Annotated in this window: 43 protein-coding genes, 1 tRNA gene and 1 pseudogene; 26 read left to right on the top strand and 19 right to left on the bottom strand. The window is 73.7% G+C overall.

All coding sequences use genetic code 11. From position 1 onward, the window contains the following. Nucleotides 1-325: 325 nt before the first annotated feature. Complete coding sequence (locus tag ACFVXK_RS14365; protein WP_389611821.1) at nt 326-2,593, bottom strand: MMPL family transporter; 2,268 nt, start codon at nt 2,591-2,593, stop codon at nt 326-328. 360 nt (nt 2,594-2,953) lie between these two features. On the opposite strand from ACFVXK_RS14365, the gene ACFVXK_RS14370 reads away from it, so the two are divergent. The 4 genes from ACFVXK_RS14370 to ACFVXK_RS14385 all read left to right on the top strand — a co-directional run bounded on the left by ACFVXK_RS14370 (nt 2,954) and on the right by ACFVXK_RS14385 (nt 9,075). After that, a complete protein-coding gene (locus tag ACFVXK_RS14370) occupies nt 2,954-3,718 on the top strand; it encodes an SDR family NAD(P)-dependent oxidoreductase (protein ID WP_389611822.1) in 765 nt (254 codons plus the stop codon). 220 nt (nt 3,719-3,938) lie between these two features. Next, nucleotides 3,939-7,664: a BTAD domain-containing putative transcriptional regulator gene (locus ACFVXK_RS14375; protein WP_389611823.1), complete on the top strand. Its 3,726-nt coding sequence runs from the start codon at nt 3,939-3,941 to the stop codon at nt 7,662-7,664. Nucleotides 7,665-7,706: 42 nt separating this feature from the next. Further along, nucleotides 7,707-7,910, top strand: coding sequence for a hypothetical protein (locus ACFVXK_RS14380; protein ID WP_389611824.1), 204 nt, complete (start codon nt 7,707-7,709; stop codon nt 7,908-7,910). Between the two features lie 358 nt (nt 7,911-8,268). Beyond that, nucleotides 8,269-9,075 (top strand): dimethylarginine dimethylaminohydrolase family protein, encoded by an 807-nt coding sequence (locus ACFVXK_RS14385; RefSeq protein WP_389611825.1) that lies wholly within the window; start codon nt 8,269-8,271, stop codon nt 9,073-9,075. Here ACFVXK_RS14385 and ACFVXK_RS14390 read toward each other — a convergent pair. The 3 genes from ACFVXK_RS14390 to ACFVXK_RS14400 all read right to left on the bottom strand — a co-directional run bounded on the left by ACFVXK_RS14390 (nt 9,072) and on the right by ACFVXK_RS14400 (nt 11,369). Then, a complete protein-coding gene (locus tag ACFVXK_RS14390) occupies nt 9,072-9,674 on the bottom strand; it encodes an LmbU family transcriptional regulator (protein ID WP_389611826.1) in 603 nt (200 codons plus the stop codon). The genes ACFVXK_RS14385 and ACFVXK_RS14390 overlap by 4 nt on opposite strands. Nucleotides 9,675-9,926: 252 nt before the next feature. After that, complete coding sequence (locus ACFVXK_RS14395; RefSeq protein ID WP_389611827.1) at nt 9,927-10,766, bottom strand: DUF4097 domain-containing protein; 840 nt, start codon at nt 10,764-10,766, stop codon at nt 9,927-9,929. An 84-nt stretch (nt 10,767-10,850) separates the two neighbouring features. Next, nucleotides 10,851-11,369 carry a toxin-antitoxin system HicB family antitoxin gene (locus ACFVXK_RS14400; RefSeq protein WP_389611828.1) on the bottom strand — a complete coding sequence of 173 codons (519 nt, stop codon included), beginning with the start codon at nt 11,367-11,369 and terminating at the stop codon, nt 10,851-10,853. A 119-nt stretch (nt 11,370-11,488) separates the two neighbouring features. On the opposite strand from ACFVXK_RS14400, the gene ACFVXK_RS14405 reads away from it, so the two are divergent. From ACFVXK_RS14405 to ACFVXK_RS14415, 3 genes are all read left to right on the top strand, one after another. Beyond that, nucleotides 11,489-12,739: an FAD-dependent monooxygenase gene (locus tag ACFVXK_RS14405; protein ID WP_389611829.1), complete on the top strand. Its 1,251-nt coding sequence runs from the start codon at nt 11,489-11,491 to the stop codon at nt 12,737-12,739. A gap of 100 nt (nt 12,740-12,839) precedes the next feature. Then, the gene (locus tag ACFVXK_RS14410; protein WP_389611830.1) at nt 12,840-13,427 is read left to right on the top strand and encodes a TetR-like C-terminal domain-containing protein; all 588 of its coding nucleotides are present in this window, start codon (nt 12,840-12,842) and stop codon (nt 13,425-13,427) included. Further along, entirely contained in the window at nt 13,424-14,278 is an 855-nt protein-coding gene (locus tag ACFVXK_RS14415) for an alpha/beta fold hydrolase (protein WP_389611831.1), read from the top strand. Before ACFVXK_RS14410 ends, ACFVXK_RS14415 begins: the two co-directional genes overlap by 4 nt. 7 nt (nt 14,279-14,285) lie before the next feature. Here ACFVXK_RS14415 and ACFVXK_RS14420 read toward each other — a convergent pair whose 3' ends face one another. Then, entirely contained in the window at nt 14,286-14,597 is a 312-nt protein-coding gene (locus tag ACFVXK_RS14420; protein WP_389611832.1) for a putative quinol monooxygenase, read from the bottom strand. Nucleotides 14,598-14,806: 209 nt separating this feature from the next. On the opposite strand from ACFVXK_RS14420, the gene ACFVXK_RS14425 reads away from it, so the two are divergent. Continuing rightward, nucleotides 14,807-15,139: a hypothetical protein gene (locus tag ACFVXK_RS14425; protein ID WP_389611833.1), complete on the top strand. Its 333-nt coding sequence runs from the start codon at nt 14,807-14,809 to the stop codon at nt 15,137-15,139. Here the strand turns inward: ACFVXK_RS14425 and ACFVXK_RS14430 are convergent. Next, nucleotides 15,115-15,471, bottom strand: a complete 357-nt coding sequence (locus ACFVXK_RS14430; RefSeq protein ID WP_389611834.1) for a hypothetical protein — start codon at nt 15,469-15,471, stop codon at nt 15,115-15,117. The two genes, ACFVXK_RS14425 and ACFVXK_RS14430, sit on opposite strands and share 25 nt — an antisense overlap. A gap of 63 nt (nt 15,472-15,534) precedes the next feature. On the opposite strand from ACFVXK_RS14430, the gene ACFVXK_RS14435 reads away from it, so the two are divergent. Further along, nucleotides 15,535-16,422 carry a helix-turn-helix transcriptional regulator gene (locus ACFVXK_RS14435; protein WP_389611835.1) on the top strand — a complete coding sequence of 296 codons (888 nt, stop codon included), beginning with the start codon at nt 15,535-15,537 and terminating at the stop codon, nt 16,420-16,422. On the opposite strand, the gene ACFVXK_RS14440 is transcribed toward ACFVXK_RS14435, so the two are convergent. Genes ACFVXK_RS14440 through ACFVXK_RS14450 form a run of 3 tightly spaced genes read right to left on the bottom strand, consistent with a single transcriptional unit; the run spans nt 16,375 to nt 20,042 of the window. Continuing rightward, nucleotides 16,375-17,442: a 2-oxoacid:ferredoxin oxidoreductase subunit beta gene (locus ACFVXK_RS14440; RefSeq protein ID WP_389611836.1), complete on the bottom strand. Its 1,068-nt coding sequence runs from the start codon at nt 17,440-17,442 to the stop codon at nt 16,375-16,377. The genes ACFVXK_RS14435 and ACFVXK_RS14440 overlap by 48 nt on opposite strands. Next, complete coding sequence (locus tag ACFVXK_RS14445) at nt 17,435-19,297, bottom strand: 2-oxoacid:acceptor oxidoreductase subunit alpha (RefSeq protein WP_389611837.1); 1,863 nt, start codon at nt 19,295-19,297, stop codon at nt 17,435-17,437. The genes ACFVXK_RS14440 and ACFVXK_RS14445 overlap by 8 nt, the downstream gene beginning before the upstream one ends. 1 nt (nt 19,298) lies before the next feature. Further along, nucleotides 19,299-20,042 (bottom strand): 2OG-Fe dioxygenase family protein, encoded by a 744-nt coding sequence (locus ACFVXK_RS14450; protein WP_389611838.1) that lies wholly within the window; start codon nt 20,040-20,042, stop codon nt 19,299-19,301. A gap of 137 nt (nt 20,043-20,179) precedes the next feature. Between ACFVXK_RS14450 and ACFVXK_RS14455 the strand changes: the two genes are divergently transcribed. From ACFVXK_RS14455 to ACFVXK_RS14475, 5 genes are all read left to right on the top strand, one after another. Next, nucleotides 20,180-20,476: an acyl carrier protein gene (locus ACFVXK_RS14455; RefSeq protein ID WP_389611839.1), complete on the top strand. Its 297-nt coding sequence runs from the start codon at nt 20,180-20,182 to the stop codon at nt 20,474-20,476. Nucleotides 20,477-20,492: 16 nt separating this feature from the next. Further along, entirely contained in the window at nt 20,493-24,515 is a 4,023-nt protein-coding gene (locus tag ACFVXK_RS14460) for a type I polyketide synthase (protein WP_389611841.1), read from the top strand. 96 nt (nt 24,516-24,611) lie between these two features. Next, nucleotides 24,612-26,234 (top strand): long-chain-fatty-acid--CoA ligase, encoded by a 1,623-nt coding sequence (locus ACFVXK_RS14465; protein ID WP_389611842.1) that lies wholly within the window; start codon nt 24,612-24,614, stop codon nt 26,232-26,234. A gap of 4 nt (nt 26,235-26,238) precedes the next feature. Then, complete coding sequence (locus ACFVXK_RS14470; RefSeq protein ID WP_389611843.1) at nt 26,239-27,033, top strand: thioesterase II family protein; 795 nt, start codon at nt 26,239-26,241, stop codon at nt 27,031-27,033. Nucleotides 27,034-27,073: 40 nt separating this feature from the next. Next, the gene (locus ACFVXK_RS14475; RefSeq protein WP_358899446.1) at nt 27,074-27,535 is read left to right on the top strand and encodes a nuclear transport factor 2 family protein; all 462 of its coding nucleotides are present in this window, start codon (nt 27,074-27,076) and stop codon (nt 27,533-27,535) included. A 64-nt stretch (nt 27,536-27,599) separates the two neighbouring features. On the opposite strand, the gene ACFVXK_RS14480 is transcribed toward ACFVXK_RS14475, so the two are convergent. Continuing rightward, nucleotides 27,600-28,199, bottom strand: coding sequence for a TetR/AcrR family transcriptional regulator (locus ACFVXK_RS14480; protein WP_389611844.1), 600 nt, complete (start codon nt 28,197-28,199; stop codon nt 27,600-27,602). 166 nt (nt 28,200-28,365) lie between these two features. Here ACFVXK_RS14480 and ACFVXK_RS14485 point away from each other — a divergent pair, with 166 nt between their 5' ends. From ACFVXK_RS14485 to ACFVXK_RS14495, 3 genes are all read left to right on the top strand, one after another. Continuing rightward, on the top strand, nt 28,366-29,787 hold the full coding sequence (locus ACFVXK_RS14485; protein WP_389611845.1) for an MFS transporter: 1,422 nt from the start codon (nt 28,366-28,368) through the stop codon (nt 29,785-29,787). 344 nt (nt 29,788-30,131) lie between these two features. Next, the gene (locus tag ACFVXK_RS14490; protein ID WP_389611846.1) at nt 30,132-30,920 is read left to right on the top strand and encodes a BTAD domain-containing putative transcriptional regulator; all 789 of its coding nucleotides are present in this window, start codon (nt 30,132-30,134) and stop codon (nt 30,918-30,920) included. Between the two features lie 14 nt (nt 30,921-30,934). Next, nucleotides 30,935-31,675, top strand: a complete 741-nt coding sequence (locus ACFVXK_RS14495) for a sirohydrochlorin chelatase (protein WP_389611847.1) — start codon at nt 30,935-30,937, stop codon at nt 31,673-31,675. A 34-nt stretch (nt 31,676-31,709) separates the two neighbouring features. Here the strand turns inward: ACFVXK_RS14495 and ACFVXK_RS14500 are convergent, their stop codons facing one another. Genes ACFVXK_RS14500 through ACFVXK_RS14530 form a run of 7 tightly spaced genes read right to left on the bottom strand, consistent with a single transcriptional unit; the run spans nt 31,710 to nt 38,063 of the window. Next, complete coding sequence (locus tag ACFVXK_RS14500; protein ID WP_389611848.1) at nt 31,710-32,600, bottom strand: ABC transporter permease; 891 nt, start codon at nt 32,598-32,600, stop codon at nt 31,710-31,712. Next, nucleotides 32,587-33,372: an ABC transporter ATP-binding protein gene (locus ACFVXK_RS14505; RefSeq protein ID WP_389611849.1), complete on the bottom strand. Its 786-nt coding sequence runs from the start codon at nt 33,370-33,372 to the stop codon at nt 32,587-32,589. The genes ACFVXK_RS14500 and ACFVXK_RS14505 overlap by 14 nt, the downstream gene beginning before the upstream one ends. 6 nt (nt 33,373-33,378) lie before the next feature. Beyond that, nucleotides 33,379-34,554, bottom strand: coding sequence for an ABC transporter substrate-binding protein (locus ACFVXK_RS14510; RefSeq protein ID WP_389611850.1), 1,176 nt, complete (start codon nt 34,552-34,554; stop codon nt 33,379-33,381). Nucleotides 34,555-34,556: 2 nt separating this feature from the next. Further along, nucleotides 34,557-35,846, bottom strand: coding sequence for a sulfate adenylyltransferase subunit 1 (locus ACFVXK_RS14515; protein WP_389611851.1), 1,290 nt, complete (start codon nt 35,844-35,846; stop codon nt 34,557-34,559). Nucleotides 35,847-35,848: 2 nt separating this feature from the next. Then, complete coding sequence (gene cysD / locus ACFVXK_RS14520; protein WP_389611861.1) at nt 35,849-36,718, bottom strand: sulfate adenylyltransferase subunit CysD; 870 nt, start codon at nt 36,716-36,718, stop codon at nt 35,849-35,851. 53 nt (nt 36,719-36,771) lie between these two features. Next, nucleotides 36,772-37,317: an adenylyl-sulfate kinase gene (gene cysC, locus ACFVXK_RS14525; protein ID WP_389611862.1), complete on the bottom strand. Its 546-nt coding sequence runs from the start codon at nt 37,315-37,317 to the stop codon at nt 36,772-36,774. 44 nt (nt 37,318-37,361) lie between these two features. Beyond that, a complete protein-coding gene (locus tag ACFVXK_RS14530; RefSeq protein WP_389611852.1) occupies nt 37,362-38,063 on the bottom strand; it encodes a phosphoadenylyl-sulfate reductase in 702 nt (233 codons plus the stop codon). A 366-nt stretch (nt 38,064-38,429) separates the two neighbouring features. Between ACFVXK_RS14530 and ACFVXK_RS14535 the strand changes: the two genes are divergently transcribed. From ACFVXK_RS14535 to ACFVXK_RS14555, 5 genes and pseudogenes are all read left to right on the top strand, one after another. Next, complete coding sequence (locus tag ACFVXK_RS14535) at nt 38,430-40,112, top strand: hypothetical protein (protein ID WP_389611853.1); 1,683 nt, start codon at nt 38,430-38,432, stop codon at nt 40,110-40,112. Further along, the gene (locus ACFVXK_RS14540) at nt 40,109-41,305 is read left to right on the top strand and encodes a hypothetical protein (protein ID WP_389611854.1); all 1,197 of its coding nucleotides are present in this window, start codon (nt 40,109-40,111) and stop codon (nt 41,303-41,305) included. Before ACFVXK_RS14535 ends, ACFVXK_RS14540 begins: the two co-directional genes overlap by 4 nt. 26 nt (nt 41,306-41,331) lie before the next feature. Then, a complete protein-coding gene (locus ACFVXK_RS14545; RefSeq protein ID WP_389611855.1) occupies nt 41,332-43,041 on the top strand; it encodes a nitrite/sulfite reductase in 1,710 nt (569 codons plus the stop codon). 56 nt (nt 43,042-43,097) lie between these two features. Next, nucleotides 43,098-43,459 (top strand): annotated as a pseudogene (locus tag ACFVXK_RS14550) (glyoxalase); the annotation flags it as partial. 119 nt (nt 43,460-43,578) lie between these two features. Beyond that, the gene (locus ACFVXK_RS14555; RefSeq protein WP_389611856.1) at nt 43,579-43,971 is read left to right on the top strand and encodes a DUF6086 family protein; all 393 of its coding nucleotides are present in this window, start codon (nt 43,579-43,581) and stop codon (nt 43,969-43,971) included. Here ACFVXK_RS14555 and ACFVXK_RS14560 read toward each other — a convergent pair. Continuing rightward, a complete protein-coding gene (locus ACFVXK_RS14560; RefSeq protein WP_389611857.1) occupies nt 43,934-45,331 on the bottom strand; it encodes a pyridoxal phosphate-dependent decarboxylase family protein in 1,398 nt (465 codons plus the stop codon). The genes ACFVXK_RS14555 and ACFVXK_RS14560 overlap by 38 nt on opposite strands. A gap of 172 nt (nt 45,332-45,503) precedes the next feature. Here ACFVXK_RS14560 and ACFVXK_RS14565 point away from each other — a divergent pair, with 172 nt between their 5' ends. Continuing rightward, nucleotides 45,504-45,860 (top strand): nuclear transport factor 2 family protein, encoded by a 357-nt coding sequence (locus tag ACFVXK_RS14565; RefSeq protein WP_389611858.1) that lies wholly within the window; start codon nt 45,504-45,506, stop codon nt 45,858-45,860. Nucleotides 45,861-45,923: 63 nt separating this feature from the next. Here ACFVXK_RS14565 and ACFVXK_RS14570 read toward each other — a convergent pair whose 3' ends face one another. Further along, nucleotides 45,924-46,307: a hypothetical protein gene (locus tag ACFVXK_RS14570; RefSeq protein WP_042815963.1), complete on the bottom strand. Its 384-nt coding sequence runs from the start codon at nt 46,305-46,307 to the stop codon at nt 45,924-45,926. 168 nt (nt 46,308-46,475) lie between these two features. On the opposite strand from ACFVXK_RS14570, the gene ACFVXK_RS14575 reads away from it, so the two are divergent. From ACFVXK_RS14575 to ACFVXK_RS14585, 3 genes are all read left to right on the top strand, one after another. Further along, nucleotides 46,476-46,560 (top strand) — tRNA-Glu (locus ACFVXK_RS14575). Between the two features lie 207 nt (nt 46,561-46,767). Beyond that, a complete protein-coding gene (locus ACFVXK_RS14580) occupies nt 46,768-47,859 on the top strand; it encodes an iron-containing redox enzyme family protein (protein WP_389611859.1) in 1,092 nt (363 codons plus the stop codon). A 3-nt stretch (nt 47,860-47,862) separates the two neighbouring features. After that, nucleotides 47,863-48,522, top strand: coding sequence for a hypothetical protein (locus ACFVXK_RS14585; protein WP_389611860.1), 660 nt, complete (start codon nt 47,863-47,865; stop codon nt 48,520-48,522). The last annotated feature ends 118 nt before the right edge of the window (nt 48,523-48,640 follow it).

Consider the following 48,640-nt stretch of genomic DNA (forward strand, 5'->3'; position numbering starts at 1 on the left):
GGGCGGGGCTCGCCGCCGCCGGGGCCGCGGCGGTCCAGCCGGCCGCGAGGGCCGCGCCGCCGGTGAGGGTGGTCGCGAGTAAGTGCCGTCGGTTGAAGTCGGTCATGCCGAGGTGGTCGTACGAGGGGGCCGGGGAGTTCCCCGGGATCCGGGTGGCCACGGGTACGAATCCCCCTGCGGGGGGGGCGGGGCCCGGGATCCGGGCGGTGGCACGGCTGGGGTGGCGCCGGGCCGGTACCCGGCGTCGTCCGCGCCACGGCGCCGCGCCCGCGCGCCGCGGGATCGTATCCTGCGGCGCACGGGCGCGGTGCGCGGTGCGGGGGGGTCAGGCCGAGTAGTCGTGCTCCGCCTCGGTGCGGTGGGCGGGGTGCGGGGTCGCCGGGCCGCCCTTCGCGACCTGGACGGAGTGCGTCCGGTTCAGCCGCTCGCCCTCGACGTCCATGTTCGGCAGCAGCCGGTCGAGCCAGCGCGGCAGCCACCACGCGGACCGGCCGAGGAGGGCGAACAGGGCCGGGACCAGCGCCATGCGGACCACGAAGGCGTCGAAGAGGACGGCGGCGGCGAGGCTGAAGCCGACCATCTTCACGAAGTCGTTCGTCTCCAGGATGAAGCCGGAGAAGACGCTGGTCATGATGATCGCGGCGGCGCTGACGACCCGTCCGCCGTAGCGGAAGCCGGTGACCACGGCCTCGGTGGGCCGGGCCCCGTGGACGTAGGCCTCCCGCATGCGGGTGACGAGGAAGACCTCGTAGTCCATCGCCAGGCCGAAGACCACGCCGATCATGAAGATCGGCAGGGTGCTCATCACCGGGCCGGGCTGCTCGATGCCGAGGACGTCGGCGAGCCAGCCCCACTGGAAGACGGCCACGACCGCGCCGAGGGCGGCGGAGACCGAGAGCAGGAAGCCGAGGGCCGCCTTGAGCGGGACGAGCAGCGAACGGAAGATCAGGACCAGCAGCAGGAAGGCGAGGCCGACGACCAGGCCCAGGTAGGGCAGCATCGCCTCGTCCAGGGTGCGGGAGAAGTCGATGAACAGGGCGGTCTGGCCGGTGACCAGGATCTCCGCCCCGGTGTCCGCCTCGATGGCGCCCGCCATCCCCCGGATGGTGGTGACCAGTTCCTCGGTCCGGTGCTCGGTGGGCCCGGAGGACGGGACCACGTTGAGGACGGCGGTGTCGCCCGCCGGGTTCGGCGTGGCGGGGGTCACCGTGGCCACGCCCTGGACCTTGGCGAGTTCGGCGCCGACCCGGCCGGCCGCGGCGGCCGCGTCCTTCGCCTGGACGGTGACCGTCAGCGGGCCGTTGAACCCGGGCCCGAAGGACTCCGACAGCATGTCGTAGGCCTTGCGCTGGGTGGTGTCGGGCGCCATGGTGCCCTCGCCGGGCAGGCCCAGCTGGAGGCTGGCGGCGGGGACGGCGAGGGCGCCGAGGCCGAGCACGCCGACGGCCAGGACCAGTAGGGGGCGGCGGACGACGAACCGGGCCCAGCGGGTGCCCAGGTTGGGCTTGGTCCGGGCGGCCAGCCGGTCGGCCCGGCGCTGGAGCCGTGCGGTGAGCGGCTTGCCCTGGATGGCCCGGCGCTCCAGGCGGGGCATGACCTTGACGGGGGCGAAGCCGAGGAGCGCGGGGACGAGCGTGACCGCGATGAGGACGGCGATGGCGACGGTGCCGGCGGCGGTGAGGCCCATCTTGGTGAGCATCGGGACGTTGACGACGGCCAGTCCGGCGAGCGCGATGATGACGGTGAGGCCGGCGAAGACCACGGCCGAGCCCGCGGTGCCGACCGCGCGGCCGGCGGCGTCGGTGCGGTCACGGCCCTCGGAGACCTCGGCGCGGTAGCGGGAGATGATGAACAGGGCGTAGTCGATGCCGACCGCGAGGCCGATCATCATGGCCAGCGTGCCGGTGGTGGCGGAGAGCCCGAGGGTGCTGCCGAGGGCGGTGACGGCGGCGCTGCCGACGGCCACGCCGATGACGGCGGTGAGCAGGGGCATGCCGGCGGCGATCAGGGAGCCGAAGGTGAGCAGCAGGACCACGGCGGAGACGAGGATGCCGATGCCCTCGGCGCCGCCCATGGCGGCCTCGACCTTGACGGCGTCGCCGCCGGCCTCGACGGTCAGGCCGTCGGCCCGGCCCTTCTCCAGCACCGCGTCGAGGCCGTCGTGCTCCTCGTCGGTGAGCTTGAGGGCGGGCAGCTTGTACGCGGCCACGGCGTAGGCCGTGGTGCCGTCCTTGCCGACCGTGCCGGTCTTGAACGGGTCGGAGGCCGAGACGACTCCGGGTGCCTTGGCGAGGGCGGCGACGAGGCCCTCGACCTTGGCCTGCTGCGCGGGGTCGGAGAGCTTCTGCCCGGCGGGCGCGCGGACCACCACGCGGGCGGTGGCGCCGTCCGCGCTCGCGGCCGGGAACTTCTCCTTGAGCACGTCGAAGGCGCGCTGCGACTCCGTGCCCGGCATGGAGAAGGTGTCGGTGGGCGGGGGCGGGGCGGTGGAGGCGGCGACGCCGACGGCGACGAGGACGGCGAGCCACAGCAGGGTCACCAGGCCCCGCCGCCGGAAGGCGAAGCGGCCCGTCTTGTAGAGGAAGGTGGCCATGGCGCAACAGACTCCCGTGAGCGTGAGTGCGGCGAGGGGGACGGACGGTCCCGTGGGGCGCGGGCCCCACCGGTGGCACCACTATGGCACACGTATGGCGCTAGAGGGAGCCACAAAGGCGCAGCATCCGGCGCCTGCAACGCACCACATGGCACCAAAGGCTCGTGAAACCGGGCAGATGATTCCCCCGGTAACCCTGAACTACCCCTGGATCAAGACGCCTCCAGCCAGGCGCCACCCTGGCACCACCACGGCTCCAGCGGGCGCGGTGAGCGGATGGTGAGCGGGCGGTGAGCGGCCCGGGCGACCGTGGTTCCCGTCGCCGGACCACACGGGTCCGGCCGGTACGAGGAGCAGGCCATGGGCGCGCTGAACGGCAGGACGGCACTGGTGACGGGCGGTTCCCGGGGGATCGGCCGGGCGGTGGCGCTGCGGCTGGCGGCCGAGGGGGCCCTGGTCGCCGTCCACTACGGCGGCAACGAGCGGGCGGCCCTGGAGACGGTGGCGCTGATCGAGGAGGCGGGCGGCCTCGCCTTCACGGTGCGGGCCCGGTTCGGGGAGGAGGGGGCGGTGGACGCGCTGTTCGAGGGGCTGACCGCCGGGCTGGGCGGGTGCGGGCTGGACGTCCTCGTCAACAACGCGGGCATCGGATCGGGCAGTTCGATCGGCCGGGTCACCGAGGAGGAGTTCGCCCGGCTGCTGGCGGTGAACGTGACCACCCCGCTGTTCGTGATCCAGCGCGCGCTGCCGCTGCTGAACGACGGCGGGCGGATCGTCAACATGGGCTCGACGGCCAGCCGCTTCGCGGTGACGAGCCAGATCGGGTACACCGTCACCAAGGCGGCGCTGGAGGCCATGGCCCCCTCGCTCGCCAACGAACTCGGTCGGCGCGGCATCACGGTGAACACCGTCGCGCCGGGCGCCGTCCGCACCGACATGACCGCCGGGTATACGGCGGTCCCGGAGGTGGTCGCCGCCCTGGAGGGGATCACCGCGCTGGGGCGGCTGGGCGAGCCGGAGGACGTCGCAGACGTGGTGGGGTTCCTGGCGGGGCCGCAGGGGCGGTGGGTGACCGGGCAGACGGTCGACGTGTCCGGGGGCACCTGGCTCGGCCCCCTGGCCTGAGCGGCGGCCGGGGCGCGGGAGGGGCCGCCGGGGCTGCCGGACGGACCGCCGGACGGACCGTCGGACGGCCCCTGCCGCCCGGCAGCCGGCCACCGGGCGGGACGCCGGAGGCTCACCCGGCCGGCCACCGGACCGGTCACCGGACGGACCACCGGGCAGGGCATCGGGCGGACCGCCGGGCGGACAGTCCGTTGATCAACTCCCGTGGATAATCACCGGCATGCGGTTCTCCATCCTCGGCGAGACTCTGGCCCGGCGCGACGACGGCACCGGCATACCCCTCGGCGGACCCGCCCGGCGCGCCCTGCTGACCCTGCTGCTGGTGCGCCCCCGGGAGGTGGTGGCCGCCGAGCGGCTGGCGGACGAGCTGGCCCCCGACGGCGCGGTGTCGGCGCACGCCCTGCAGTCCCAGGTGTCCCGGCTGCGCGCGGCGCTCGGGCCGGCCGTGATCGAGCGGGCCGGGGCGGGCTACCGGGCCGCCGTGGACCCGGAGGACGTGGACGCGGGCCGGTTCGAGCGGCTCGCCCGCGAGGGGCGGGCCGCACTGGCCGCCGAGGATCCCGTACGCGCGGTGAAACTCCTGCGCGGGGCACTGGAGTTGTGGCGCGGCCCGGCCCTCGCCGACCTGGCGCACCTGACCCACCTGACGGAGGGCGACACCGCCCGGACGGTCTCGGCCCGGCTGGAGGAGCTGCGGCTCGGGGCGGTCGAGGACCGGATCGAGGCCGAGCTGCGGCTCGGCGGCCACCGGGAGGCCGTGGCGGAGCTGCGGGAGCTGACCGCCCGCCACCCGCTGCGCGAGCGCCTCGCCGCCCTGCTGATCCGGGCCCTGTCCGCGGAGGGCGGCCAGGCGCAGGCGCTGGCCGCGTACGAGGAGACCCGCGGCCGGCTCGCCGACGAGCTCGGCAGCGACCCGTCGGCCGAACTGGTCGCCCTGCACCGGGAGTTGCTCGACTTCGACCCCTCCCCCGCGCAGGCCCGGCCGCCCGCCCAGCTGACCTCGTTCGTGGGCCGCTCCGACGAGGTCGCCGAGGTGGCGGGACTGCTGCGGGCGGCCCGGCTGGTGACGCTGGTGGGGCCGGGCGGGGTGGGCAAGACCCGGCTGTCGGTGGAGGCGGCGGGGGCCGCCGCCGACGACGTGTGCTTCGTGGAGCTGGCCCCGCTGCGCGAGGGCGCCGGCCTGCCGGCGGCGGTGCTGGCGGCGCTCGGGCTGCGCGAGAACGGGCTCCGGCTGGACGGCGGCGGGCAGGGGCCCCTGGAGCGGCTGGCCACGGCCCTGGCGGACCGGACGCTGCTGCTGGTCCTGGACAACTGCGAGCACCTGGTCGAGGAGGCCGCCGCGCTGGCGGGACGGCTGCTGGCCCGCTGCCCCCGGCTGCGGATCCTGGCCACCAGCCGGGAGCCCCTCGCCGTCACCGGGGAGCACCTGTGGCAGGTGCGGCCGCTCGACGAGGCGGCGGCCGTACGGCTGTTCACCGAGCGCGCCTCGGCCGTGCGGCGCGGGTTCACGGCGGCCCCGGAGCCGGTGGAGCGGATCTGCGCGGCGCTCGACCGCCTGCCGCTGGCCATCGAGCTGGCGGCGGCCCGGCTGCGCACGATGGACGTGGAGGACCTGGCGCAGCGGCTCGACGACCGGCTCGGGATGGCCGCCGCGCGGGGCAACCGGGGCGCCGCCGAACGGCACCGCACGCTGCGCGCGGTGGTCGCCTGGAGCTGGGACCTGCTGTCCGCGCCGGAGCAGCGGGCGGCGCGGCGGTTCACGGTGTTCCCGGCGGGGGCGACGGCCCGGGCGGCGCTGGAGGTGTGCGGGGCGGGCGGCGCGGGCCCGGAGCCCGAGGTGCTGGAATCCCTGGTGGACAAGTCCCTGCTGGAACTGGCGGGTGGCGGGCGGCTGCGGATGCTGGAGACGGTCCGCGCGTACGGCGCCGAGCGGCTCCGGGAGGCGGGCGAGGCCTCGGCCACGGGGGCCGCGCACGCCCGGTACGTGCTGGAGCTGGCCCGCACCGCCGAGCCGCGGCTGCGGGGGCCCGGGCAGCCGGAGTGGCTGGAGCGGCTGGCGGCCGGGCACGGCGACCTGGAGGCGGCACTCGCCTGGGCGGCCGGGGAGGGCCGCTGGGAGACGGCGCTGGAACTGCTCGCGGCGGCCTCGGGGTACCTGTGGATCCGCGGGGTGTCCGGGTCGGTCGCGGCGCGGGCCGCGGCCGTGCTCGACGCCGTCGGGGACGCTCCCCCGGCCGGGCTGGGCGAGGAGTTCGCGGCGTGCGTGCTGCTGGCGGCGGCGGGCCCGGGCGGCCTCGCACCATGGCGCCGCCACCGGACCCGCGCCGGACACCTCCTGGCCACCGCCTGGTCGCGGGAGGGCGCGGGTGGCCACGGCGCGGTCGGGGGCCACCCGGCCGATGCCGGTACGGCTGACGCCGGTACCAGCAGGCACGGCACGGCCGACGCCGCCCCGGGCGCGAGCGGCCCGTACGCCACGACCGACGCCAGCACGGGCACGAGCCGCACGGGGTCGGGCGGCACGACGGACGGCGGCGCGGGCGGCACGGGCGGCACGGCCGGGGCCGGCACGACCGAGGGCAGCACGACCGCCGGCGGCACGGCCAGCGCGGGCACGCGCCGCACGGGGGCGGCGGGCACGGCCGGCACGAGCGGGGCCGGCACGTCCCAGGGCAGGCCGACTGACGGCGGCACGGCCAGCACGGGCAGCGCGGCCACGAACAGCCCGGGCGGCACTGGCGCCACGGGCACGCGCTGCCTGGGGGCGGGCGGCACGGCCAGGGGCAGCACCGGCAACGCGGGCAGCGCGGCCGGCACGACCGACGGCGGCACGGCCAGAGGCAACGCGGGCAACGCGGGCGGTACGGCCGGCACGACCGGGGGCAGCACAACCGACGGCAGCGCGGGCAGCACGGACGGCACGACCGGCGCAGGCAGCATGGGCAGCGCGGGCGGCACGACCCAGGCCAGCACGACCGACGGCGGCACGGCCAGGGGCAGCGCGGGCAATGCTGGCGGTACGGCCGGCACGACCGAGGGCGGCACAACCGACGGCAGCGCGGACAGCACGACCGGCGCAGGCAGCGCGGGCGGCACGACCCAGGGCAGCACGACCGACGGCGGCGCAGGCAGCGCGGGCGGCGCGGGCGGCGCGGGCCGGGGGCGGTACCCGGTGGTGCTGTTGGTGTGGATGTTGCGCAACGCGGTCGAGGCCGATCCGCTGGACGCGTTCGCCCTGGTGTCGGCGCAGCGCGGGCACCCCGAGCCGTGGGTGCGGGCGGTCGCCGCGTACGTGTCCGGGTTCGGGCCCCTCGGAGCGGGTGACCCGGCCGCCGCCGAGCGGGCCTTCGCCGAGGCCGCCGAGGGGTTCCGGGCGGCCGGTGACGGCTGGGGCACCGCGCTGGTCCTGGACGCGCTCGCCGGTATGGCGGGGGCGCGCGGGGACCGGGCCGGGGCGGTGGCGCTGACCGACGAGGCGCTGGCGCTGACCGAGCGGCTGGGCGCCCTGGAGGACAGCGCCGACCTGCTGGTCAACCGGGCCGACCAGCTCGTGGCCGGGGATCCGGCGGCGGCCGCCGCCGACTACGCCCGGGCCGCCGCCCTCGCCCGCCGGGCCGGTGGCTCCGCGGCGCTGGCGGCCGCCCTGCGCGGACTCGGGGACCTGGCCCTGCGGGACGGGGACCCGGCGCGGGCCGGACGCCTGTACACGGAGGCCCTGGAGCGGATCGACCCGCACTGGGTCAAGAGCGCGGGCAGCCGCGTACGGGCCCTCGCGGGGCTGGGCCGGGTGGCGGAGTCGTCCGGGGACCACCCGGCGGCCCGCGCCCGCTACGCGGAGGCCGCCGCGTCGGCGGCGTCCGTCGTGGGCGGCACCTCCCCGGAGGCACTCCGCCTCCTGGGCCTGCCCGAGGAGGTCGTAGCCGTGCTGACCGCCCACGCCCCCTGACGGGCAGTCGAGGCCGAGCGGAGGTCCGGCGACGAGGCCTTGATGCGCACGATGCCCGCCGGGCCGCCCGGCGGGCAGGCCCGGATCACCACGCTCCTGGTCCGCGACGGCGACCGCGCCCTGGAACTGACGTTCCGCAGCCTGGCGACCGCCCCCGACGGCCCCGAGGCAGCGAGCCTCGCCACCGCGACGTCGAGGTTCCTCGACCTGGCTCCGGCGAAGTTCCTGGGCCTGCCGCTCGGCTGACCGGGCCTTCGGGGCGGGGGCCGGGCGGGGAGGGCGCGTCCCGCCGGCGGGACAGTGGGGGTGGGTGGGGGGCGGGGGCATTGCCCGAAGGAGGGCGGGCTTGCCATGCTCGAACGCGACGGCGCCCGCCCCCGGCCGCTTCCGGACCGCCGCCGGCGGGCGCTCCACCTCGTCCCGCGTGGGCCGGACCGGGCCGTGGAGCCGCGTCCACGCCCCGCCGGCGCCGGCCGACGCGTCCGGGCCGGGCGGAGACAACCCGGTGGTCGCCTCCCGTTCCGCTCGGGTCCGCCCGGGTCTGCCACCGTCCGGACCAGCCCCGTCACCCCAGGCCCCTCAACCCCGCCCCTGGAGCCCATGGATGAACACCGAACTGCTGATGTCCGATGCCACCCACTTCCGCATCGACTACGTCATCAACCCGTACATGGACACGAGCGTCCAGCCCGACGCCCGGGCCGCCGTCTCCGAGCACGACGCGATCGCCGCCGCCCACCTCGCGGCCGGCCGCACGGTCCACCGGATGCCGGCCGCGCCGGAGTGCCCCGACATGGTGTACACGGCCAACGGGGCCTGGGTGTGCGGCGACCGCGCCGTGCTGGGCGACCCGCCGGCGGCCCGCGCCGCCGAGATCCCGTACTTCCGGTCGTGGCTGAAGGAGAACGGCATCGACGTGTACGACGCCCCGTACTCCTTCAGCGGCCAGGGCGACACCCTGGCCTGCGGGGACCTGCTGCTGGCGGGCCACGGCCAGCGCACGGACCGCCGGATGCACGACGTCCTGGCGGACCTGACCGGGCACCAGGTGGTGCCGCTGCGCACGGCCGGGGAGGAGTGGTACGACCTGGACCTGGCCGTGGCCGTGATCGACGAGGGCACGCTCGCCTACCACCCGGGCGCGCTGGAGCCGGAGAGCGTCGGCGTGCTGCGTTCCCTCGGGCTCGAACTCATCGAGGTGGGCACCGAGGAGGCCCGGGCCTTCGCCCTCAACCTGATCAGCGACGGCCGGACGGTGACGATGACCACCGGCGCGCCCCGGCTCGCCGCGACCCTGCGCGAACGGGGCGCCACGGTGGTGGAACTCGACACGGCGCAGCTCCGCAAGGGCGGCGGCGGGGTCCGCTGCACCGCCCTCACCCTGGACAACCGGGTCCCGGCGGGGCGCTAGGGGGTGGGTGTCGGAGCGGGAGTGGCGGCGCCGACGACGGCGGACTGCAGGACGTGGGCCGCCCAGTCGTTCAGGCTCAGCCCGCACGCGGCCGCCGTTTCCAGGAGCCGGTCGAGGTCCGACTTGGGCAGGGCGATCCGCAGGGTCGCCTCCTCGCCCGCCGGCTCCGCCGCGTCCGCGCCGTTCTGTTCCGCGAGGCCGGCCCGGAGCTGCCGCCGGAGCTCGTTGCGCGACCAGCGCTGTTCCTCGGCGCGCCGCAGCCAGTAATCCTGTTCGGGCCGGGCCAGCCGGGCCACCTCCGCGTGGTGGGCGAAGCTGAGCGCGTCGCGGCGCCGGTCCTGCTCGAACCGGCGGGCCACCCAGGCGTAGTTGCGCAGGGTCTGGTAGTCGAGCCCGGTCCGGCCGACCGCCTCGCGGTAGCGGCCGCTGTAGGCGTTCTCCCCGAACAGCAGCCAGTCGCCCATCCACCAGGCGGAGGAGCTGGCCAGGTCCCGCAGCTGGCTGCCGATCTCCTCCCAGGCCCGTTGCGGCATGGCCGGCGAGAAGGTCATGCCCGACTTGGTCAGCGCCTCCAGGCAGGGCAGCTGGCTGAGGGTCACCCTGCGGGTCCCGGGAACGCGGTGCGCCCGGGCGGTCAGTTCTCCTTGTGTGCGGACGCCCGACATCTCGCATCATCCCCCTGAGGCTCGACCGGCCGGCCACCCGGCACGTCACGTCATGGCCTTCCGGCTGGCCAGACTAGGCACGCGGGGGCGTCCGCCAGCGGGGGTTGAGACGGACTTGACGGCGATCTGAGCAACCTGGCGACGGAATCGGGACACCCCTCGCAAGCCGGCCCCGCGGCGGGGTCCCTAGGCAGCCCGGGTGATCACGATGTCGCCCATGCCGGTACGGGCCCGTACCTCCACGACGCCTTCCGAGCCCTCGGGGCCCGCGGAGGGGCCGAGGGAGTTGTGCACCTTGCCCAGCCGGGAGGTGACGTCGAGCCAGGCGGCGACGGAGCCCCGGATGCCGACGTCGATCCGGCCGACGGCGGTCTGGAGGTCGGCCCGGCCGCGGGCCACCTCGCCGACGCGGATGGCGCCGTTCGCGGACCTGGCCTCGACGGAGCCGTGCGCCCGGTCGACGGTGATGGAGCCGTTGGAGCTGTTGGCCCGTACGTCCCCGGTGACCTCGCCGATCTCCGTGTCCCCGTTGACGTTCTTGACGGTCGCCGCGCCGTCGACCCGGCCGATGCGGATCCGGCCGCCGCCGTGGACCTCGGCGTCGCCGGCGCAGCGGTCCAGGCGGACGTCGCCGTGTCCGGTGCGCAGCACGACCGGGCCGGCCCCTTCCACCCGGATGTCCCCGGCGCCGGACTTCAGGACGCACTCCCCGAAGGCCCCTTCCAGGACGAGGGGGCCGACGCCCGTGGAGGCCCGGACGCGCGAGCCGGCCGGCAGCTCGACGCACACCTCGACGGAGCCGATCCGGCCGAACGGGAGGCGCTTGCGGGCACCGCGCACCGTGAGCGTGCCGTCGGCGTGGTCGACCCGGCTCTCCCGGGCCGCGCGCTCGTCCTCCGGGTCGCCGGGGTCGGCGGGGAGCACCTCGACGACGGTGTCCGTCCGCTCGCCCGCCGTGAGGCGGACGGAGCCCACCTCGATCTCGACGGACACGGCGAGCGGTGCGGGGGTCTCGAAGGTAAGCATGGGGGTCCGATCCTCATGGCGTGGTACGGGTTCCCGCCGGTCGGGCGGGCGGGGGGTGCGGGGTGACGGGGGCTCGGGCGGGGGTCAGCGCACCCAGCCGGTGAAGCTCTGGCCGGCGCGGGTGCGGCGCAGCCCGGCGGGCTGCTCGGCGGCGGCGTCGGACAGGGCCGCCGACAGGGTGCGGACCACCCAGGAGTTGACGGAGACGCCCTCGCGGGCCGCGGCTTCCTCGGCTCGGGCCTTGAGGTGGGCGGGGAGGCGGAGGTTGATCCGTGCCGTCCCGCCGTCCTCGCCCTCGGTCAGGACGGGGGCCGGCGGTGCGGCCGGGGCGGAGGGGCGCTCCTCGTAGCCGGGCTCGGTCTCCGGGAGGCTCACGACGAACTCGGGGTCCAGGCCCCGCAGCCGTACGGAGACCGATCCCGGCGCCAGGTCCCGCGTGACCTCGTCCATCGCGTCGGACAGGGCGTTCAGGAGCGTGAGCCGGGTGGCCGACTCCAGCGGGGCGGTGAGCCGTCCGGCCAGGGCCCGGGCCTCGTCCCCGCCCGCGTCGGCGGCGACGGCGAGCTCGTGCCGGAGGTTCTCTACGTACGGCCTCAGATCCATGGCGCCACTATGGCACACGGGTGGCACCAGGACCAGAACGGACGTATGCCGCGCTCCCCCTCCCCCGGCGGTGAGCCGCCGGTGACCGCCCGGTGAGCGCCCCGGAGCACGCTGCGGCCATGGAGAACACGACCCCGCACACCGCCTCCGCCCGCCCCGCGCACCCCGCCCGCCCCGCCCGGACCGTCCTGATCTCGGGCGCGTCCGTGGCCGGGCCCGCGCTCGCCTTCTGGCTCCACCGCCACGGCTTCGTCCCCACCGTCGTCGAGCGGGCCCCCGCCCTGCGCGAGGGCGGCTACGCCGTCGACTTCCGGGGCGAGGCCCACCTGACGGTGCTGCGCCGCATGGGCATCCTGGACGAGCTCCGGGCCGCCCGCACCGGCACCGGCTCCATGTCCTACGTCGACAGCGCGGGCCGGCCGCGGGCGAAGCTGCCCGCCGACCTGTTCGCCGGGGACCTGGAGGTGCTCCGGGGCGACCTGGCCCGGATCCTGCACGACGCGACGAAGGAGCACACCGAGTACGTCTTCGGGGACTCCGTCACCTCCCTCACCGAGGACGCCGACGGGGTCCACGTCACCTTCGAGCGCGGCGCGCCCCGGCGCTTCGACCTCGTGGTCGGGGCCGACGGCCTGCACTCGCACACCCGCGGCCTGGTCTTCGGGCCCGAGGAGCGGTTCGTCAGGCACCTCGGCGTCCACTGCGCGGTCTTCACCACCGCCAACCACCTCGGCCTCGACCGCACCGGCCACGCCTACCGCACCGCCGGCCGGCTGGTGGCCGTGTACAGCGCCCGCGGGAACACGGAGGCCAAGGCCGTCTTCTACTTCGCCTCGCCGCGGCTGGACCTCGACCGCCACGACGTGGCGGGCCAGCAGGAGCTGCTCACCGAGCGGTTCGCGGGCAACGGCTGGCAGAGCGACCACCTGCTGGAACAGATGCGCCACGCCCCGGACTTCCACTTCGACTCCGTCGGCCAGGTGTGCATGGACGGCTGGTCGCGCGGCCGGGTGGTCCTGCTCGGCGACGCCGCGTACAGCCCGTCGTCCCTGTCGGGCATGGGCTCGGGGCTCGCGCTGGTCGGCGCGTACGTCCTCGCGGGGGAGCTCGCCGCCGCACGCGGCGACCACCGCACCGCCTTCACCCGCTACGAGCGGGAGATGCGGGGGTACGCGGAGGGCTGCCGGAAGATGGGCGACGGGGTGGCGAAGCTGATGGTCCCCGGGAGCCGGCTGCTCGCGGGCCTCCTCAACCGCTACTACAAGGTCATGCCGTACCTGCCGGGCAAGGAGATGGCCGCGAAGATCGCCCGCAGGGCCGCAGAGAACATCACCCTGCGCGACTACGCCGCCGAACCGGCCACCCGCTGACCGCCCCTCCTTCCCCCCCTCGACCGAAAACGACTGGACACGGAAACCTAGACCCCCTAGGTTTTCACCTAGACAGACCAGCCACATGAGGAGGCACCGCATGGTGCGCGCAGGACTCAGCGCCGCACGGCTCACGGAGGCGGCCGCCGAGATGGCGGACGAGGCCGGGATCGAGAAGGTGTCGCTGTCCGCGCTCGCCCGGCGGTTCGGCGTCAAGGACGCGAGCCTGTACTCGCACGTGCGCAACCTGCGGGAACTGCGGGTGCGGGTGGCACTGCTGGCGGGCGAGGAGGTGACCGCGCGGATCGCGGTCGCCGTCGCCGGGCGGTCGGGCAAGGACGCGCTGGTCGCGTTCGCCGACGCCTACCGGGACTACGCCCTGGAGCGCCCGGGCCGTTACGCCGCCTCGCAGATGCGGTTCGAACCGGAGGAGGTGGCCGGCTCGGCCGGGCTGCTGCGCAGCGTGGAGCTGACCTACGGGATGCTGCGCGGCTACGGGCTGGAGGACCCGGACCTGACGGACGCGGCCCGGCTGCTGCGCGCCACCTTCCACGGCTACGTCCACCTGGAGCTGAGCGGGGCCTTCGGCCACTCCCGCGAGGTCCGGACGTCCTGGGCCCGCGGCCTCGACGCACTCCACGTGGCCCTGCAGAACTGGCCACCGCACACCGAGGGGGACCCCCGATGACACCCACGCCCACACCCACACCCACCACCGGAACGCTCGGCGTCCCCGGAGCCACCCTGTACCTCGAGCGGCGCGGCACCGGCCCCGTCCTGCTCCTCATCCCCGGCGGCGGGGCGGACGCGGGCCTGTACGCGGGCATGGCCCCGACCCTGGCCGCCGCCGGACGCACCGTGGTCTCGTACGACCCCCGGGGCCAGTCCCGCAGCACCCTCGACGGCCCGGCCGCCGACCAGCGGGTGGCGGACTGGGCCGACGACGCCCGACACGTCCTGGACCTGGTCTCCCCGGACGAGCCGGCGGACGTCCTCGGCTGCAGCGCGGGCGCCGTCGCCGCCCTCGGGCTCCTGGCCCGCCACCCGGAGCGGGTCCGCCGGGTGGTGGCGCACGAACCGCCGCTGGTGGAGGTACTGGAGGACCCGGCCCCGTACCGGACGCTCTACGCCGAGGTCCGCGAGCTGACCCGTACACAGGGCCCGGCCGCGGCGATGGCCCACCTCGCCCAGGGCCTGGGCGGCGGATCCCCCGAGCGCGAGGAGCCGGCCCAACTCCCTCCGGAGATCCTGGAGATGGCCCCGCGCATGTACGCCAACCAGCCGTTCTTCCTGGAACACGTCCTGGTCCCGTTCACGTCCGACACCCCCGACGTACCGGCCTTGCGCGCCCACGCCGACCGGCTCGTCCTGGCGGCCGGCGAGGACTCCCGCGCCATCCCCGCCCTGTACGGCCCGGCAACCCGCCTGTCGCACCTGACGGGCGCCCCCTTCAAGGAGTTCCCGGGCGGCCACGTCGGCTGCACCGAACACCCGACGGCCTTCGCCACCCGCCTCCTGGAGGCCCTGACCGGCGGGTGACGCCGGGTCACGGGGTCGGGAGGGACACCGGGGCCGTGGGGGTCAGGTAGCGGATGGAGACGGGGTGGGCGAGCAGGTCGTCGAAGAGGGCTGCCACGTGGCGGAAGTGCGGGGTGGTGAAGTGGAACTCCAGGGCCTCCGGCCCGGCCCACTCCTCGACGATCACCATCCGCTCCGGCCGGTTCGGGTCGACGTACGGGTCGTAGGCCAGGCAGCCCTCCTCCGCGACGGACGGCTCGATCATGGCTTCGAGGGCGGTGCGCAGGTCGTCCTCGCGGCCGGGCTTGGCCTCGAACGCGGCGATGACGGTCAGGGTCATGACGGTTGCCTCCTCAGGCGGTCGATCCCGTTGTTCCGGTGACGAGGGAGATCCTTCCGCCGCGACGGCCGGATACCCAGGGCGGAGACCTCCCGGGGGACCGGCGGACCGGGGGACTCGCAGTACCCCCTCTCAGAGCGCGTACCCCCTGCGTGTGAGGATCCTGCCGTGTGCGCGCCGGAAGGGGCGACGTGACGAGGGGGAGGGACATGTACACGGGGAAGACGGCTCGGACGACGTTCCGCAATGACGGCGATCAGCCGCTGCAGGTGATGCTGGAGCCGTGGGGTGACGTCCATCTCCTCCCGCCGGCCGAGGCGTGCGTCGTCGTCACCCATTGCGATTGCCCTTCGGGAGACGATCGTTGGTGCGGGTCACAGCATGCGGGCGAGCCGTTCCAGGTCGGCCACGGCCCTGACTGGCTCACGGTGTGGGCCGGCGGCCACTGCTTCCACCTCTGCGACAGCGAGGGCGGGGAAATCGAACCGTTCCTCTACGGGGGATGCCCTGCCCTCGATCAGGCGTCGGCGGCGGGTGTGTAGCGGGCTGCTGCGAGCCGGGCCGTCGTCCGCAGTCTCGCGAAGTAGGAGGCGCAGTACTCCGAGTTGATCAGCGGGATCACCTTGTCGAAGTCGGCGATGCACGACCAGAGCGTGGCGACGCCACGGTCGTCGAGTCCGCCGTTCAGCTCCGCCAGGACGAGGCCTGCGGTGTCCGCGTCCAGGAGGATCAGCTCCGCGCCCATGACGTACATCGACGCGTCACGGGGCACGACCAGGCCCGCCACCAGGTCGTCCATGCCCGCGTGGTCGGGAGCGACGTAGCGGGCACGCGGGTCCGGTACCGGCAGAGGGTGCGCCATGGGGTGGTTCACCCGTGCAGTTTCGCCAGCCGGGGGCCCTCCGCGCCAACCGGTTCGCCTTCCTAGGATGGGCCGATGAACGCCAAGGCCGAACTCAGTGCGTACCTCCGCTCCCGGCGGGCCCGTGTCAAGCCCGAGGAGACCCGGCTGGGGGCCGGGTACGGCGAGCGGCGGCGGGTGCCGGGGCTGCGGCGGGAGGAGCTGGCGCAGCTGGCCGGGGTGAGCGTCGACTACTACGTACGGTTCGAGCAGGGCCGCAACCAGAAGGTCTCCGACGGGGTCGTCGACGCGGTGGCCGACGCCCTGCGCCTGTCGGAGCCCGAGCGCGCGCACCTGCACGACCTGGCCCGCGCGGTGGGCCGCCGGGCCTCGGCGGGGCCGGCCGCGCAGACGCCGAGCGCCGGGCAGCTGCGGCTGCTCGACGCCATGTCCGGCGTCCCCGCCTACCTGGTCGGGCGGCGCACCGACCTGCTGGCCTGGAACCGGCTCTACGCCGAGCTCCTCGGCCCCTCCCTCACCACCGTGGCGCCGGAGCACCGGAACACGGCGTGGCTGGCCTTCCTCGACGCGGACGTACGCGCCCGCTACGTGAACTGGGAGGCCAAGGCCCGCAACGCGGTCGCCTACCTGCGCCGCGACCACGGACGGCACCCGGACGACCCGGCCTTCGCCGCGCTGATCGCCGAACTGGACGCCCACAGCCCCGAGTTCCGTGCGCTGTGGGCACAGCGGGAGGTGGCCGACCGGATCACCGGCGAGTACGTCATGTGGCATCCGGCCGTCGGCGAGCTCAGCCTCACCTTCGAGAGCTTCCGGTCGGCGGCCGACCCGGACATCAGCCTGATCGCCTACACCGCCGAGCCGGGCTCGCCGTCCGAGGCCGCACTGCGCACGCTGGCCGCCCGGTCGTCTTCCTCAGCCGGCGACGGTCCAGGTGTCGGGCCCGGTGAGGAGGGCTCCTAGGTCGGCCTTGCCGTAGCGCTCGACGGCGGTGTCGAGCTGGTCGGCCATGAGGGTGTCGTAGACGGGGCGGTCGGCGCTGCGGAAGACCCCGATGGGGGTGTGGTGGAGGGTGTCGGGGTCGGCGAGGCGGGAGAGGGCGAAGGCCGTGGTGGGGGTGGCGGCGTGGGCGTCGTGGACGAGGATCCGTGCCTCGTTCTCCGCGGTCACCTCCACGACCTCCAGGTCTCCGGTGCGTTCGTTGCGGACGACGCCCTTGGTGAGGTCGGTGCCGAAGCGGATGAGGTGGCCGTGTTCGAGGCGGATGACGGCTTCTTCGGCCTGGTCTTTGTCCTTGAGGGCGTCGAAGGCGCCGTCGTTGAAGATGTTGCAGTTCTGGTAGATCTCGACGAGGGCGGTTCCGGGGTGGTCGGCGGCCTGGCGCAGGACCTCGGTGAGGTGTTTGCGGTCGGAGTCGACGGTCCGCGCGACGAAGGAGGCCTCGGCGCCGAGGGCGAGGGAGACCGGGTTGAAGGGGGCGTCGAGGGAGCCCATCGGCGTCGATTTGGTGATCTTGCCGAGTTCGGAGGTGGGGGAGTACTGGCCTTTGGTGAGGCCGTAGATCCGGTTGTTGAAGAGGAGGATCTTGAGGTTGACGTTGCGGCGGAGGGCGTGGATGAGGTGGTTGCCGCCGATGGAGAGGGCGTCGCCGTCGCCGGTGACGACCCAGACGGAGAGGTCGCGGCGGGAGGTGGCGAGGCCGGTGGCGATGGCGGGTGCGCGGCCGTGGATGGAGTGCATCCCGTAGGTGTTCATGTAGTACGGGAAGCGGGAGGAGCAGCCGATGCCGGAGACGAAGACGATGTTCTCGCGGGCGAGGCCGAGTTCGGGCATGAAGCCCTGGACGGCGGCGAGGACGGCGTAGTCACCGCAGCCCGGACACCAGCGGACCTCCTGGTCCGACTTGAAGTCCTTCATCGACTGCTTGGCCTCGGCCTTGGGCACCAGCGACAGCAGGGTCGGGGCGTCGGTCACCTCAGTCATTGATGGCCTCCTTGAGGACCGTCGCGAGCTGCTCCGCCTTGAACGGCATTCCGTTGACCTGGTTGTACGACTGGGCGTCGACCAAGTACTTCGCCCGGATCAGGGTGGCCAGCTGCCCGAGGTTCATCTCCGGCACCACTACCTTGTCGTAACGCTTGAGGACCTCCCCCAGATTCCTCGGGAAGGGGTTGAGGTGGCGCAGGTGGGCCTGTGCCACGGGGGTCCCGGTGGCGCGCAGCCGGCGTACGGCGGCGGTGATCGGCCCGTAGGTGGAGCCCCAGCCCAGGACGAGTGTGCGGGCGTCGTGGGGGTCGTCGACGTCGAGGTCGGGGACCTGGATGCCGTCGATCTTGGCCTGGCGGGTGCGGACCATGAAGTCGTGGTTGGCGGGGTCGTAGGAGATGTTGCCCGTGCCGTCCTGCTTCTCGATCCCGCCGATGCGGTGTTCCAGGCCCGGGGTGCCGGGGACGGCCCAGGGGCGGGCCAGGGTCTGCGGGTCGCGCTTGTACGGCCAGAAGACCTCCGTGCCGTCCGCGAGCTCGTGGTTGGGGGCGGTCGCGAACTGGACGCTGAGGTCCGGCAGGTCGGCCACGTCCGGGATGCGCCAGGGTTCGGAGCCGTTGGCGAGGTAGCCGTCGGAGAGCAGGAAGACCGGTGTGCGGTAGGTCAGGGCGATCCGGGCCGCGTCGAGCGCGGCGTCGAAGCAGTCCGCCGGGGTGCGCGGGGCGACGATCGGGACGGGGGCCTCGCCGTTGCGGCCGTACATGGCCTGGAGGAGGTCCGCCTGCTCGGTCTTGGTCGGCAGGCCCGTGGACGGGCCGCCGCGCTGGATGTCCACGATCAGCAGCGGAAGCTCCAGCGACACCGCCAGACCGATGGTCTCGGACTTCAGGGCCACGCCGGGGCCGGAGGTGGTGGTCACGCCCAGCGCCCCGCCGAACGCGGCACCCAGCGCCGCGCCGATCCCGGCGATCTCGTCCTCGGCCTGGAAGGTCCGCACCCCGAAGTTCTTGTGCTTCGACAGCTCGTGCAGGATGTCCGAGGCCGGGGTGATCGGATACGAGCCCAGGTAGAGCGGCAGGTCCGCCTGCCGGGCCGCCGCGATCAGCCCGTAGGACAGGGCCAGGTTCCCGGAGATGTTGCGGTAGGTCCCCGTCGGGAACGCCTTCGTCGCCGGCGCGACCTCGTAGGAGACCGCGAAGTCCTCCGTGGTCTCCCCGAAGTTCCAGCCCGCCCGGAACGCGACGATGTTCGCCTCCGCGATCCGCGGCTTCTTCGCGAACTTCTGCCGCAGGAACGACTCCGTGCCCTCCGTCGGACGGTGGTACATCCACGACAGCAGCCCCAGCGCGAACATGTTCTTGCTGCGCTCGGCCTCCTTCCGGGTGAGACCGAAGTCCTTGAGCGCCTCCACCGTCAGCGTCGTCAACGGCACCCGGTGGATGTTGTAGGCGTCCAGGGAGCCGTCCTCCAGCGGGGAGGTCTCGTAGCCGACCTTGGCCATCGGCCGCTTGGTGAACTCGTCCGTGTTCACGATGATCTCCGCACCGCGCGGCACGTCGGCGATGTTCGCCTTCAACGCGGCCGGGTTCATCGCGACCAGCACGTTCGGCGCGTCGCCCGGGGTGAGGATGTCGTGGTCCGCGAAGTGCAGCTGGAACGAGGACACCCCCGGCAGGGTCCCGGCAGGCGCACGGATCTCGGCCGGGAAGTTCGGCAGCGTCGAGAGGTCGTTGCCGAACGACGCCGTCTCCGAGGTGAAACGGTCACCCGTGAGCTGCATACCGTCACCCGAGTCACCCGCGAAACGGATGATCACCCGGTCGACCCGGCGGACCTGGGAAGTCGTCCCCATGTCAGGCGGCGTTCCGCTCGTCGCGGCGCAGCTCCGGCTCGTGCTTGTAGCCCAGGATCAGCACGTCCCGGACCGCCGCCTTCGCCGGGTCGACGGGGTGGATGGGGCGGACGGCGTGCAGGATCTGCGCGTCGGCCCAGAACATGGTGTCCATCTGCTCGGTGAGGCAGAACTCGGCCACGAGGTCCTGCTCCAGGCTGTAGACCTGCGACTCCCCGCCGGCGGCGTTGAAGCGGCCCATCAGGTGGATCGCGCCGAAGTCGACCTCGTCGCGATGCGGGCCCTCGGGGGTGGGTTCGCCCGTCTCGTCCGGGGTGCTGATGATGCGGAACTGGTGGCACTGGACGTCCCAGGGGTCGTCCAGCCAGGACTCCTCCGGGACGGGGAAGTTCTCGAAGTCGGCGCGCAGCAGCCGGGTCAGCAGCGGGTTGTCCAGGGTGCTGCGGCTGAGCGGGGCCACGTCGCGGTCGATGCCGCCGGCGTAGTCGTTGGCGTTCATCGACTGGAAGTAGGGGCGGTGGGGGCGCAGCCGGACCTCTCCGGTGCGCGGTACGAAGAAGAAGCGGTCGTAGGCGCGCTCGCGGAAGCGGGAGCCGCCCTTCAGGTAGCGGTCCGTCTCCAGGCCCTCCCATTCGGCGGCCAGTTCCTTCACGTGCTGCCGCAATTCGGCGTCGATGACGAGCCGGTCGGCCGGCAGCAACGAATATCCGTTGGCCCGCAGTTCTTCCCTTGCCTCGGTCTGCATGATTCGCTCCTCCACCGGCCGGATCCCACACTGCGCTTCCGAGGTTCCCACGGCATTGCTGACGCTGAACTGACAGGGTCCGCACGTCAGATGGACGTCAGCCGGTCGTCACGCGGCCTGTGCTTCACTCGGCCGGTATGACAGACCTATTAATGGCCTCACCCCGGACCGAACGCCGGACGGTCCTCGAGGAAATCGTCGTCGCCGAATTCAAGCGGGCGCTGCTCATGCCCGACGACGAGGAGCTCCCGCTGGAGGACAGCTTCTTCGAGCTCGGCATGACGTCCCTGCTGCTCACCATGGTCAAGCAGCGGCTGGAGGAGCGGCTGGGGCGGGGCATCGGCAGTACGGCCCTGTTCAACCAGCCCACGGTCGAGCGGCTGACCGACCATCTGGCCTCGGACGTGCTGGCCGACGTCTTCGACGCGAATTGAGAGAGGGACGGCGGCCATGCCGGGACATCCGGAATTGCAGGAAAGGCTCGACGCGGCGGAGGAGACCGTCCGCCGCCAGGAGGAGGAGCTCGGGCGTTTCCGTTCGGAAAAGCACGAGCCGATCGCCGTGGTCGGTATCGGAATGCGGCTGCCCGGGGGGAACAATGCGATACCCGATCTCGACGCGTTCCTCCGCGAGGGGCGTTCCGGAATAGGGCCGCTGCCGCGCGACCGGTGGGTCCCCGAGGTGGCCGAGGACGGCATCACGGCCGTCGCGGGCGGTTTCCTCGACCGTATCGACGCGTTCGACGCGCAGTTCTTCAACATCCCGCCCAAGGACGCGCCGTTCATCGACCCCGCGCAGCGGCTGCTGATGGAGACGGTCTGGGAGGCCCTGGAGGACGCCGGTGTCGATCCGGCGGGCCTTCGGCACGGTGACGGCGGCGTCTACGTGGGGGCCTCGCCGCTGGACTTCGCGCTGGAGCTGGAGGGGCTGTCCGACGAGCAGCTCGACGGGAGCCTGACGACCGGGCTCGGCGCGTACTCGCTGTCGGGGCGGCTGTCGTACTTCCTGGGCTGGCGCGGCCCGAGCCTGACCACGGACACGGCGTGCGCGGCGTCGCTGACGGCCCTGCACCTGGCGGTGGAGGGGCTGCGGCGCCGGGAGTGCGGGATCGCGCTGTGCGCCGGGGTGAACACCCTGCACAACCCGCGCTCGTACGTGATCCTCTCGCACGCCCAGATGCTCGCCCCGGACGGGCACTGCAAGACCTTCGACGAGAGCGCCGACGGCTACGCGCGCGCCGAGGGCTGCGGGGCGCTGGTGCTCAAGCGGCTGTCGGACGCGCTGGCGGACGGGGACCGGGTGTTGGCGCTGGTCCGCGGCACGGCGATCGGGCAGGACGGGGAGAGCGCGGGGCTGAGCGCGCCCAACGGCACGGCGCAGGAGGCCGTGATGCGGGCGGCGCTGGCGAACGCGCGGCTGGAGCCGGGCGACATCCAGTACGTGGAGGCGCACGGGACGGGCACCCCGCTGGGCGATCCGATCGAGATGGGTTCGGTCAACGGGGTGTTCGGCGCCTCGCACGACCGGGAGGACCCCCTCGTCATCGGCTCGCTGAAGGCCAACATCGGGCACATGGAGCCGGCGGCGGGGCTGGGCGCGGTGATCAAGGTGATCACGCAGATGCGCGCCGGGGCCTTCTTCCCGCACGTGTGGCGGAACCTGTCGGGGCGGATCCCGTGGGACACGTACCCGATCACGGTGGCGACGCAGGTGCGGCCGTGGAAGGCGCCGGTGCGCCGGGCGACGGTCAACGGGTTCGGGGTCGCCGGGGCCATCGCGGTGGCGGTGCTGGAGGAGCCCCCGGCCCGGGCCGGCGCACCGCGGCGGCCGGAGCCGGCGGAGGAGGGCGTCGGGGGCGGGCAGGTGTTCACGCTCTCCGCCAAGTCGCGTCCGGCGCTGCGGCTCCAGGCCGAGCGGTACGCGCGCTTCCTCGCCGAGCACCCGGACACCTCCCTCGCCGACCTGTGCCGCACCCGGGCCACGGGCCGCTCCCACTTCCGGTACCGGGCCGCGGCCGCCGTCCGGGACACGGGGGAGCTGGCCGGGCACCTGGAGCGGTGGAGCGCCCCGCCGCGCGGGGACGGCAAGCCCGACGCGTTCCGCAAGACGGCCTTCCTGTTCACCGGGTCCGGTTCGCAGTACGTGGGCATGGGCCGGGCCCTGTACGGCCGCTTCCCCGTGTTCACCGCCTGCGTGGACGAGTGCGACGCGCTGTTCGCCCCGCTGCTGGGGCGCTCGGTGGCCGCGGTGATGTTCGGGGACGTGCCAGACGCCGAGGAGGCCCTGGCCCGTACGTCCTTCACGCACGCGGCGCTGTTCACCCTGGAGTACGCCCTCGCGCGGCTGTGGCTGTCGTGGGGGGTGCGGCCGAGCGTGCTGATCGGGCACAGCGTCGGCGAGATCGTCGCGGCGACGGTGGCCGGGCTGTTCACCCTGCCCGACGGGGTCGCGTTCCTCGCCGCCCGCTCCCGGCTGATCGAGTCGGTGTCGGCGCCGGGCGGGATGGCGGCGGTGTCGGCGCCGGCGGAGGAGGTGCGGGAGCGGCTGGCGGCGTGGCCGCGGCTGGCGGTGGCTGCGGTCAACGCCCCGCAGCAGGTGGTGGTCTCGGGCGCGGCGGACGCGCTGGCCGAGGCGGTGGAGGCGCTGCGCGAGCCGGGCTGGACGGTGACGGAGCTGCACGTGAGCGCGGCGTTCCACTCGCCGCTGATGGCCGAGGTGTCGGAGCCGCTGGCCGAGGTGCTGCGCGGGATCTCCTTCGGGGAGCCGCAGCTGCCGATCGTGTCGAACCTGACCGGCCGGATCGCCGATCCGCGGGAGCTGGCGACGCCCGGGTACTGGGTGCGGCACGTCAACGAGACGGTGGAGTTCGCGGCCGGGGTGCGCACCATCGCCGAGCGCGGCCGGCACGTGTTCCTGGAGGTCGGGCCGTCCTCGGCGCTGACCTCGCTGGCCCGGCGCACCGTGCCGCAGGAGCAGCACCGCTGGCTGTGCAGCCTCCGTTCGAAGGACACCACCGGCGCCGCCCTGGACGCGGCGCTGGCGGGCGCGTACGCGGCGGGGCTGAACATCGCCTGGGGCGAGGTGTACGCGGGCCGGCCCGGCCGGCGGATCCCGCTGCCCGGCTACGCCTTCGACCGGCGCGAGTACCGGCTCCCGGCCCGGCCCGCCGGGCGCGGCGGGGCGGCCGGCGACGGGCATCCGCTGCTGGGGCGGGAGGCCTCGCGGGACGGCGGACGGGACGGCGAAAAGAACGGCGAAAGGGACGGCGAAAGGCACGACGGGCGGCGGGAGTTCGCGGCGCGGATCAGCGCCCGGCAGCCGGCGTACCTGGCCGACCACACCATCGGCGGCCAGGTCTTCCTCCCGGCCGCCGCCTACCTGGAGCTGCTGCTCGCCGTGCAGGACGAGGTCCACGGCGACACCGCCCGGGCAGTGGAGGACGTCCGCTTCCACGAGGCGCTGTTCCTGTCGGACCGGCCGACGCTGCTGCTGACCCGGGTGCGCCCCGGGCCGGGCGGGCGGCTGGACGTGGAGGTGTCCAGCCGGGGCGCCGACGAGCCCGAGGGCGCCGAGCGGCTGCACGCGACGGCCTCGATCGCGGCCGAGGCCGACTACGCGGGCAGCGGCCTCGGCGGCCCGGCCCGGACCCTGCTGGCGCTGACCGGGGCCCTGGACGGCGACGAGCCCTCGCGGGTGATGGACGGCGCGCAGGTCAAGGCCGCGTACGCGGAGGCGGGGCTGGAGTACGGGCCGCAGTTCCTGCGGGCCCGCTCGGTGACCTCGTACGGCCCGGACTTCGCGGTGACCGAGCTCGCGGGCGGTGACGTCTCACGGGCGGAGCTGCTGCCCCCGCCGCTGCTGGACGGGTCCACGCACGGCCTGGCGGCGCTCACCGACGACGGCAGGCGGTACGTGGCCACCAGCGTGGGCCGGCTGCGCGCCTTCAAGAAGCCGCGCGGGGAGCTGCTGCGTTCGGCGGCGCGGGTCGCGCGTGCCGAGGACCCGGAGCGGACGGACCCGGCGTTCACGCTGGACGTGCTGCTGCTGGAGGAGGACGGCCGGCCGGTGATGGAGCTGTCCGGGATGGGCTTCACCCGGCTCCCGGACCGCCCGGTGGAGGCGGCGGCCGCCGAACGCACCGCGCGGGCGGCGGCTTCGGCGGCGCCGGTGGACGTGGAGGCGCTGGCGGCGGCCGGGCCCGAGGAGCGGCAGACGGCGATGGTCGCGCTGGTGCGCGCGACGGTCGCGGCGCTGCTGGCGGTCGACGACCCGGAGTACGTCGACACCCGGGCGAGCTTCCTGGAGCTCGGCGTGGACTCGCTGACGGCGATCGTGCTGAAGAACCAGCTCCAGACGCGGCTGCGGATCCCGCTGCTGTCGTCGGCGGTCTTCGACCACCCGTCGGTGGAGGAGCTCGCCGAGCTGCTGTCCGTACGGCTGGCGGCCGAGCCGGCCCCGGTGGCGGCGGCCTGAGGGCCCCCCTCCCCCGAACCGGGGCCACGGCGGAACGCCTCGGCCGCCGTGGCCCCCTCAACCGTCCGAGCGACGACCGACAAGGGAAACGAACCCATGGACAACCGTACGGAGGACCGGACCCTCGCCGCCCGCGCGGCGCTGCACGCCCGGACCCGGCCCGACCAGCCCGCGGTGGTGTGCGAGGACCGTGCGCTCACCTACGGGGAGCTGCACCGGGAGAGCAACCGCACCGCGCACGCGCTGCTGGCCGCGGGGCTGGCGGCCGGGTCGCGGGTGGGCTATCTGGGCCGGGAGTCGGAGCGCTACTACGACCTGGCGCTGGGCTGCGCCAAGAGCGGCGCGGTGCTGGTGCCGGTGAACTCGCGGCTCACGGTCGGCGAGGTCGAGCACGTCCTGCGTGATTCGGAGGCCGAACTCCTCTTCGTGGAGCGGGAGTTCAGACCTCTGGTGGACAAGCTGCGGCCGGTGCTGCCGGGGCTGCGCGAGGTGGTGGAGATGGACTCGGACCGCCATGTGGCGGGCGGGTTCCTCGACTGGAAGGCGGGCCGGCCGGACACCGAGCCGCCGACGGCCGGCGCGGCCGGTTTCGACGACCCGGTGGCGCAGCTGTACACGAGCGGGACGACCGGGCTGCCGAAGGGGGTGGTGCTGGCGCAGCGGACCTTCTTCACCTTCATCGCCGACACCCGGGCGGCCGGGGTGGACTGGATCGACTGGCGGCCCGAGGACCGGGGGTTGAGCTGCTTCCCGGGCCTGCACACGGCCGGGTTCGGCTGGTTCATGCACGCCTTCAACGCGGGCGCGACGACGGTGGTGATGCGCCAGTTCGTCGCCGACGAGGCGACCCGGCTGATCGAGCGGCACCGGATCACCACCCTGTGGGCGGCGCCCGCGATGCTGCGGATGATGCTGGCCGAGCGGGGCACGACCCGCGAGACCTTCCGTTCCCTGCGCAAGGTGGTCTACAGCGGCTCCCCCATCGACCGCGAGCTGCTGCTGACCTGCATCGACGTCCTGGGCTGCGCACTCGCGCAGGGCTACTCCTCGGCGGAGGCGGGCAGTTTCCTGACCGTCCTGGCGCCGGAGGACCACACGGCGGACAGCCGGGTGCTGGGTTCGGCGGGCCGGGCGGTGCCGGGGGTCACGCTGCGGATCCTGGACGGGGAGGGCCGGCCGCTGCCGCCCGGCGAAGTGGGCCGCGTGGTGGTGCACAGCCCGGCGCGCTTCCTCGGCTACTGGCGGCTGCCGGAGGCGACCGCACAGGCGCTGTCCGGGGAGTCCGGAGAGGCCGGGGAGTCCGGGGAGTCCGGGCAGTGGCTGGCGATGGGCGACATGGGCCACGTGGACGCGGACGGCTACCTGTTCCTCGCCGACCGGGTCAACGACACCATCATCGTCGCAGGTCAGAACATCTATCCCACGGAGGTCGAGAATGCCCTGCGGGCCCATCCGGCGGTGGCCGAGGTCTCCGTGTACGGGGTCCCCCACCCGGACTGGGGGGAGGCCGTCCGCGCCGCGGTGGTGCTGCGCCCGGAGGCCGCAGGGACCGCCCCGCGGGAGTTCCTGCGGTTCCTGAACGGCCGGATCGCCGGGTTCAAGATCCCCACCGGGTACGACCTGGTCGCCGAACTGCCGCGCAATCCCACCGGGAAGGTGCTGCGCCGGGTGCTGCGGGAACGGTTCGGCGCGGCCGCGGACCCGGCCCGCGCGGCGTAGGCCCGTGGAGTCGCCACAGGTACGGCTGCCCGTGCGCGCGGGCCCGCTGCCCGAGGTCCAGGGCGCCACGCGGTGGCTGCATCCGGCCGAGGCCGATCCGGACGCGGAGGTGCGGCTGTTCCTGCTGCACCACAGCGGGGGCGGCGCCCCGATGTACCGGGAGTGGCCGGGGCAGCTGCCGGCGTCGGTGGCCTGCCAGGCCGTACAGCTGCCGGGCCGTCAGGAGCGGCGGCGCGAGGCCCCGTACACCCGGCTCGGCGCGCTGGCCGAGGCGCTGGCGCGGGTGGTGTCGGACGAGCTGGACGAGCGCCCGTACGCGGTGTTCGGGCACTCGATGGGGGCGCTGCTCGGCTACCGGCTGACGGTGGAGCTGGAGCGGCGGGGCCTGCCGGCGCCGTCGCTGCTGGCCGTGTCGGGGTGGGCGCCGCTGGGGTTCACGGCGCCGCCCGACCTGGTGGCGTGTCCGCTGGGGGCGCTGCGGGTGCTGGGCGGGCTGCCGCCGGAGGTCGAGGAGGATCCGGAGCTGCTGGCGGCGGCGGTGCGCGCGATGGGCGCGGACGGGGCGGTGTGCGCGGACTTCTCGGACGACGGGGCGGCCGTGGGCTGTCCCGTCGTCGCCTACTCCGGGCGCGGGGACCCGCTCCTCGCGCCCGAGGCCATGCGGTCGTGGGCCGGGCGGACGCCGGAGTTCCTGGGGTGCCGGACCTTCCCCGGGGACCACTTCTACCTGCGGACCCACGCCCGCGCCATCACGGCCGACCTGGCCCAGCTGCTGCCGCGGTACGCCGCGGCCGGCTGAGCGGGCGGCGTCCCTGGAAAGAACCCGGAGGTACCCCTTCATGCTGCCCCGACCCAACGAACTCCTGGCGCGCTACGTCGCGTTGTGGAACGAGAAGGACCCGCGGCGCAGGCGCGACATGGTGCACGCGATGTACGCGCCGGACTGCGTCTACGTCTTCTACCGCAAGGACCCGATCCGGGGGCACGCGGCCCTGCTGGACCAGCTGGCCTACACGCACGAGGTGTACGGCCCGATGGGGTACGAGTTCCGGTCCTCGCACAACGCGACCGGCCACCACGACGTCGTCCGGTTCAACTGGGTGATGGTCACGGCGGCCACGGGGGAGATGGAGATGTCCGGCCAGGACATCCTCGTGCTCGCCGAGGACGGTCGAATTCAGGCCGACTACCAGTTCCACGACCGGATGCCCTCGTCGTTCGTCTACAACGACGGGTACGAGGAGCACGGGGTGGCGGTGCGCCACGCCCGGCCGACGCGGACCGGTGCCACCGGCGCCTGAGGGGACGTACGCGGGCCCCGCGGCAGCCGCCTGCCGCGGGGCCGTGCGTGCGGGGCGCCGCCGGTCAGATCGCGGCGGCCGCCAGGGCGTTCGGGCAGTACTGGCGCAGGACGAGCTCGGTGGTGGCCAGGGCCATGCGGGCGGGGCCGGCCTCGCCGAGCACCTCGCCGTTGGCCAGGGTGCCGCCGACGATCAGCATGAGGGTGTCGGCCAGGGCGTCGGGGTCCTCGGCGCCGGCCTGGGCGCCCTTGTCGCGCCACCAGTTGCGCAGGCCCTTGAGGTGCAGCTTCGCCTCCTGGCGGCCTGGGTGCCCGGGGTCGCGGAACTCGCTGGAGGTGTTGTAGTAGATGCAGCCGTGGAAGTCGGGTTCCCTGACGCTGTCCTGGAAGAACTCCATCAGCGCGAGGATCTGGCGGGCCGGGTCCCCGCCGTGGGGGGCGGTGATCTCCTCCGCCCGCTCCCACCACTGCGCGTCGCTCTCGCGCAGCCAGGCCGCGATGAGCTCGTCCTTGCTGGCGAACTCGCGGTACAGCAGGCTCTTGCCGACTCCGGTCGCGTCGATCACCTGCTGCATGCCGACGGCCCGGACCCCCTGCTCACCGAAGAGTTTGGCCGAGGCGTCCAGGATCCGCTGCCTCGTACCTGGTGCCGGTGTGCGCGCCATGTCTCAACTCCTTCGCCTCTCCCCCGCGGTTCCCAGCATACGTTTGACACCGGGGTTTGTGAGCGCTAGAAATGGACCGATCAGTCCAGGACTGATCGGTCCATCATTGTTCGCATAGCTCTGGCCCGCTCGCCGCTTCCGACGACACTCCGATCGGAGTCCGCTCATGACCGAGGCATCCCCGACCTCCCCTCCCCTCGCACGGGCGGTGACCCCTCCCGCCCCCATGGTGAAAAGCCTGCCGCTGCTGCTCCTGGTCGTGTGCGCGGTGCAGTTCCTCGACGCGATGGACATCGCGAGCATGGGACCGGCCCTCCCCCTGGTCCAGGCGGACCTGGGCATGACCACCTCCGCCCTCCAGTGGGTCGTCTCGGCGTACGCGCTGGGCTTCGGCGGGTTCCTGCTGCTGGGCGGCCGGCTGGCCGACCTCTACAACCGCAAGAAGCTGCTGATCGGCTGGCTGGCCGTGTTCGTGGTGGCCAGCATCCTCGGCGGCCTCGCCGACAACGGCGTGGTCCTGGTCGTGGCCCGACTGCTCAAGGGCGTCAGCGCCGGCATCACCGCACCCGCGGCCATGGCGATCCTGCTCGACGCCTTCCGTGACGAGCAGTCGCGCAACCGCGCGCTGGGCACCTTCCTCGCCGTGGCCTCCGCCGGTTACTCCCTCGGCCTGATCCTCGGCGGCCTGATGGCCGGCGTCTCCTGGCGGCTCGTCCTCTTCGCCCCGGCCGTGGCCGGTCTGCTGGTCGCGCTGCTTGCCGCCTCGGTGGTCCCCTCGCGGCAGGAGAAGGGCAAGAGCGGCAGCCTCGACATCCTGGGCGCCGTCACGGTCACGGCCGGCGCGGTGGCCCTGGTCTACGGACTCAGCCGGGCCGCCAGCGACGGCTGGAGCGACGCCCAGACCATCGGCTCGCTGATCGCCGCCGCCGTCCTCTTCCCCCTGTTCGCCGTGGTCGAGAGCCGCCACCCGGCGCCGCTCGTCCCGCTCACCGTCTTCCGCAAGGGCCAGCTGACCCGCGCGCTGGTCGCCATGCTCTTCTTCGGCGCCTACGTCTCCTTCCAGTTCGTCCTGACCCTCTACTACCAGGAGCAGCTGCACTGGTCCCCGCTGGAGGCCGGCCTCGCCTTCCTCCTCGGCGGCGTACTGACCGCGGGCACCGCCCGCTACGGCGCCGCGCTGGTCACCAGGTACGGCGCCTGGCCCGTCGCCACCGGCGGCCTAATCCTGCTGAGCATCGGCTACCTCGGCTGGGTCCTGCTGATGGGTCAGGTCGACCCGCTGGTCACCCTGTTCGCCCAGCAGCTGCTCGGCGGCCTCGGCTTCGCCGCCGTCTACCCGGCGCTGAACATCGCCGCCGTCGGCACCGCCGCGCCGGACGAGCAGGGCCTGGTCTCGGGCCTGTTCAACGCCGGCGCGCAGATCGGCAACGGCGTGGTCATCGCCCTCACCGCCACCGTCTTCTCGCTCAGCACCGGCGGGATCGCGCCCTACCGGGCCGGCCTGTGGACCGTCACCGCCATCACCCTGGCCGTGACCCTCGTCGCCCTGGCGGGCGCCGCCCGCCACCGGCAGAAGGCCACCGCCTGACCGGACGACCGGAGGGGGCGCCGCCACCGCGGCGCACCCTCCTCCCCCTGATCGGCCGTGCAGCACCTCAGGCGCCCCCATTGGATCCCCCGCATCCGGCGCCCGGTGTGCTGCATGGCCTTTTCCGCATGTCCGGGGGCGGTCGCGCGGGGGCTCCCGGGGGCTTCATTGACACGCTCCGGCCCTACCAAGTACGGTCGGGACCGATCGGTCCACTAAGTTTCCAGAGCATGTCGAGTTCGCTTCCGGAATCGAATCGATCACCCGGCGCCAGTGCACACGACACCGTTCTCTTTCCATCTCGCGGGGAGATGTTTGTGTTGCTGTTCTCAGTCCTAGGCTCCATGGAAATCGTCAAACAACGGGTCGCCGTACGGCTCGGCGGCGCCATGCAGCAGACGCTCCTGGCGGCCCTGCTCGCGGCCGGCGGATCCCTCGTCACGGTCGACTCCCTCATCCTCGAACTCTGGGGCACCACACCCCCCGGCAAGGTCGAGAACGCCCTCCAGGCGCAGATCAGCCGGGTCCGCAGGACCCTGGCGGCGGTCGAACCGGAGCGGGAGGGCTCGCGCGTGGTGACGAGCACCTCCGGCTACCTGTTCCTCTTCGAGCGGTGGGAGCTCGACGCCTACCTCTTCCTCGACACCGTGGACGCCGTCCACGCACGGACGGGAACCGAGAGCCTTCCCGAACTCCGCCAGGACATCGCCGACCTCCGCGAGGGCCTTTCGCGCTGGCGCGGCCCGGTATTCGGCGGACTGACCGGCGGGCCCATCTGCCAGACCGCCTCGACCAGATATCAGGAGGCGAGAAATTCGGCGCTCATCCTGCTCTACGACCTCGAACTGCGCACCGGCGGCCACGAGCGGATACTCCCGGAGCTCACCGAGCTCTACTCGCGCCACCCCAACCACGAACAGTTCTGCATGCTCCTCATGCGGGCCCTGTACCGCTGCGGCCGCCAGCTCGACGCGCTGACGGTCTACCGCCAGTGCCGGCACAACATGATCGAGTCCCAGGGGATCGAGCCCTCCCCCGTACTGAGCCAGTACGAGCGGGCGATCCTCACGCACGACCCGATGCTGCTCCAGGACGAGCCGTACTGGCCGGTCCCGGCCCTCGTCGCGAGCTAGGGGAGCGCCCGGACATGGACGGGCACCTGCTGCTCGTCGCGCACGGCAGCCGCGACCCCCGGCACGCGGCGACGGTGCGCGCACTCACCCGGCGGATCCGGTCGACGAGGCCCGGACTGCGGGTGGGCACGGCCTTCCTCGACTTCGACTCCCCTTCCGTATCCGGGGAGTTGGCGGAGATGGCGCACGGCGGAGCGGTCAGGGTGGTCGTCCAGCCCCTGCTCCTGAGCCACGCCTTCCACGCCAAGCACGACCTGCCCGGGGCGCTGCGCGCGGCCCCGGCCCCCCTCCTCGTCCGGCAGGCCCCCGTACTGGGCCCGCACCCCCTGCTGACGGCCGCGCTGGAACGCCGGCTGGCCGAGGCCGGGCTCGCCCCGCACGAGCGCGCCACGACCGGCGTGGTGCTCGCGGCCGCCGGCACCGCCGACCCCGACGCGGCCGCCGTGCTCGCGGGGATCGCCCGCACCTGGCAGGGCGCCGGCTGGGCCGCCGTACGGCCCGCCTTCGCCTCCGCGGGCCTGTTCCCCGCCACCGCGGATGCCGTACGGGCGCTGCGCGCCGGGGGCGTGCGGCGGGTGGCGGTGGCCCCCTGCGTACTGGCCCCGGGCCGGCTCCCCGACCGGATCGCGGCGGGCGCCGCTGCGGCCGGGGCGGACGTCCTGGGCGGGGTGCTGGGGGCCGCGCCGGAGCTCGTCCGGCTGGTGCTGCTCCGCTACGACGGGGCCGTGGCGAAGGCCCGGGCCCTGACGGGGTGACCGCCGCGCGCCCGGGCCCGTACCGCTCGCCGGCTCAGTTCCGCAGACCGCGGCCGCGCAGCATGCGGCGTTCCAGCGGGCCGAAGACCAGCAGTTCGACGGCGACGCCGACGAGCAGGATCAGGCCGATGGCCAGGAAGATCCGGGCCATGTCGGAGGTCTCGCGCCCCGATTCCAGCAACTGGCCCAGTCCGATGCCGAGGTCGGGGGAGCTGGCGATGATCTCGGCGGCCATCAGGGAGCGCCAGGAGAAGGCCCAGCCCTGTTTGAGGCCGGCCAGGTAGCCGGGGAACGCGGCCGGCATGACCACGTACCGGGCGCCGCGCAGCCCGGTGGCGCCGAGGGAGCGGCCGGCCCGCAGCAGGAGCGGGGGGACCTGGTCGATGCCGGAGACGAGGCCGCCCGCGATGGAGGGGGTGGCGCCGAGCAGGATGACGGCGTACATCATCGAGTCGTCCAGGCCCAGCCAGAGCACCGCCGGGGGCACCCAGGCCACCGAGGGCAGGGACTGCAGCCCGGAGAGGATCGGCCCGATGGCGGCCCGCACGGGCCGGACGCGGGCGACGAGCAGGCCGAGCGGGGTGCCGATGGCCAGGGCGAGGAGGAACCCGGACAGGCCGCGCCAGACGCTGGTCCACACGATGTCGAAGAGGGTTCCCTTGAACCACAGGTGGGCGAGGCTGTCCCAGACGGCGGCGGGCGGCGGGAGCACGTAGGCGTCGGTGACGTGGGCCGAGGCGAGGGCCTGCCAGAGCGTCAGCACGAGGGCGACGGCCAGCGCCGGGGGCAGCACCTTGGCCGGCAGGACGCGCCGCAACGGGGTCCGGCCGGTGCCGTGGTGGGCGTCGAGCGCGTCCAGTCCGGCCAGCTCGTGGACGGGGGCCCGGGGGCCGGGGTCCCGGGAGGTGGTGTCAGTGCCGGCCATGGCGGCGGATCTCCCCTCGCAGGTGTTCGGTGATCTCCAGGGACAGTTCCGCGACGTCCGCGTCCTCGATGCGGCGCGGCTGGGGGATGTCGACGTTCCATTCCTTGGCGACCCGGCCGGGGCGGGAGGAGAGGAGGACGACGCGCTGGGCGAGGCGGACGGCCTCGCGGACGTTGTGGGTGACGAAGAGGACGGAGAGGCCGGTCTCTTCCCAGATGCGGGTGAGTTCGCCGTGGAGGACGTCGCGGGTGATGGCGTCGAGGGCGGCGAAGGGCTCGTCCATCAGCAGGAGGCGGCTGTCCTGGGCGAGGGCGCGGGCGAGCGCGACGCGCTGGCGCATGCCGCCGGAGAGCTCGTGGACGCGCTTGCCGTGGGCGCCGCCGAGGCGGACCAGCTCCAGCAGCCGTTCGGCCTCGGGCTTGCGGTCGGCCTTGGGCACCCCGCGCAGCCGCAGGGCGAGTTCGATGTTCTTGCCGGCCGTCAGCCAGGGGAACAGGGCGTGCTCCTGGAACATCAGGGCGGGGCGGCCCCCGGTGGTGACGGACCCGGAGGTGGGGGCGTCCAGGCCGGCGATCAGGTTGAGGAGGGTGGACTTGCCGCAGCCGGAGGCGCCGAGGAGGGTGACGAACTCGCCGGGGGCGACGTCCAGGCTGATGTCGTCCAGGATCGGCTGGGGGCCGGCGGGGCCGGGGAAGGACTTCGAGAGGTGCCGGGTGCGGACGGCCCGGGTGAGCGCCGTGGTGTTCTCCGCGTCGATGAGTGCGGTGGCCACCGCGGCTCACCTCCCTTGGTCGTCGGGGGCCGGGTACGTGGGCTTGTGCAGGGAGCCGAGGACGCGGTTGAGCGGCCCCAGGTCGTAGATGCCGTGCAGGTCGGGGTCCTCCAGCAGTCCGGCGGCGACGGCGTGCGCGGACTGGGCGCGGAGGGTGGCGGGGAGGGGGTCGTCGGTGACGAGGAGGGACGGCCAGGCCCGGTCGACGACCTCGGGTTCCAGGGGCTTGCCGGTGAGGGCGGCCAGGGCGGCGTTGGCGGAGGCCTTGGCCCGGTCGGGGTGGGCGTTGATCCACTCGTTGGTCTTCACGGTGCCGCGCAGGACGGCCTCGACCACGTCCGGGTGCTCCCCCAGGAACTTCTGCGAGACGACCACGTTCGTGATCACGAACTTCCTGTCCGGCCACAGGTCGGCCTCGTCGAGCAGGACGGTGGCGCCGTCCGCGACCAGCTTGGAGGCGGTGGGTTCGGGCACCCAGGCCCCGTCGACCGCGCCGGAGCGGTAGGCGTCGGGGGTGATGGTGTTGCTGGTGCGGACGACAGAGACGTCGCCCTTGCCGCTGGCGGCGTCCACCTTCCAGCCGCGGCCCCTGATCCAGTCGAGGAAGGCCACGTCCTGGGTGTTGCCGAGCTGCGGGGTGGCGATCTTCCTGCCCTTGAGGTCGTCCGGGGTCTTGATCTTCGCCGGGTTCACGACGAGCTTGACGCCGCCGGAGGCGGAGCCGGAGACGATGCGCAGGCTGCGGCCCTCGGACTTGACGTAGCCGTTGACGGCGGGCGAGGGGCCGATGAAGCCGATGTCGACGGAGCCCGCGTTCAGGGCCTCGATCTCGGCGGGGCCCGCGTTGAAGGTGGTGGTCTTCAGGGCCGTTCCGCCCAGCTCCCGCCGGATCAGCCCCTCCCGGACGCCGACCAGGGCGGTGGCGTGGGTGAGGTTGGGGAAGTAGCCGAGGGTCACGGAGCCCGCCGAGAGCTTCGGGCCGGCCGCACCCGCCGGGGCCTGGGCGGCGGCGGGGACCTGGTCGGGCCGGGAGCCGTAGCCGCAGGAGGCGAGGGCGGCGGCGCAGGCCAGGAGGAGGACGGGCAGGGCGGCGCGGCGGTAGACCCCGCGGGGGCCCCGGCGGCACGGTGGGTGCGGTGGGTGCGGTGGGTGCAGTGGGTGCAGTGGGTGCGGTGGGGACATCGTCAGACGGTCCGTTCGGTCTCGTCGGTCTCGGTGAAGGCCTCGCCGGCCATGCCCGCGGTGAGCGTGGTCCCGTCGGACGGGTCGACGAGCAGGAAGGATCCGGTGGCACGGGAGTCCGCGTAGGCGTCGAGGGCGAGGGGTTCGCCGGTGCGCAGCACGACGCGGCCGATGTCGTTGGCGGACAGCTTGCCGGGGTCGGGGTGCTGGGAGAGGTCGTCCAGGGTCAGCCGGGACGGGATCTGCCGGACGATCGCCTTGACGGTGCGGGTGGTGTGCTTGAGCAGGACGCGCTGGCCGGGCTTGAGGGGCCGGTCGGCGACGTGGCAGACGGTGGCGGTGACGTCCTGGGTGGTGGCGGGGGCGGCCGCGGCGGGGGCGATGAGGTCGCCGCGGGAGACGTCGACGTCGTCGGCGAGGCGGAGGGTGACGGACTGGGGGGCCCAGGCGGTGTCGACCGGTTCGCCGAGCGCGTCGATGCCCTCGATGACCGAGGTCCTGCCCGACGGCAGGACGGTGACGGACTCGCCGACGCGCAGCACGCCGGAGGCGATCTGGCCCGCGTAGCCGCGGTAGTCGCGGTGTTCGGGGGTCCGGGGGCGGATCACGTACTGGACGGGGAAGCGGGCGGGGGCGGTGAGGGCGTCGCCGACGGGGACGGTTTCCAGGTGCTCCAGCACGGTGGGGCCGCCGTACCAGTCCATGTTCGCCGACGGCTCGACCACGTTGTCCCCGCCGAGGGCCGAGACGGGGATGGCGGTGATCTCGCGTATGCCGAGGGCGGAGGCGTAGGCGGTGAACTCCTCGGCGATGCGCGCGAAGACGGCCTCCTCGTATCCGACGAGGTCCATCTTGTTGACGGCGAGGACGACGTGGGGGACGCGCAGGAGGGCGGCGACGGCGGCGTGGCGGCGGGTCTGCTCGATGACGCCGTTGCGGGCGTCGACGAGGACCACGGCGAGGTCGGCGGTGGAGGCGCCGGTGACCATGTTCCGGGTGTACTGCACGTGCCCGGGGGTGTCGGCCAGGATGAACCGGCGACGGGCGGTGGCGAAGTAGCGGTAGGCCACGTCGATGGTGATGCCCTGCTCGCGCTCGGCCCGCAGGCCGTCGGTGAGGAGGGCGAGGTCCGGGGTGTCCTGGCCGCGGTCGGCGGAGACCCGCTCCACGGCCTCCAGCTGGTCGGCGAGGACCGACTTCGAGTCGTGCAGGAGGCGGCCGACCAGGGTGGACTTGCCGTCGTCGACGGAACCGGCGGTCGCGAAGCGCAGCAGCGTCGTCGTGTCGTCCATGGCTAGAAGTACCCTTCGCGCTTGCGGTCTTCCATCGCGGCCTCGGACAGCTTGTCGTCGGCGCGGGTCGCGCCCCGCTCGGTGAGGCGGGACACGGCGATTTCGGCGATCACGGCGTCCAGGTCGGCGGCGTCGGAGTCGACGGCGCCGGTGCAGGACATGTCACCGACGGTGCGGTAGCGCACGAGGCGCTTCTCGACCGGCTCGGTGTCCTTGGGGCCGCCCCACTCGCCGGCCGTGAGCCACATGCCGCTCCGCTGGAAGACGTCCCGCTCGTGCGCGAAGTAGATCTCGGGGAGCTCGATGTCCTCGCGGGCGATGTACTGCCACACGTCCAGCTCGGTCCAGTTGGAGAGCGGGAAGACGCGGACGTGCTCGCCGGGGGCGTGGCGGCCGTTGTAGAGCTGCCACAGCTCGGGGCGCTGGCGGCGGGGGTCCCACTGGGAGAACTCGTCGCGCAGGGAGAAGACGCGCTCCTTGGCGCGGGCCTTCTCCTCGTCGCGCCGGCCGCCGCCGAAGACGGCGTCGAAGCCCAGCCGCTGGATGGCCTCGGTGAGGGGGACGGTCTGGAGGGGATTGCGGACGCCGTCGGGGCGTTCCTGGAGGGTGCCGGCGTCGATGTACTCCTGGACGGAGGCCACGTGCAGGCGCAGGCCGTGCCGGGCGACCGCGCGGTCGCGGTAGGCCAGGACCTCGGGGAAGTTGTGGCCGGTGTCCACGTGCAGCAGCGAGAAGGGCAGCGGCGCGGGCGCGAAGGCCTTGAGCGCCAGGTGCAGCATGACGATGGAGTCCTTGCCGCCGGAGAACAGGATCACCGGTCTCTCGAACTCGCCCGCCACCTCGCGGAAGATGTGCACCGCCTCGGACTCCATCGAGTCCAGGTGGTCCAGGGCCCGTGGGGCTCTGCGGATGGGGATGACGGTGGTCACGCGAGGCCCCTCTGTTCGAGCAGCGCGTACAGCGCCGCGGCGGATTCACGGACGGTCTGCGTGTGCGACTCGATGCGCAGGTCGGGGGCGCGCGGGGCCTCGTACGGGTCGTCGACGCCGGTCAGGCCGGAGATCTCGCCCGCCGCCTGCTGGGCGTACAGGCCCTTCACGTCGCGCACGGAGCAGACCTCTACCGGGGTCGCGACGTGGACCTCCAGGTACGGGGTGCCCTCGGCGGCGTGCTGCTTCGCGACGGCCTCGCGGCTGTCGGCGAAGGGGGCGATCACCGGGACGAGCGCCTTCACGCCGTTGCTCGCGAGGAGTTCGGCGACGAACCCGATCCGCTGGACGTTGGTGTGCCGGTCCTCGCGGCCGAAGCCGAGGCCGGCGGAGAGGAACTCGCGGATCTCGTCGCCGTCGAGGACCTCCACCCGGTGGCCCTCGGCGCGCAGCCGCTCCGCCAGCGCGTGGGCGATGGTGGTCTTGCCCGCGCTGGGCAGACCGGTCAGCCACACGGTGGCTCCCTGGCCGGTCACGCTCATCCGCTTCTCCGTAGGTTCCGTGGTGTCCGTAGATCTGGTGGTCATCAGCCGTGCAGTCCGCACTCGGTCTTGCCGCGCCCGGCCCAGCGGCCGGCCCGGACGTCCTCGCCCTCGGCGACCCGGCGGGTGCAGGGGGCGCAGCCGACGGAGGTGTAACCGTCCATCAGCAGCGGGTTGGTCAGGACCCCGTGCTCGGCCACGTACGCGTCCACGTCGTCCCGCGTCCAGCGGGCGATCGGCGAGACCTTGACCTTGCCCCGCCTCCCGTCCCAGCCCACGACGGGCGTGTCCGCCCGGGTGGGGGACTCGTCGCGGCGCAGGCCCGTGGCCCACGCGTCGTAGCCGGCGAGGCCCGCGTCGAGGGGGCCGACCTTGCGCAGGGCGCAGCACAGGTCCGGGTCGCGGTCGTGCAGCTTCGGCCCGTACACGGCGTCCTGTTCGGCGACCGTCCGGCACGGCAGCAGCGTGAGGAGGTTGACGTCCATGAGCGCCTCGACCGCGTCGCGGGTGCCGATGGTCTCCTCGAAGTGGTAGCCGGTGTCGAGGAACACCACGTCGACCCCCGGCATGACCCGGGAGGCGAGGTGGGCGACCACCGCGTCCTCCATGGAGGAGGTGACGCAGAACTTCGGGCCGAAGGCCTCCGCAGCCCAGGTGAGGACCTCCAGGGCGGAGGCGTCCTCCAGTTCCCGGCCCGCCCGCTCGGCCAGCTCTTTCCTGTCTCCGTGTGCCTGGGTCGTCGTCACCCGGCGGCTCCTTCGAAAGGGGGGACGCGGCGAACCGGTCAGGAATTCTCTGAGCCGAGATTAGCAATGACGACACATAAAGCACTGACGGTCCGCTGATCGACGGAATTTTCCGGACGAAGCAGTCACCGCAAGCCTTCGACCAGGATCTTTGTTTCATTTAAGGGGTTTTACGGGGCACGGTCAGGCGCCGGTAAGCGGTTCATCAGCGGACCGCCAGCACCCCTCTGCGACAGTGACGGAAAGAGCCCCGCCGAATTCCCCCACTTTCTGTCCGACATCCCCGGAGAGGCACGCGGAGAAATGAGCCTGCAAGGACCGCGCCGAGGAAGGCTGACACGCCGCCTCGCACTCTGTCTGTCGGCGGTGGGACTCACCGCCTCCATGCTCACCGCGGCGGAACCCGCCGCCGCGGGCACGCCGGAGACCTGGACCTCCACCTTCCAGGGCTCGGACGGCGTCACCTACTCGGCGACCAACCACCTGGTGGCCCCCGCGGGCGGCCCGGGCCGGCAGTGGATGCTCGTCTGGTCCGGCCCGGCCAAGCAGCCCGCCCCGGACTTCCTGACGGTCGTCGACGCGACCCCGGACTCCCCCACGTACGGCAAGGTCGCCAACACCGTCACCGTCGGCCCGAACAACGGCAACGAGCCGCACCACATGCAGTACGTGTGGCACAAGGGCGACCGGATCTACGCCGGCGGCATCATGGGCGACACCACCTTCGTCTTCGACGCGAAGGCCCTGCCCGCGCTGACCATCGCCGGGGTCAACACCGCCGCCGACACCCCCTGCGGCACCCTCCCCGACGCCTACCAGGTACTGAGCGACGGGACCGCGTACGGCACGTACATGGGCGGCCCGAACGTCACCGGCCCCTGCACCTACACGAACGGCCAGGTGCGGGTCGGCAACGGCGCCGCCGGCTCGCCCGGCGAGATCGTCCGGATCGGCCGGGACGGCAGGACGCTCGCCGAGATCCCGGCCGCCACGGAGGCGGGCGAGGACCCGGCCCAGTGCGGCAACGTCCCGGCGCTGCCGGCCGCGACCTGCGCCAACCCGCACGGCATCGCGGTGCGCGAGGACCTGAACGTGATGGTGGCGAGCGACTTCGCCGAGGCCCGCAACTTCATGACGCCGGACTCGGCGCTGAAGGAGAACCTGGCCCGCCAGACCGTCCGGGTCTTCGACATCACCCACCGCGACGACCCGGTGCTGAAGTCGGTGTCCAAGGTCGCCGACGGGCCGCGCGGGGCGCAGGAGCCGCGGGCCTTCTTCCGCGAGTCCCGGGTGGTCATGGAGACGGCGCTGACCAACCGGCCCGGCCACAAGGGGGCGTTCGTCTCCTCCATGGCGGGCGGCGCCGTCTTCTACACCCCGGACGTCACCGCGCCCGCCCCGCAGTGGAAGGAGGTCTTCGACGACACGACCGCCTACCGGACCTTCCAGGGCGACCGGCAGATCACCGGCAGCGGGGACAACGGCAGCTGGCTGGCCGTCAGCCCCGACGACCGGTTCCTGTTCCACACGGTGATGGGCCAGTCGGTGCCGTACGGCAAGCCGCTCGACCAGACGACCGGCATGGTCTACGTCCTGGACATCCAGAAGCTCCTCGCCGCCGGGACCGGCGCGCAGTGCTCCGTGGACGAGCTCGCGGAGGCGAGCCGCGGCGGCCGGGAGCGGGACTGCCCGGAGCTGGTGAGCACCGTCCCGATCCGCGACGTCAGCTCGGGCGGCCCGCACTGGGGCGCCATGGACAACTTCAAGCGCGGCGCCGACGGCGTGTACCGGGAGACCACGCAGGTCAGCCGGATCGCGGTGGCCAACTACTTCGTCGCCGGCTCCTTCGGCGGCGGCGGCGACCACCGGGTGTGCATGTTCGACGTCGACCGGCGCGGCCGGGTGACCCTCGACCGGTCCTTCCGCGACGAGAACACCGGCAAGCCGTGCGTCGGCTTCAACCGGGCGTCGTGGCCGCACGGCGACTACGGGGACGCGCAGCCGCACGGCGTGCTGTTCGTGGTCAGCGACGGGGTCGTCCGCCGGTGAACGCGGTCCTCCCGGCGGCGGTCGTCCTGACCGCCGCCCTGGCCCTGGGCGTGCTGCTGCTCCTGCGCACCCGGCTGCTCGCCCGCCGCTCCGCCGCCACGGCGTACTTCGCCGCGGCGGTGGCGTGCGCGGCGCTGGCCGGGAGCGTGGTGGGCCCGGGCGGCGGGGCCGCGGGCCGGGCGGCGGGCCGGGCGGCGGGCGGTCCGGTGCTGGAGTCCGTCGGGCTGGGCGGCACGCGGGTGCCGGTGCTGGTGGTGCCGAACCGGCCCGGGTTCAACCTGGTGGCCGTCGCCGCCCCCGACGCCGCCGCCGGGACCGTCCGGGACCGCCTGGCCAAGGGCGGGCCCCGGCCCGGGTCGGCGCTGACCTGGATCCCGGTCGAACTTCCGGCCGGGCCCGGGCGGTTGTGGGTCTCCGCCGGCGGGGCCACCGCCCCGCTCGGCGTGGACACCGGCCGCCGTTCGGGCGCCGCCCCGGCCCCGGCCGGGCTGCGGGGCCCCGACGGTGCGGAGTGCGCGAGCGCCGCCGCCGGCGCGGTGCTGGGCGGCAGCGCGAACGCCCCGGCCGGCTGCCCCTCCGACGCCCTGACGACCGCCGACGCCGCCGCGCTGCGCGCAACGGTCTCCTTCCTCGCCGGGCGCGGCACCCGCGCCGTCTCCCTGGCCGAGGACGACTCCCCGCGCGGCCGCGCCGCTGCCGCCGAGGTGCGTACCGCCGCAGCCCGCGCGGGCATCTCCGTATCCCCTCCCGACGCCTCGACCCGCCGCCCCCTCCTCGTGACCTCCGGCTGGGCGGGCGCGGATACCGCCGTCCACGACGTCGAGGCCGGCCGCACCGCCGCCGAGGGGACGTACCTGGCGCCCTGGCTGCTGACCGCACCGCTGCTCTCCCCCGGCGCGGGGCAGCTCATCCCGCTGCGCTACGCCCCGAACGGCCCGGCCGCCGTCGAGTACGCCGCCGCGCTGGGCGACCGGCTGCCGGGCGAGGTGCCGAGCGCCGCCGGGTACGAGGCCTGGCGTGCGGCCCGCGGGACGGCGGGCCCGGCGCCCGCGAAGCTCTACGCGGCGGCGGTGCTGTACGTACCGGGCAGCGGGGGCGCCGGCTCCGCCGGGGGCGGCCACCACCACGCCGGGTCCGCGACCTGGCTGCCCAGCGGAATGATCGTCCCGATAGCCCCTCTCGGCACCACCTGACGCCTGACCCCACAAGGAGCAGGACCATGACGGAAACAGTCGCCGCGCCGCCGGTCCGGACCGCCGGAGCCGCGCGCCCCGCCGCCGCCAAGCGCCCGGAGGGCCAGTGGGCGCTGGGCGAGTACGACCCCCTGAACGCCAACGAGCAGTTCAAGTCGACCGAGGACCCCCTCCTCGTCCGCGAGCGCATCGAACGGGTCTACTCCCGCGAGGGCTTCGCCTCCATCGACCCCGACGACCTGCGCGGCCGGATGCGCTGGTGGGGCCTGTACACCCAGCGCAAGCCCGGCATCGACGGCGGCAGGACCGGCTCCCTCTCGCCGGAGGAACTCGAAGACGAGCACTTCATGATGCGCGTGCGCAGCGACGGCGGCGCCCTCGACGCCGCCCAGCTGCGGGCGGTCGCCGACGTCTCGATGCGCTTCGCCCGCAACACCGCGGACATCACCGACCGCCAGAACGTGCAGTTCCACTGGATCCGGATCGAGGACGTGCCGGCGATCTGGCGGCGGCTGGAGGAGGTCGGCCTGTCGACGACCGAGGCGTGCGGGGACTGCCCGCGCGTGATCGTCGGCAGCCCCGTGGCGGGAGTCGGCGCGGACGAGGTCCTGGACGCGACCCCGGCGGTCCGCGAGATAGCCGCCCGGTACGTCGGCGACCCGTCCCTCTCGAACCTTCCGCGCAAGTACAAGTCGGCGGTGTCCTGGCTGCCGGACGTCCCGTACGAGATCAACGACCTGGCGTTCCTGGGCGCGGTCCACCCCGAGCACGGCCCCGGCTTCGGCATGTGGGTGGGCGGCGGCCTCTCGACCGTCCCGATCCTCGCCCGGCACGTCGGCGTGTGGGTCCCCCTCGCCGACGTCCCCGACGTGTGGGCGGGGGTCGCCCGCCTCTTCCGCGACTACGGCTACCGGCGGCTGCGCGGCCGGGCCCGGCTGAAGTTCCTGGTCGCCGACTGGGGCGTGGAAAAATTCCGCCGGGTCCTGGAGGAGGAGTACCTGGGCCGCCCCCTCCTGGACGGCCCGGCCCCCGCGCTCCCCCCGGCCCCGATCGACCACATCGGCGTGCACCCCCAGCGGGACGGCCTGTCGTACGTGGGCGCCGCCCCGCTGGCGGGCCGCCTCTCGGGCACGAAACTCGCCGCCCTGGCGGACCTGGCCGAGACCCACGGCAGCGGCCGGGTCCGCCTCACCCCGTACCAGAAGCTCCTGGTCCTGGACGTGGCGGACCCGGAGCCCCTGATCACCGCCCTCGCCGACATCGGCCTCCAGGCCCGCCCCTCCCCCTGGCGCCGCAACACGATGGCCTGCACGGGCATCGAGTACTGCAAGCTGGCGATCGTCGAGACGAAGGAACGCGCGGCCACCCTCGTCGCGGAACTGGAAAAGCGCCTGTCGTCCGAACCCTCCCTCCCCACCCTCAACATCAACCTCAACGGCTGCCCCAACTCCTGCGCCCGCACGCAGGTCGCCGACATCGGCCTGAAGGGCCAGCTGGTGGCGGACGAGGACGGCCGCCAGGTCGAGGGCTTCCAGATCCACCTGGGCGGCACCCTGTCCCTGGCCGCGGACCAGGAGGGCACCTTCGGCCTCAAGCTCCGCGGCCTGAAGACCACGGCGGCGGACCTCCCGGACTACGTGGAACGCGTCACCCGCACCTACCTGGCGGGCCGCACGGACCCTTCGGAGCCCTTCGCCTCCTGGGTCGCCCGCTGCGAGGAGTCGGACCTCCAGTAGGGACGGTCAGGATTCGAGAAGCACCGGCCGCCGTGCCGCCCGTAGCGTGCTGTCCAGCGCCCACCACCGGCTTCCGCGGCTTCACCCTGGGCCTCACGGTGTCCAACCCGGCCACCGTCGACGGCTTCCTCGATGCGGCCGTGGAAGCCGGCGCGACCGTCCTGAAGCGGTGAAGACCACCAGGCAGTTCTACACGGAGCGGGGCCTGACGGTGGCCAAGAGCTTCGGCAGCAAGTACGTGGAATTCGCCGCCACCCCTTCCAGCCCCGTCAAGCTGGCCCTGTACAAGCGCCGCGCCCTGGCCAAGGACCTCGGCGTCCCCGCGGACGGAACCGGCTCACACCGCCTCGTCCTCGGCAGCACCACCACCCCCTTCACCGACCCGGACGGCTTCCCGTGGGAGCCCACCGCCGCGTAGCCCGCCCTACGGCCCGGAGCGCGGCACGTGGGTCCGGGCCGTCCGGGCCCTCCCCTGCGACCACGGCAGGAATCCGGCTGGATACGCTCGCCCGGTCCGACCTGCTGAAAGGTGCCGCGATGAGCCAGTACTTCGACATCGGCGACGAGACGCTGTGGAACCCGTCCAACGGGGCTTCCCGGATGTTCCAGCGCCAGGTGGCGGTCTTCGAGGCGGAGCTGGGACTCCCCTCGGGCATCGGGCCGATGGAGAACGACGAGTGCCAGGTCAGCCCCGACACCTTCGAGGTCTTCGTCAACGCCCTCCTGGCGAAGCACCAAGGCAGCGGTCACGCCGTCTGGCTCGCGCTCTCGGAGGGCTTCATCGCCACGGTGCTCGTCCTCGCAGAACGCGCCGCGATCACGCCGCACTGGGCGGAACACGAAGCCGCCCCGGCCGGCCCGGGGGGCGGGCCGGCCGGGGGGTGGGGGGTGGTCAGGGGGTCAGTTCGGCTGCCAGGGATTGCAGGATGACGTCCGCGCTGCGGTCCACGTCTTCGCGGGTGGTGCGCCAGTTGACCACCGAGATGCGCATCGCCGCCCGGTCCTCCCACAGGGTGCCGCCGAACCAGCAGACGCCGCTGCGCTGGATGCGGGCGATGACCCTGCGGGTGGTCTCGTCGTCGTCGCCGAAGCGGACCAGGAGCTGGTTGAGGACGACGTCGTTGAGGAGTTCCACCCCGGGGACGTCCGCGAGGCGTTCGGCGAAGTGGGCGACGTGGGCGCAGCAGCGTTCCACCAGGTCCGCGACGCCCTCGCGGCCCAGGGTGCGCAGGGTCGCCCAGACGGGGAGGCTGCGGGCGCGGCGGGAGAAGTCGGGGACCCATTCGATGGCGTCGCGTTCGCCGTCCGTGCCCGGCGGGAGGTAGCCGGCGCGTTCGTTGAGCATGGCCGCGCGGTGGGCCTCGGGGTGGGCGATGACGACGATGCCGCAGTCGTAGGGCACGTTGAGCCACTTGTGGGCGTCGAGGGCCCAGGAGTCGGCCCGTTCCACGCCCGCGACCAGGGGACGGAGCTTCGGGCTGGCCGCGGCCCACAGGCCGAAGGCGCCGTCGACGTGGACCCAGGCGCCGTAGCGGTGGGCGATGTCGCAGATCTCCCCGACGGGGTCGATGGCGCCGGAGTTCACGTCGCCGATCTGGGCGCAGACGATGACCGGGCCGTCCAGCCCCGCCAGGGTGCGCTCCAGTTCGGCGGGGATCATGCGGCCCTTGTCGTCCACGGGGACGTTGCGGATGCGGGCGGTGCCGAAGCCGAGGTAGCGGGCGGCGAGGTCGATGGTCATGTGGTGCTGGGCGCCCGCGACGACGGCCACGTCCGGGGCGCCGCCCAGGCCCTCGCGTTCGACGTCCCAGCCCGCTTCGGCGAGGAGCTTGTGGCGGGCGGCCGCGAGCGAGGTCAGGTGGGCCATCGTGCAGCCGGTGGGGAAGCCGACGGAGGCGTGCGCGGGCAGGCCGAGGAGTTCGAGGACCCACTGCGCGGCCACGTCCTCGGCCACGGCGACGGCCGGGGAGAGGTTGTAGAGGCTGGCGGTCTGGTCGTAGGCGGCGACCAGCCAGTCCGTGGCGATGGCGACCGGCAGGGTGCCGCCGGTGACGTAGCCGAAGTAACGGGGGCCGTTGGCCGTCGGGATGCCGCCCTCGGCCACCGCGCGGCCGATGACCTCGATGGTCTCGGCCGGGTCGGCCGGTCCGGCCGGCAGCGGGCCACCGAACATTTTCAGCAATTGTTCGGAGCCGGCAGTGGCGCCCACCGGCCGCTCGGCGAGGCCCGTCAGATATTCGGTGGCCTGCTGATAGGCCAATGCGAGAGGCGCACTGTCTGCTGTGGTCATAGTACAAAGCTAGGCGGCTGGCACTGACGTGCGACTGACTTGAATGGCCGGAACTTCCGAAACCTTGGACAGCGGGCCGTTGGACTGTATTACTTTCTCCTGTGGCCCCGGCCGGTCCGGCCGGTCCGATGGCCCGCCATCCGTGCAGAGTCATGAGACTTGAGGAGTTCCGATGTCCGACGAGCAGACCCGCAAGGTTATCGAACAGTTCAACCAGGCATTCCAACTGCACGACCCCGGCCTGCTGAAGGACATCCTCGGCGAGAACTGCCGGCTGGAGAACTCCGGGCCGGCCCCCGACGGCACCAAGCACGTCGGTTATGACGAATGTCTGCAGTTCTGGACCTCGATCGCGGGCAACGAGCACATGACCTTCGAGGTGGAGGACGTCTGGGTGGCCGGCGAGCGTTCCGTCTGCCGCTGGACGCTGCGCTGGGGCGGCGGTCCGAAGGACTTCGTCCGCGGGGTGAACGTGCACCGCCTGGAGGGCGGAAAGCTCGTCGAGAGCTTCGGCTACGTCAAGGGCTGACGGCGGAAAGCAGAAGGGCCCGGGCCTTCAAGGCCCGGGCCCTTCGTGCGTGATGACCGAGCGTCAGTCCGCCAGCTGGGAGACGATCATCACGCAGTCCTCCAGGGCCTTCGTGGCGTGGCCCTTGCCCACCGTGTCCTCGACCAGCTGCGTGTTGCCGGGCACGAACGTGCGCCAGGTGCCGTCGCTGACGCCGCACTCCATCCTGCCGCTGACCAGCGTCATGATCTGGCGGCGCGGCGCCGGGTGGAAGTCGCCGAACCAGCCGGCCGGGATGTACAGGTACACGGCCTGCTTGGCCGGTATGCCCTCCGAGACGAACAGCGAAGGCGCGGGCGGGGCGAAATTGAGGGCCGTCACCTCCAGCTGCTCGTCGATGAAATGCGATTCGCCGTTCTCGTCGTTGTAGAGGCGGGAAACGGCGATTTTGGCGGTCTCGGCGGTCACGGAAACTCCCTGTGGACGTCGTGAAGAACTCGGGATCGGTTTCACTATCCCAGTCCGCGCTGATGGGACCCTGACCGATCCGGGAATCGGACGCCCTTTCCGTCTCAGATGTCCATCAGCCCCGTGTCAGCCGCCGCGTGCCAAGCTGAGGGCACGAGAAAGGCCGATGGAGAGGTACCCAAAGCGGCCGAACGGGGTCCGGCTTTCCGCCGGGCGGGCTCTGCCCACGCAGGTTCGAATCCTGCCCTCTCCGCTGGTGCTCCTCCCAGGCACGCGCATCCCGAACCGGTACCAGGGATGCGCGTGTCTTTGGCATGCGGCGCCCGGGACCGCCGGACAGGGCCTCCACAGCGCGCCCGTCCCCTCCTCCCCGGAATCGCGGAGCGACCGTATCCGGCCCCTCGCGGCCCGGCGCGACCCACCCGAACTGGTGTCGCCCTCCCGAGCGACCCCGACAGACATGGAGACGCAGTTGCCCAGCAGCGACCACCACACCGTTCCCGTGCTCCGCAGGACGGACGCCGCCGCGCTCGTGGACGAGGTCTCGTCCTGGCTCACCGTCGACGCCGACGAGATCGACGCCAAGTTCCTCGGCGAGCGCGCCCGTATCGTCGAGGCCGTCACCGACCTGAACGCCGCGGCCGTCGCCGGCCCCGGCCGCGAGGACGCCCACTACCACCAGCAGCTCCTCCTCTCGCGCATCTACCAGACCGTGATGCAGATCCCCGACCGGCCGAGCGCCGAGGGCTCCGTCCTGCTGCACGAGGTCACCCGGCTGCTGGAGAACGCCACCCTCGCCGCCGAGGACGCCCACCTGGAGCCCGGCCTGCTGGAGTCCGCGCCGACCGAGCCCAAGGCGTTCCTGTCCTGGCTCAAGGGGCAGGTGCGCGTGCACCGCGCCTTCAAGCACCCCTACTACACCGAGTTCATCAACCGCGAGGCGCGGGAGGAGGACCTGCGCACGTACGTCATCCAGGAGTCGCTGATCGACGGCCGCTTCGACGACTTCCTCGCGATGATGCAGATCGGTACGGCCGGCGCCAGCAAGATGGAGATCGCCGCCAACTACTGGGACGAGATGGGCAACGGCGACCCCGAGGCCGTGCACACCCACCTCTTCAACAAGATCTACGAGGTCTTCGACGTCCGCACCGAGGACCTCGAGGCCGCCATGACCACCACCGACCTGCACTCCGGCAACCTCGCGGTGCTGCTGTGCCGCTACCGGCACCTGTACCCGGAGGCCGTGGGCTTCCTCGGGATGACGGAGTGGCTGGCCCCCGACCGGTTCCGCAACGTCGTCCGGGCCTGGGAGCGCCTGGGCCTGCCGGAGGTCGGGATCACCTACCACCGGCTGCACATCACCATCGACTCGCAGCACGCCGCGGGCTGGTTCCACAACGTGGTCATCCCGAGCGCCGGCACCGCCCACATGCGCCGGGGCATCGCCCGGGGCGCGCTGTGGCGCGCCAATTCCTCCGCCCGCCACCTCGACGAGCGCCTGGACCTGGCCCGGCTCTCCGCCGAGCGCACGCCCGTCGCCGCGGGCTGAGGCGTGTCCCCGCGGGAGCACGGCTTCGCGCTCGTCGGGCTGGGCCCCGTGCCGGGGGTGGTCGCGGCGGCCTTCCGCGACCACCCGCGGCCGCGGGCCCTGTGGCTGCGGATGTCCTGGACGGCGGACGACGACTGGCTGTTCCGGCCCGTGACCCCGTACGGCGCCCCGGACGAGGGCGCCGACCGGGGGCTCGCGGCCGGGGTGTCGGCGCTGCTGCGGCGGGCCCTGTGCGGGCCGTGGCTGGACGTCCACGCGGACCGGCTGATCGAGCTGCACCGGGTGCGGACCGTGGCGCCCGCCGGGGAGACGGTGCCGGTGCGGCTGCCCGGACCGGTGCCGGGGGGCTGCGAGTTCGGCCTCGTCGCGGTGGCCGGGCGGACCGGGGGCGGGACGGGCCGGTCGCGGCTGTACGGCACGGGCCCGGAGGTGCCCCTGCTGGAGGCCGAGCCGGCGCCGGGGCAGGGGCTGCTGTTCGACCGGCGCGTGGTCGCGTACGACGGCCACGAGCTGCGGGCCGGCCCGGACGGCCCGGCCGTGCAGGACCTGCTGGTCGCCCACGTCCTGCGCCCGGCCGGTCCGCAGCCGGCCCTGCGCCTGCGCCCGATGCTGGTCCGCGGCCCGGCGGGCACCCTGCTCACCACCCGCCCGGCCCTGCGCTGACACGGCCACCGCCCGAGGGGGTGGTGGGGAGGCTCCCTCCCCACCACCCCCGGGCGGGTTAACACAAATCCGAGCCCACCAGACCACAGTGAATCGCGGTAGGCGGGGGGGGGGTGTT

Source organism: Streptomyces sp. NPDC058157 (genome assembly GCF_042884105.1).
Classification (GTDB): Bacteria; Actinomycetota; Actinomycetes; order Streptomycetales; family Streptomycetaceae; genus Streptomyces.

What these genes read in the sequence shown, in the direction of transcription:
- ACFVXK_RS14365 (WP_389611821.1), bottom strand. Translation starts at nt 2,593, where the DNA reads ATGGCCACCTTCCTCTACAAGACGGGCCGCTTCGCCTTCCGGCGGCGG.
- ACFVXK_RS14370 (WP_389611822.1), top strand. Translation starts at nt 2,954, where the DNA reads ATGGGCGCGCTGAACGGCAGGACGGCACTGGTGACGGGCGGTTCCCGG.
- ACFVXK_RS14375 (WP_389611823.1), top strand. Translation starts at nt 3,939, where the DNA reads ATGCGGTTCTCCATCCTCGGCGAGACTCTGGCCCGGCGCGACGACGGC.
- ACFVXK_RS14380 (WP_389611824.1), top strand. Translation starts at nt 7,707, where the DNA reads ATGCGCACGATGCCCGCCGGGCCGCCCGGCGGGCAGGCCCGGATCACC.
- ACFVXK_RS14385 (WP_389611825.1), top strand. Translation starts at nt 8,269, where the DNA reads ATGAACACCGAACTGCTGATGTCCGATGCCACCCACTTCCGCATCGAC.
- ACFVXK_RS14395 (WP_389611827.1), bottom strand. Translation starts at nt 10,766, where the DNA reads ATGCTTACCTTCGAGACCCCCGCACCGCTCGCCGTGTCCGTCGAGATC.
- ACFVXK_RS14400 (WP_389611828.1), bottom strand. Translation starts at nt 11,369, where the DNA reads ATGGATCTGAGGCCGTACGTAGAGAACCTCCGGCACGAGCTCGCCGTC.
- ACFVXK_RS14405 (WP_389611829.1), top strand. Translation starts at nt 11,489, where the DNA reads ATGGAGAACACGACCCCGCACACCGCCTCCGCCCGCCCCGCGCACCCC.
- ACFVXK_RS14410 (WP_389611830.1), top strand. Translation starts at nt 12,840, where the DNA reads ATGGTGCGCGCAGGACTCAGCGCCGCACGGCTCACGGAGGCGGCCGCC.
- ACFVXK_RS14415 (WP_389611831.1), top strand. Translation starts at nt 13,424, where the DNA reads ATGACACCCACGCCCACACCCACACCCACCACCGGAACGCTCGGCGTC.
- ACFVXK_RS14420 (WP_389611832.1), bottom strand. Translation starts at nt 14,597, where the DNA reads ATGACCCTGACCGTCATCGCCGCGTTCGAGGCCAAGCCCGGCCGCGAG.
- ACFVXK_RS14425 (WP_389611833.1), top strand. Translation starts at nt 14,807, where the DNA reads ATGTACACGGGGAAGACGGCTCGGACGACGTTCCGCAATGACGGCGAT.
- ACFVXK_RS14435 (WP_389611835.1), top strand. Translation starts at nt 15,535, where the DNA reads ATGAACGCCAAGGCCGAACTCAGTGCGTACCTCCGCTCCCGGCGGGCC.
- ACFVXK_RS14440 (WP_389611836.1), bottom strand. Translation starts at nt 17,442, where the DNA reads ATGACTGAGGTGACCGACGCCCCGACCCTGCTGTCGCTGGTGCCCAAG.
- ACFVXK_RS14445 (WP_389611837.1), bottom strand. Translation starts at nt 19,297, where the DNA reads ATGGGGACGACTTCCCAGGTCCGCCGGGTCGACCGGGTGATCATCCGT.
- ACFVXK_RS14450 (WP_389611838.1), bottom strand. Translation starts at nt 20,042, where the DNA reads ATGCAGACCGAGGCAAGGGAAGAACTGCGGGCCAACGGATATTCGTTG.
- ACFVXK_RS14455 (WP_389611839.1), top strand. Translation starts at nt 20,180, where the DNA reads ATGACAGACCTATTAATGGCCTCACCCCGGACCGAACGCCGGACGGTC.
- ACFVXK_RS14460 (WP_389611841.1), top strand. Translation starts at nt 20,493, where the DNA reads ATGCCGGGACATCCGGAATTGCAGGAAAGGCTCGACGCGGCGGAGGAG.
- ACFVXK_RS14465 (WP_389611842.1), top strand. Translation starts at nt 24,612, where the DNA reads ATGGACAACCGTACGGAGGACCGGACCCTCGCCGCCCGCGCGGCGCTG.
- ACFVXK_RS14475 (WP_358899446.1), top strand. Translation starts at nt 27,074, where the DNA reads ATGCTGCCCCGACCCAACGAACTCCTGGCGCGCTACGTCGCGTTGTGG.
- ACFVXK_RS14480 (WP_389611844.1), bottom strand. Translation starts at nt 28,199, where the DNA reads ATGGCGCGCACACCGGCACCAGGTACGAGGCAGCGGATCCTGGACGCC.
- ACFVXK_RS14485 (WP_389611845.1), top strand. Translation starts at nt 28,366, where the DNA reads ATGACCGAGGCATCCCCGACCTCCCCTCCCCTCGCACGGGCGGTGACC.
- ACFVXK_RS14490 (WP_389611846.1), top strand. Translation starts at nt 30,132, where the DNA reads ATGGAAATCGTCAAACAACGGGTCGCCGTACGGCTCGGCGGCGCCATG.
- ACFVXK_RS14495 (WP_389611847.1), top strand. Translation starts at nt 30,935, where the DNA reads ATGGACGGGCACCTGCTGCTCGTCGCGCACGGCAGCCGCGACCCCCGG.
- ACFVXK_RS14500 (WP_389611848.1), bottom strand. Translation starts at nt 32,600, where the DNA reads ATGGCCGGCACTGACACCACCTCCCGGGACCCCGGCCCCCGGGCCCCC.
- ACFVXK_RS14510 (WP_389611850.1), bottom strand. Translation starts at nt 34,554, where the DNA reads ATGTCCCCACCGCACCCACTGCACCCACTGCACCCACCGCACCCACCG.
- ACFVXK_RS14515 (WP_389611851.1), bottom strand. Translation starts at nt 35,846, where the DNA reads ATGGACGACACGACGACGCTGCTGCGCTTCGCGACCGCCGGTTCCGTC.
- cysD (WP_389611861.1), bottom strand. Translation starts at nt 36,718, where the DNA reads ATGGAGTCCGAGGCGGTGCACATCTTCCGCGAGGTGGCGGGCGAGTTC.
- cysC (WP_389611862.1), bottom strand. Translation starts at nt 37,317, where the DNA reads ATGAGCGTGACCGGCCAGGGAGCCACCGTGTGGCTGACCGGTCTGCCC.
- ACFVXK_RS14545 (WP_389611855.1), top strand. Translation starts at nt 41,332, where the DNA reads ATGACGGAAACAGTCGCCGCGCCGCCGGTCCGGACCGCCGGAGCCGCG.
- ACFVXK_RS14555 (WP_389611856.1), top strand. Translation starts at nt 43,579, where the DNA reads ATGAGCCAGTACTTCGACATCGGCGACGAGACGCTGTGGAACCCGTCC.
- ACFVXK_RS14560 (WP_389611857.1), bottom strand. Translation starts at nt 45,331, where the DNA reads ATGACCACAGCAGACAGTGCGCCTCTCGCATTGGCCTATCAGCAGGCC.
- ACFVXK_RS14565 (WP_389611858.1), top strand. Translation starts at nt 45,504, where the DNA reads ATGTCCGACGAGCAGACCCGCAAGGTTATCGAACAGTTCAACCAGGCA.
- ACFVXK_RS14580 (WP_389611859.1), top strand. Translation starts at nt 46,768, where the DNA reads ATGGAGACGCAGTTGCCCAGCAGCGACCACCACACCGTTCCCGTGCTC.